44 protein-coding genes, 2 tRNA genes and 1 rRNA gene (1 of these 47 running past the window's edge) are annotated in these 57671 nt (G+C 44.4%); 24 read left to right on the forward strand and 23 right to left on the reverse strand.

Annotated elements, in window-relative coordinates:
* Positions 1-14 precede the first annotated feature (14 nt).
* From rrf to ACFPIK_RS15205, 6 genes are all read left to right on the forward strand, one after another.
* Positions 15-126 (forward strand): 5S ribosomal RNA (gene rrf, locus ACFPIK_RS15180).
* Between the two features lie 186 nt (positions 127-312).
* Positions 313-1557 (forward strand): dihydroorotase, encoded by a 1245-nt coding sequence (locus ACFPIK_RS15185; protein ID WP_377916765.1) that lies wholly within the window; start codon positions 313-315, stop codon positions 1555-1557.
* On the forward strand, positions 1550-2062 hold the full coding sequence (locus tag ACFPIK_RS15190) for a DUF4199 domain-containing protein (protein WP_377916767.1): 513 nt from the start codon (positions 1550-1552) through the stop codon (positions 2060-2062). Before ACFPIK_RS15185 ends, ACFPIK_RS15190 begins: the two co-directional genes overlap by 8 nt.
* Positions 2063-2068: 6 nt before the next feature.
* Positions 2069-2602, forward strand: coding sequence for a DUF4199 domain-containing protein (locus tag ACFPIK_RS15195; protein ID WP_377916769.1), 534 nt, complete (start codon positions 2069-2071; stop codon positions 2600-2602).
* On the forward strand, positions 2602-3564 hold the full coding sequence (locus ACFPIK_RS15200) for a glycosyltransferase family 2 protein (protein WP_377916771.1): 963 nt from the start codon (positions 2602-2604) through the stop codon (positions 3562-3564). Before ACFPIK_RS15195 ends, ACFPIK_RS15200 begins: the two co-directional genes overlap by 1 nt.
* Entirely contained in the window at positions 3564-4526 is a 963-nt protein-coding gene (locus ACFPIK_RS15205; protein WP_377916773.1) for a glycosyltransferase family 2 protein, read from the forward strand. The genes ACFPIK_RS15200 and ACFPIK_RS15205 overlap by 1 nt, the downstream gene beginning before the upstream one ends.
* Here the strand turns inward: ACFPIK_RS15205 and ACFPIK_RS15210 are convergent.
* The 10 genes from ACFPIK_RS15210 to ACFPIK_RS15255 all read right to left on the reverse strand — a co-directional run bounded on the left by ACFPIK_RS15210 (position 4523) and on the right by ACFPIK_RS15255 (position 9433).
* Complete coding sequence (locus tag ACFPIK_RS15210; protein WP_377916775.1) at positions 4523-5287, reverse strand: class I SAM-dependent methyltransferase; 765 nt, start codon at positions 5285-5287, stop codon at positions 4523-4525. The genes ACFPIK_RS15205 and ACFPIK_RS15210 overlap by 4 nt on opposite strands.
* A 75-nt stretch (positions 5288-5362) precedes the next feature.
* Positions 5363-5536: a type II toxin-antitoxin system antitoxin gene (locus ACFPIK_RS15215; protein WP_377916777.1), complete on the reverse strand. Its 174-nt coding sequence runs from the start codon at positions 5534-5536 to the stop codon at positions 5363-5365.
* Positions 5526-6014 carry a hypothetical protein gene (locus ACFPIK_RS15220; protein ID WP_377916779.1) on the reverse strand — a complete coding sequence of 163 codons (489 nt, stop codon included), beginning with the start codon at positions 6012-6014 and terminating at the stop codon, positions 5526-5528. Before ACFPIK_RS15220 ends, ACFPIK_RS15215 begins: the two co-directional genes overlap by 11 nt.
* A gap of 4 nt (positions 6015-6018) precedes the next feature.
* Positions 6019-6459: a hypothetical protein gene (locus ACFPIK_RS15225; protein WP_377916781.1), complete on the reverse strand. Its 441-nt coding sequence runs from the start codon at positions 6457-6459 to the stop codon at positions 6019-6021.
* A gap of 46 nt (positions 6460-6505) precedes the next feature.
* On the reverse strand, positions 6506-7360 hold the full coding sequence (locus tag ACFPIK_RS15230; RefSeq protein ID WP_377916783.1) for an SPFH domain-containing protein: 855 nt from the start codon (positions 7358-7360) through the stop codon (positions 6506-6508).
* A 119-nt stretch (positions 7361-7479) separates the two neighbouring features.
* Entirely contained in the window at positions 7480-8436 is a 957-nt protein-coding gene (gene ftsY, locus ACFPIK_RS15235; RefSeq protein WP_377916785.1) for a signal recognition particle-docking protein FtsY, read from the reverse strand.
* Between the two features lie 94 nt (positions 8437-8530).
* Entirely contained in the window at positions 8531-8683 is a 153-nt protein-coding gene (locus tag ACFPIK_RS15240) for a DUF4295 domain-containing protein (protein ID WP_377916787.1), read from the reverse strand.
* Between the two features lie 38 nt (positions 8684-8721).
* Positions 8722-8904, reverse strand: coding sequence for a 50S ribosomal protein L33 (gene rpmG / locus ACFPIK_RS15245; RefSeq protein ID WP_187177300.1), 183 nt, complete (start codon positions 8902-8904; stop codon positions 8722-8724).
* 31 nt (positions 8905-8935) lie between these two features.
* Entirely contained in the window at positions 8936-9178 is a 243-nt protein-coding gene (gene rpmB, locus ACFPIK_RS15250) for a 50S ribosomal protein L28 (protein WP_111392356.1), read from the reverse strand.
* Between the two features lie 102 nt (positions 9179-9280).
* Positions 9281-9433, reverse strand: coding sequence for a DUF5522 domain-containing protein (locus ACFPIK_RS15255; protein ID WP_377916790.1), 153 nt, complete (start codon positions 9431-9433; stop codon positions 9281-9283).
* A 73-nt stretch (positions 9434-9506) separates the two neighbouring features.
* On the opposite strand from ACFPIK_RS15255, the gene rocD reads away from it, so the two are divergent.
* The 7 genes from rocD (at position 9507) to ACFPIK_RS15290 (ending at position 17792) form a co-directional block, all read left to right on the forward strand.
* Complete coding sequence (rocD, locus tag ACFPIK_RS15260) at positions 9507-10778, forward strand: ornithine--oxo-acid transaminase (protein WP_377916792.1); 1272 nt, start codon at positions 9507-9509, stop codon at positions 10776-10778.
* A gap of 73 nt (positions 10779-10851) precedes the next feature.
* Positions 10852-11505 carry an HAD family hydrolase gene (locus ACFPIK_RS15265; RefSeq protein ID WP_377916794.1) on the forward strand — a complete coding sequence of 218 codons (654 nt, stop codon included), beginning with the start codon at positions 10852-10854 and terminating at the stop codon, positions 11503-11505.
* Between the two features lie 238 nt (positions 11506-11743).
* Positions 11744-12955: a porin gene (locus ACFPIK_RS15270; protein ID WP_377916796.1), complete on the forward strand. Its 1212-nt coding sequence runs from the start codon at positions 11744-11746 to the stop codon at positions 12953-12955.
* 117 nt (positions 12956-13072) lie between these two features.
* Complete coding sequence (hemB, locus tag ACFPIK_RS15275; protein ID WP_377916798.1) at positions 13073-14041, forward strand: porphobilinogen synthase; 969 nt, start codon at positions 13073-13075, stop codon at positions 14039-14041.
* A 510-nt stretch (positions 14042-14551) separates the two neighbouring features.
* Positions 14552-15850 (forward strand): ammonium transporter, encoded by a 1299-nt coding sequence (locus tag ACFPIK_RS15280; RefSeq protein ID WP_377916800.1) that lies wholly within the window; start codon positions 14552-14554, stop codon positions 15848-15850.
* Positions 15851-15969: 119 nt separating this feature from the next.
* Positions 15970-17142, forward strand: coding sequence for a porin (locus ACFPIK_RS15285; RefSeq protein WP_377916802.1), 1173 nt, complete (start codon positions 15970-15972; stop codon positions 17140-17142).
* 287 nt (positions 17143-17429) lie between these two features.
* Entirely contained in the window at positions 17430-17792 is a 363-nt protein-coding gene (locus ACFPIK_RS15290) for a hypothetical protein (protein WP_377916804.1), read from the forward strand.
* A gap of 59 nt (positions 17793-17851) precedes the next feature.
* On the opposite strand, the gene ACFPIK_RS15295 is transcribed toward ACFPIK_RS15290, so the two are convergent.
* Entirely contained in the window at positions 17852-18226 is a 375-nt protein-coding gene (locus ACFPIK_RS15295) for a co-chaperone GroES (RefSeq protein ID WP_377916806.1), read from the reverse strand.
* Between the two features lie 112 nt (positions 18227-18338).
* Positions 18339-20249: a molecular chaperone DnaK gene (dnaK, locus tag ACFPIK_RS15300; RefSeq protein ID WP_377916808.1), complete on the reverse strand. Its 1911-nt coding sequence runs from the start codon at positions 20247-20249 to the stop codon at positions 18339-18341.
* A gap of 430 nt (positions 20250-20679) precedes the next feature.
* Here dnaK and ACFPIK_RS15305 point away from each other — a divergent pair, with 430 nt between their 5' ends.
* Positions 20680-21489 carry an MOSC domain-containing protein gene (locus ACFPIK_RS15305; RefSeq protein ID WP_377916810.1) on the forward strand — a complete coding sequence of 270 codons (810 nt, stop codon included), beginning with the start codon at positions 20680-20682 and terminating at the stop codon, positions 21487-21489.
* A gap of 73 nt (positions 21490-21562) precedes the next feature.
* On the opposite strand, the gene ACFPIK_RS15310 is transcribed toward ACFPIK_RS15305, so the two are convergent.
* From ACFPIK_RS15310 to truA, 7 genes are all read right to left on the reverse strand, one after another.
* A complete protein-coding gene (locus ACFPIK_RS15310; RefSeq protein WP_377916812.1) occupies positions 21563-22306 on the reverse strand; it encodes a DUF6733 family protein in 744 nt (247 codons plus the stop codon).
* A 248-nt stretch (positions 22307-22554) separates the two neighbouring features.
* Positions 22555-23577 (reverse strand): uroporphyrinogen decarboxylase, encoded by a 1023-nt coding sequence (gene hemE / locus ACFPIK_RS15315; protein WP_377916814.1) that lies wholly within the window; start codon positions 23575-23577, stop codon positions 22555-22557.
* A 107-nt stretch (positions 23578-23684) separates the two neighbouring features.
* Positions 23685-24227 carry a hypothetical protein gene (locus ACFPIK_RS15320; protein ID WP_377916816.1) on the reverse strand — a complete coding sequence of 181 codons (543 nt, stop codon included), beginning with the start codon at positions 24225-24227 and terminating at the stop codon, positions 23685-23687.
* 65 nt (positions 24228-24292) lie between these two features.
* Positions 24293-24805, reverse strand: coding sequence for a hypothetical protein (locus ACFPIK_RS15325; RefSeq protein WP_377916818.1), 513 nt, complete (start codon positions 24803-24805; stop codon positions 24293-24295).
* A gap of 3 nt (positions 24806-24808) precedes the next feature.
* The gene (locus ACFPIK_RS15330) at positions 24809-25396 is read right to left on the reverse strand and encodes a hypothetical protein (RefSeq protein WP_377916820.1); all 588 of its coding nucleotides are present in this window, start codon (positions 25394-25396) and stop codon (positions 24809-24811) included.
* A 23-nt stretch (positions 25397-25419) separates the two neighbouring features.
* Positions 25420-27192 (reverse strand): ABC transporter ATP-binding protein, encoded by a 1773-nt coding sequence (locus tag ACFPIK_RS15335; RefSeq protein WP_377916822.1) that lies wholly within the window; start codon positions 27190-27192, stop codon positions 25420-25422.
* Between the two features lie 7 nt (positions 27193-27199).
* The gene (gene truA, locus ACFPIK_RS15340; protein ID WP_377916824.1) at positions 27200-27961 is read right to left on the reverse strand and encodes a tRNA pseudouridine(38-40) synthase TruA; all 762 of its coding nucleotides are present in this window, start codon (positions 27959-27961) and stop codon (positions 27200-27202) included.
* Between the two features lie 101 nt (positions 27962-28062).
* Between truA and ACFPIK_RS15345 the strand changes: the two genes are divergently transcribed.
* On the forward strand, positions 28063-28539 hold the full coding sequence (locus ACFPIK_RS15345; protein WP_377916826.1) for a DUF4293 domain-containing protein: 477 nt from the start codon (positions 28063-28065) through the stop codon (positions 28537-28539).
* A 110-nt stretch (positions 28540-28649) separates the two neighbouring features.
* On the forward strand, positions 28650-29753 hold the full coding sequence (locus tag ACFPIK_RS15350; protein ID WP_377916828.1) for a trans-sulfuration enzyme family protein: 1104 nt from the start codon (positions 28650-28652) through the stop codon (positions 29751-29753).
* A gap of 331 nt (positions 29754-30084) precedes the next feature.
* Here ACFPIK_RS15350 and ACFPIK_RS15355 read toward each other — a convergent pair whose 3' ends face one another.
* On the reverse strand, positions 30085-32040 hold the full coding sequence (locus ACFPIK_RS15355; RefSeq protein WP_377916830.1) for a M1 family metallopeptidase: 1956 nt from the start codon (positions 32038-32040) through the stop codon (positions 30085-30087).
* Positions 32041-32197: 157 nt separating this feature from the next.
* Here ACFPIK_RS15355 and ACFPIK_RS15360 point away from each other — a divergent pair, with 157 nt between their 5' ends.
* From ACFPIK_RS15360 to ACFPIK_RS15385, 6 genes are all read left to right on the forward strand, one after another.
* A complete protein-coding gene (locus ACFPIK_RS15360; RefSeq protein ID WP_377916832.1) occupies positions 32198-34024 on the forward strand; it encodes a TonB-dependent receptor in 1827 nt (608 codons plus the stop codon).
* 124 nt (positions 34025-34148) lie between these two features.
* Positions 34149-34223, forward strand: a tRNA-Val gene (locus ACFPIK_RS15365).
* A 111-nt stretch (positions 34224-34334) separates the two neighbouring features.
* Positions 34335-34409: transfer RNA gene (locus tag ACFPIK_RS15370), tRNA-Val, on the forward strand.
* 62 nt (positions 34410-34471) lie between these two features.
* Positions 34472-34702: a GIY-YIG nuclease family protein gene (locus ACFPIK_RS15375; RefSeq protein WP_377916868.1), complete on the forward strand. Its 231-nt coding sequence runs from the start codon at positions 34472-34474 to the stop codon at positions 34700-34702.
* Between the two features lie 159 nt (positions 34703-34861).
* Positions 34862-35092 carry a GIY-YIG nuclease family protein gene (locus tag ACFPIK_RS15380; RefSeq protein ID WP_377916870.1) on the forward strand — a complete coding sequence of 77 codons (231 nt, stop codon included), beginning with the start codon at positions 34862-34864 and terminating at the stop codon, positions 35090-35092.
* A gap of 141 nt (positions 35093-35233) precedes the next feature.
* Positions 35234-35443: a GIY-YIG nuclease family protein gene (locus tag ACFPIK_RS15385; protein WP_377916834.1), complete on the forward strand. Its 210-nt coding sequence runs from the start codon at positions 35234-35236 to the stop codon at positions 35441-35443.
* Positions 35444-35991: 548 nt separating this feature from the next.
* Here the strand turns inward: ACFPIK_RS15385 and ACFPIK_RS15390 are convergent.
* The 3 genes from ACFPIK_RS15390 to ACFPIK_RS15400 form a co-directional block, all read right to left on the reverse strand.
* Positions 35992-40464 (reverse strand): Ig-like domain-containing protein, encoded by a 4473-nt coding sequence (locus tag ACFPIK_RS15390; RefSeq protein WP_377916836.1) that lies wholly within the window; start codon positions 40462-40464, stop codon positions 35992-35994.
* 209 nt (positions 40465-40673) lie between these two features.
* On the reverse strand, positions 40674-41420 hold the full coding sequence (locus tag ACFPIK_RS15395; RefSeq protein ID WP_377916838.1) for a response regulator: 747 nt from the start codon (positions 41418-41420) through the stop codon (positions 40674-40676).
* A gap of 539 nt (positions 41421-41959) precedes the next feature.
* Positions 41960-44038: a PKD domain-containing protein gene (locus tag ACFPIK_RS15400; RefSeq protein ID WP_377916840.1), complete on the reverse strand. Its 2079-nt coding sequence runs from the start codon at positions 44036-44038 to the stop codon at positions 41960-41962.
* Between the two features lie 596 nt (positions 44039-44634).
* Here ACFPIK_RS15400 and ACFPIK_RS15405 point away from each other — a divergent pair.
* Positions 44635-46155 (forward strand): S8 family peptidase, encoded by a 1521-nt coding sequence (locus tag ACFPIK_RS15405; RefSeq protein ID WP_377916842.1) that lies wholly within the window; start codon positions 44635-44637, stop codon positions 46153-46155.
* Between the two features lie 445 nt (positions 46156-46600).
* Positions 46601-57671, forward strand: the 5' portion of a protein-coding gene (locus ACFPIK_RS15410; RefSeq protein ID WP_377916844.1) for a YDG domain-containing protein. It continues 7280 nt past the right edge of the window; the window shows 11071 of its 18351 coding nt (coding positions 1-11071); its start codon is at positions 46601-46603; the stop codon falls past the right edge of the window.

The following is a 57671-nucleotide window of genomic DNA, read 5'->3' on the forward strand; positions in this document are numbered from 1 at the left end:
TTGAGTCTTCCAATTTAGGCGGCCTAGCGCAGGGGTCCCACCTCTTCCCATCCCGAACAGAGAAGTTAAGCCCTGCAGCGCCGATGGTACTGGGGTTACTCCCGGGAGAGTAGGTCGCCGCCACATTCTAACCAAAAGCCTTCAGTTCATACCTGAAGGCTTTTTTCGTTTTTATTAAACCTTTTTTCATTTTATTCTATTCCTTGGCGTTGGGCCTTCATTTTGACGCAAATTTTAAAGTGTGTATTGGTTTTCCATTCTTCATTTCATTTTAAGGAATATTATTGCAGTTTTGCACCAAAGTAAAATCTAATGGCTATTCTTCTTCAGAACCTTCAATTGATCCATGATGGCAAAATTCAACCATTGGCTAATTATTTTTTTGACGGGTCTTCCTTACGTGCAATAGATCTTACCCAAAAGGAGCCTTCATTTGAAGAGATCATCGATTGTACGGGTCTTATAGGTTCTCCTGGTTGGATTGATTTGCGGACTGGTTTTGGAGAGCCTGGCCAAGAATATCGGGAAACCATAGCTTCTTTATGTGAATCTCTTTTGGTTAGTGGTTTTTCAACTGCGGTTGTCATGCCAAATACCGATCCTGTCATTCAGTCTAAAAATGAAGCTGAATTTATTTTAAATAGGTCAAGGAAATTTCTACCCAATCTCATTGTAATGGGTGCGGTTACAAAAAAAACTGAAGGAGAAGATCTTACCGAAATGCTTGATATGCATTTTCAGGCTGGATTGACAGTCTTCGGTGACGGGGCAAAGCCTCTTTCAAACTCCGATAGGTACATGAAAATCCTTCAATACCTTCAGAAATTTAATGGTGTCCTCTTTGATCATGCTTATGATCCTTTGCTTAGCATTTTTGGCCAAATGCATGAAGGATTGGTTTCTACTAAACTAGGGATGAAAGGAATTCCCAACCTTGCTGAAGATGTAGCTATTCAAAGAAATTTGGAGATTATCAGATATACTGGTGGGAAAGTCCATTTTCAAACACTAAGTACTGCCAAAGGTGTTGATTTAATCAGGCAAGCAAAAAAAGAAGGGCTTCAGGTAACTTCAGATGTCTCTATTTATCAATTGATCTTTAATGATGAAGATCTTATAACTTTTGATACAAATCTCAAGGTTAAGCCTCCCTTTAGAAGCGAGTATGATCGAGTAGCCTTAATTGAAGGACTGAAGGACGGCACAATTGATGCTTTGGTATCAAATCATCAACCTCAAGACTTTGATTCTAAATTTGCTGAGTTCGACCTAGCTTCTTTTGGAATGGCTGGTCTGCAATCGTTTTTGCCTGCTATGGTTAAATTATCAGAAGAGCTTGGTTGGGAATTGTTGATAGAAAAAGTTACTTCTGGTCCCCGAAAGATTATAGGTTCTATTTCTGATTCTTGGACAATATTTAACCCAAATGAAGAATGGGAGTACAATGAGATAACTAATAAATCGCTTTCAGCTAATCATCCATGGTTTGGAAATAGACTAAAAGGAAAGGTGAAGTATGTTATTCAAAAGGGCCAATTCCAAAAAATAGATGTATAAATACCTCAAGACAGCCTATCAATTCGGCACTCTGGGAGGAGTCCTTAGCATTCTTTCATTCTTTATTCTTTCTTTGATTTATCCTGATCCGACTAATCTGAATTTGGTTTTCGGTTACTTGGTAACTCCAGTTGCTCTTTTTTTAGGCATCAAATTTTTTAAAGATTATACCAATCATGGATTTTTATCCTTTGCCGAAGGAATGACCATTGGCTTTGTGACCTATATTTTGATTGGATTGCTTTCCGCTTTTGGTATTTGGAGTATTCTTTTAGGTGTTCCTGATTTATTTGCCAGTATTCAAGAGACAAAATGGGCGGTTTTAGATCAAAATAAAGATGTGATTGTCTCTCAAGTGGGTTTGCCATCTTTTGAAGCTACAAAACTCAGCCTTCAGGAAATGTCTGCTTGGGATGTCGCACTTAACGATGGGATTTGGAAAATTATTCCTGGAATGTTTTTCAGTATCATTATTTCAATAATTTTAAGAAGAAACCCTAATTAATCTTTTATGGAAAAGACAAACTTGTTTTCAGAAGTATTTAAAAAGTGGGGATTGATTTATGGCCTCATAGGTGTGATTTATGTTTTTCTTACTTCTATGCTTGGCATTCAGGGAGGAGGTAATTTAGTTGTTGGTATATTGAGTTGGTTATTTACAGCTGGTTTGGCTTTTGGAATTTATTCCTTTGCTATTAAGGAATATAAAGAGAATAACGAAGATCAAATCACTCTTGGAAAAGGCTTTGGTTTGAATATGATGATAGGACTTATTGGTGGTTTAATTAGAGCAGTTGGGTTTTATGTATATATAAAATTTATTGATCTTAACTATGTCCAAAGAATAATTGAAGCGCAAATGGAAGCGCAAGAGCGTTTGGGAGGGCCAACAACTTCCCCAGACCAACTTCCAGAATTCATGAAATTCTTTCAAACACCTGAGTTTTTTGCAGGATCTGTATTCTTTAGTGTAATTTTAGGGGCATTAATCATAGGATTGATTGTAGCGGCAATTAATCAAAAGAAAGAAGAATTTAACTACTAATGTCAACTCAAATTTCCGTTGTTGTCCCTGTTTTCAACGAGGAAGAATCCTTACCTGAATTAACTCATTGGATTAGCCGTGTGATGAATGCACACGGCTTTTCTTATGAGGTAATTCTTATTAATGACGGAAGTACGGATAAATCATGGGAAATTATCCAAAATCTTTCCGAATCGAATTCCCATCTTAAAGGGCTGAACTTCACCCGTAATTATGGTAAATCCGCAGCTTTGGACGCTGGTTTTAAGAAGGCTGTGGGAGAGGTAGTCATTACCATGGACGCTGATTTACAAGATAGTCCTGATGAAATTCCCGGATTGTATGCGATGATTACTGGTGGACTCGACGTAGTCTCAGGATGGAAAAAGGAACGACATGATCCTATTTCTAAGACAATACCTTCCAAATTTTTTAATGGGGTTACACGTTGGATCTCTGGAATACAACTTCACGATTTCAACTGTGGTCTAAAGGCGTATCGAAATAAAGTAGTCAAAAACATTCATGTCTATGGTGAAATGCATCGATACATTCCTCTATTAGCCAAATGGAATGGATTTCCAAAAATTGGAGAGAAAGTGGTGCTGCATCAAGCCAGAAAGTATGGATATTCCAAATTTGGTCTGGAGCGATTCCTTAATGGATTTCTAGATCTTATTTCCGTTTCTTTTGTACATCGATATAAAAAGAAACCCATGCACTTTTTTGGGCTATTGGGTACCCTTTCGTTTTTGACTGGCTTTATCATTACATTCTGGTTGATTTTGGAAAAAATTTATGGTTTAAGTCAAGGTTTTAAAGTTCGTGAAGTAGTAGACCAACCCTTGTTTTTCCTAGCCCTGGTTGCGATTATTATTGGGGTTCAACTTTTTGTAACAGGTTTCATTGCGGAGCTGATGACCTCCAATCAAGCCAAAGAAGCTGAATATAAAATTGATGAAGAGATCAATTTTGATTTCTGATGTTTTTTTCTGTTATCATTCCAGTTTTCAATAGGCCTAGTGAGCTTTTTGAATTACTTCAAAGTTTAACTCAACAGACATTCTGCGGCTTTGAAGTTGTGGTCATAGAGGACGGATCGGATATTAAATCCGATCAGGTTGTAGATTCTTTTAGAGATCGATTAAATCTTCAATATTTAGTACAGGAAAATACAGGTCAGGGTTTTGCTAGAAATAATGGCATGAAACTCGCCAAAGGGCATTTTTTTATTATTCTTGACTCAGATGTTATTTTGCCATCATGTTACCTGGAGGTACTTCAAAAAGCCATAGTTTCCAGAAATTTGGATGCTTTTGGAGGACCTGATGCAGCGGCTTCTGATTTTTCAATTCTCCAAAAAGCAATGGACTTTGCCATGACTTCCTTTTGGACTACAGGAGGGATTCGAGGCAAACTTAAAGATCCCTCCAAATATCAGGCTAGGGGATTTAATATGGGGGTTTCCAGGAGAGTCTTTGAGAAGATTGGAGGTTTTGTGGATCCCAATAGAGGTGAGGATATCGAGTGGAGTATTCGAATCAAAAAGTCGGGATTTAAGCTGGAATTGGTAGAAGAAGCGTTTGTCTACCATAAAAGAAAAAACACACTTTGGTCATTTGCCAAGCAGGCATTTTCCTTTGGAAGGAATCGGGTAAATGTTTCGCGGTTTCATCCGGAAGCCATCAAGCTAGTACACCTACTTCCCACTTTCTTTCTCATTTTTCTGATTTCGATTGTGGTCAATGCTGCGTTTTTCAAGTTTCTTCTGATTCCCCATTTGCTTATTCTTTTTGTTTGGGCTGCTCTTATTGTGGTTTCAGCAAGTTTAAAGAATCAGTCAATTTTAGTCGGCGAATTAGCTTTACTTACCTCATTAATCCAATTGTGTGGATATGGGGCTGGTCTGGTAGTGGAGCTTGTAAGGAAGGGATTTGAAAATTAAGCGCCTTTTCTACAAACAAAGATTATTTCATCTTTTGGCAGGGCATATTTTGTAATCAGATCAGAGTTAATCTGCTTCACAAATTGATTTTCTTCTATTTTCAAACCTGATTTCCGCAATCTTTCAGCATAGTCTTTACCAAACTTGCGCACATGATCTCTTTGGCCAAATAATCGCTCTCTTTCTGCAGGATCAGTGATGGATTTGTCTTCCAAGGTTTTTTCCAAAGGGTACACAGGAGATTGTAAAATACCCCATCCGCTTGGTTTCAAAACCCGGTTGAATTCAGAGCCAGCAAGTAAATCATCCTCTACATGCTCAAGTACATGATTGCAAAAAATTACATCAAAGCTATTGTCAGGAAAAGGGATAGAGTGAACATCCATTTTTACTTTGGCCAATGGAGATTCGATATCTGCTGTGATGTATTCAAGATTGGACAAACCTTCAAATCTATCGATAAAGCAATGTTCAGGTGCTATATGGAGGACTTTAAGAGGGGCTGAGAAAAAATCGGTTTGCTTTTTCAAATAAAGCCACATCAGTCGATGTCTTTCCAAAGCCAAGCAATTAGGACAAAGGGCGTTTTCCCGTGCAATTCTTCCATAAGGCAAGAATTTCTTGTATTGACTGGCGCATACCGGACATTCTACCTCATTTCCTTTGTTCAACTGGGAAAGGACCTTCATCACAAGTGGGCTCACAGTTTGGAGAATAGGCCTGGGGATATATCGGATGACAAAGCTGATAATCGGTTTCATGCAGAAGAAATTGACTTGCAATTTACCAAATAGAGCTGGGAAGGAAGGGATTTTTATTGAGGACGTGTGAGGATTTTATTCGGGCTCGCCTTCATTTGATTTTGGGAGCCTGCCTGCCTTTTTCAAAGCTTCTCGGATGATCCATTCCAGTTGCCCATTGGTACTTCGGAACTCGTCTTCTGCCCATTTTTCAACAGCTTTCATCATTTTCTCATCCAGCCGTAATGCAAAGGGTTTTTTAGCTGCCATGAGATTGAAGTTTAAATTCATTGAATTGAGCAACTGCGGCTTTAGCTTCCTGGGGTTTTTGAGTGCCCAATAAAAATTTTTTATTGGGTGTTTTTACCAGTATTCCATATTTACCACCGGTCGTATAGGACCATGAGTTTCCATTCCACTTGATCCCCCAGCCCCCATATTCCAAAAGTCCATTGTATTCTATCAATTCCATCGAGGCAATCTCTTTAATGCGATATTTTCTTTCTTTGATAAAAGGAAAATAACTAAAGCACAAACTATCCTGATCTATCCGAGTCTTGAGTTCTAACTTAAAAAGAAGAACAGATATTAGGCCTATGATCCCCAATGGTATAGCAAGCTCCCAATCTAATTTTTCTGCAGAGGAAAGTATAGCACTTCCAACTACAATCCCGCTGGCCAATATCAAAATTGTCCAAATCCAAAATTGCCGAAAGCGCTGAGTTTCTTGAAATATGAAATTTGCCATTGGATTAATTTTTTGTGGAATTCCAAGTCTCAATCATTTCTTCAAATTCCTTAGGTTTTGTTGTGCTGAAGACTAATGTCTTGTCCTTAGTTTCTATTTCAATGACATGGTCAGCTAAGAAAATGTAAGCTTTTGTTTTTCCGGAAATTCTCATTCCAACACCCCCATAATCGAAGAATCCATCCTTTTTATTGACTGAAATGGTGTTGATGTCTTCTTTGTTTAGGGTTCTCCAAGAACGATGAAAAGGGCCGCTTTTGTACTTGAAGCAAGCATCATCCATTCGGGTTTGAAGGGTGATATTCATCAGCAGGAAAAAAGTAAAAGGAATGAGTGTACCCACAGTAAGCAGGGCGATCCATCCATCGTCGCCCAGCTTTCCTGTGAAATAAAGGGTGCTGATCAATACAAGCGTCGGGAGTTCCAGTAGAATGATACTATACATTAGGATCGTTCCCCGGAAACTTTGCGTTTCATTGACCACCATTTTCTTATTGGTTTAGGGTACCTACATTTAGTACTGGACTTGCACTTCTGTCTGAACAAAGTACCACCATTAAATTTGAAACCATTGCAGCCTTCTTTTCCTCGTCAAACTCGATGATGTCTTTCATTTTTAAGTCTGCAAGTGCCATTTCAACCATGCCTACCGCTCCTTCTACTATTTTTTGCCTTGCAGCTACGATTGCGGTAGCCTGCTGACGCTGGAGCATTGCCGAGGCAATTTCAGAAGCATAGGCTAAATTGGATATTCTTGCTTCAATCACTTTGATTCCTGCTTGTAGCAATCTTTCTGCGATTTCTTTTTCAAGGGAATGATTGACCTCTTCCACGCCTGACCTTAAGGTTACTTCAGTATGATCATCGTCAAAATTGTCATAGCAATAGAGGCCGGCCATTTTTCTCACGGCAGCATCTGTCTGAAGATGTACGAAGTTCTCATAGTCTTCTACATCAAAGGTAGTTTTGAAAGTGTCCTCGACTTGCCAGACCACAATGGTTCCGATCATGACAGGATTACCGATCTTGTCATTGACTTTGAGGGGCTTGTTCTCAAAGTTTCGGACACGCAGGGAAATCTTCTTTTTGGTCATAAAAGGATTGACCCAAAAGAAACCATTTGCCTTTACAGTGCCTTTATATTCCCCAAATAACAAGAGAACCATTGCTTTATTGGGATCAACGATGAAGAATCCTGCTAAGCAAATCAATGCAATCAGAAATACTATACCTCCTATGATACCATAGGGGAGCCCCAGAGTAAAACTGTAAACAGAACCAGCTATCGCGGCCAAGGCCATGAAAAGCATAAAATAACCAGATGAAGGTTTGATGACTTTTTCCATAATTAAAATGATGTTAAAATGATATCATTGTGAATTACGTGAATATAAATTCAAGGTTCAAATTTTGGCAAAAAAAAATCCTCCGATTTTGCGGAGGATAAGTAGGTGGCGGGTTGGATTTACTTCTTTTTGAAAAGGGAATCCACAAATTCTTTACGGTTGAAGATCTGCAAGTCAGTCATTTTTTCCCCTACCCCAATGTATTTGACAGGGATTTTAAATTGATCAGATATTCCGATCACTACTCCTCCTTTAGCAGTTCCGTCTAGTTTGGTGATAGCGAGAGAGGTGACTTCTGTGGCTTTGGTAAATTCCTGAGCTTGAATAAATGCGTTTTGGCCAGTAGAACCATCCAGGACAAGCATAATTTCGTGGGGAGCATCAGGTATGAATTTTTGCATTACCCGTTTGATTTTACTCAGCTCATTCATCAGGTTGACTTTGGTATGTAGTCGCCCTGCTGTATCGACAATGACCACATCGGCCCCGGTATCCACGCCTTGCTTGACGGCATCAAATGCGACAGAAGCTGGGTCGGTATTCATGCCATGGGAGACAACAGGTACGCCTACTCGGTTGCCCCAAAGAATCAACTGATCTACTGCCGCCGCGCGAAAGGTATCAGCTGCACCCAAAATGACATTTTTACCAGCACTTTTAAAAAGGTTAGCCAGCTTGCCGATGGTGGTGGTTTTGCCTACACCATTTACGCCTACGACCATGATGACATAGGGTTTTTTCTCGGCGGGAATATCAAAATCCAGAAGATCCTGTGAATTATTTTCTTCTAAAAGGGATGCGATTTCCTCTCGAAGAATCGTGTCCAATTCAGCTGCATTTAGATACTTATCCTTTGCTACTCGCTCTTCAATTCTCCTGATGACTTTAATGGTGGTATCTACTCCTACATCTGAGGTGATGAGGATTTCTTCCAGTTCGTCCAGTACATCCTCGTCAACTTTTGATTTGCCTACTACAGCTTTGCTCAGTTTGGAGAAAATTGACTCATTGGTCTTTTGCAGGCCTTGATCAAGACTTTCTTTTTTCTCTTTTGAAAAGAAACCAAAGATTCCCATTGGATTAAATTGAATTAAAAGTGGAATATAATGAAAAAGTCCCTGCTGATTTGATTCAGAGGGACCTTATATGCATTACGATGCACGAGGCAAATTATTTTTTCAATGCGTCCTGTACTGAGGTAGAAGGAACCATTTCTTCTTTGAAGGTATATGCACCTGTCTTATCAGACTTTACGGCACGAATTACTTTGGCGTAAGACACGCCACCTTCTTTTTTTAGGGTTGCTACAACTTTCTTAGCCATTGCTTTTTAAGTTTAAGGGATAAATTCCCGAGCTAAAATTATTTAATTTCTTTATGAACAGTTACTCTCTTAAGAATCGGATTGAATTTCTTCAATTCCAATCTTTCAGTAGTATTTTTTCTGTTTTTGGTGGTGATGTATCTTGAAGTACCTGGCATGCCGGAGTTTTTATGCTCGGTGCATTCCATAATCACTTGTACTCTGTTTCCTTTCTTAGCCATCTCTGTGTTGATTTAGGGACTGTGACTTTGATTATCTGATTACAATCATGCCTTTATCCTGCGCTTCTTTCAAAACGGCAGAGATACCTTTCTTATTGATTGTCTTCAATGCCTTAGAGCACACTTTCAAAGTGATCCATGCGTCTTCCTCAGGAACGTAGAAATTCTTCTTGTGAAGATTTGGGTAAAATCTACGCTTAGTCTTGTTGTTTGCATGGGACACGTTGTTACCTACTCGAGGTCTTTTTCCGGTAATGTCACAAACTTTTGCCATGATTATGTATCGTAATTGGTATGCGTTTCTGTAATGAGTCTGCAAATATCGGAACTTTTTGGGAATTAACAACAAAGCATTTTAAAAATATTCCCATGTGATTTACGTCTTTGGATAAGGACAATGCTTGCATCCGCTTCCACAACAATACCCACGTTTAAGATGATATTTTGCCGTGAACACCATTAGCCCCTGCTCATTGATGTAGTAGTCTTCTGGAGTCAGTGTTGGCAGAGTCTTCTTTTCTTGTTTCATGGCTTGGCCAAGAGGCATTTCCTATATTTGGGCTTGATTCGACTTTGAATCATCCCACAAAAGTAATCAAATCATGGAACGAATTACCTCAAGCCAACAGGCCATCGCGCTGGAAGATCACTATGGAGCACACAACTACCATCCGCTGCCTGTAGTGCTTTCCCGAGGGGAAGGTGTTTTTCTTTGGGATGTAGAGGGAAAAAGATACTTTGATTTCCTGTCTGCTTATTCGGCAGTCAATCAAGGTCATTGCCATCCTCGAATCAAAGAGGCAATGATTGAGCAGGTAGGAACACTTACCCTGACTTCGCGGGCTTTTTATAATGACAAGCTTGGGCCATTTGAAAAGTATATTACCGAGTACTTCGGGTTCGATATGGTGCTGCCTATGAATACAGGTGCGGAAGGAGTGGAGACTGCGTTGAAACTGGCTCGAAAGTGGGGTTATGAGAAAAAGGGAGTTGCTGAAAACTCAGCCAAGATTATAGTAGCCGAAAATAATTTTCACGGTCGCACCACTACTATTATATCCTTCTCCAATGATGCCAATGCAAGAAAAAGCTTTGGGCCATTTACAGAGGGGTTTATTCGAATTCCTTATAATGACATTCCTGCCTTAGAAAAAGCTCTGGAAATCGAAGGCGTTGTAGGATTCTTAGTTGAGCCAATTCAGGGTGAAGCTGGAGTTTATACTCCTTCTGAAGATTATATTCAGAGAGCAAAAGAAGCTTGTTCCACTAAAAGTGTTCTATTCATTGCTGACGAAATTCAAACAGGCATTGCGCGGACAGGATCCCTTCTTGCAGTCTGTGGTAACTGCTCCTGCGAAGGTCACTGCGAAAAACAGGAAACTTACACCAAGCCTGATATTTTGATTCTGGGAAAAGCCTTATCTGGAGGCTTTTATCCGGTATCAGCTGTTTTGGCTGACAGATCGGTCATGGAAGTTATCAAGCCTGGTCAGCATGGGTCTACTTTTGGAGGTAATCCACTAGGCGCAGCAGTTGCCATGACGGCTTTGGAGGTAGTCCGGGATGAGAAATTGGCTCAAAATGCCCGTCGATTGGGAGAGATTTTTAGAGATCGGATGCAAAAAGTAGTTGATACCTATCCTATTGCCAAATTGGTGCGAGGAAAGGGCTTACTCAATGCCGTGGTCATTAACGATACCCCAGAAAGTTCTACGGCTTGGGATATTTGTGTCAAACTTGCTGAAAATGGACTTTTGGCAAAACCGACTCATGGAAATATCATTCGATTTGCGCCACCATTAGTAATGACTGAAGAGCAGCTTCACGAATGCTGTGACATTATAGAAAAGGTCATATCCTCTTTCAACAAGTAATCAGATTGCCACAAGTTGAATTTTCTTTGAAGTTTTCCTTCCAGTGAATAATTCATTATTCCCACTTTAAACTATGTCCAAAGCGGTCATTTTCGATATGGATGGAGTGATCTGTCACACCAATCCATTTCACTCTCAAGCATTCAAGATTTTCTTCGAAAAAAGGGGCGTATTTCCCACGGAAGAGCAATTTCAACTTCATATGTATGGGAAAAACAATGGGTATATTCTCAGCCATTTTCTTGGAAGAAAGATAATGGGGCAAGAATTACTTGATCTCGAGTTTGAGAAGGAAAGTCTGTTTAGGGAAATCTATCAACCATACGTAGATCCAATTCCTGGTTTTTTGGATTTTTTTCATTGCCTTAGAAAAGAAGGTTTTAAAACCGGAGTCGCCACTTCTGCCCCTTTTGCCAATTTAGAATTGATTGGAGGTAAATTAGATTTATTTCCACACCTGGAATCTGCCTTAGCAAGTGAGCATGTGACCAAACACAAGCCTGATCCTGAGGTCTATCTTAAAACTGCTGCAAATCTTTCCCTTTCTCCAGCCCAATGCCTCGTATTTGAGGACTCATTTTCAGGTGTTTCTGCCGCCAAAAATGCAGGCATGAAAGTCGTAGGAGTGCTATCCTCTCATTCAGTTGATCAATTGCCTGAATGTGACTTGTATATAAAGGACTATTTAGGTCTTGATGTTAACAAAATTGACTCTTTGTTTGAATAGGCGGGGAGCTTAACATTAGGTTCAAGATTTTTTAACATGAGTTAGATCAATTAACATTGGCTTAATATCAGAAAGTATTCAAAAACATTCTTTGGGCATTATTTCAATTGATCGAATATAGAAATCAATCTAATGATTTCGTTTTTGTAACAAATTCATAACGCTGGATTCATTTTCTAGCAACTTGGCGGATTCAACTTTGCACCGCTGTACAATTACTAATTAAAATTCTTCTCGTATGCGAATCCGTTTCGCGGCGGCCTTGGTGACTTTCGCCTTGGTTATTTTGAGCTCTTTTGCAAGGGGGGCTCAAAATGACTCGCTGCTCCATGAAAAACCTGAGCCTAAGGTTCAGAATGCCTGGTATGAAAAAATCCAGTTGAGGGGTTATGCCCAATTGCGGTACAATGGACTGATTGAAACCAATCCCGACCTAAAGTGCGATCAATGCGACCGCAGCTGGGGAGGAGATGGGGGAGGATTCTTTTTCCGTCGGATTCGGATGATATTCTCTGGTCAGATCCATCCTAGAGTATTCATGTATATCCAGCCCGATTTTGCATCAGGAGGTTCCAATTTGGTTCAGATCAGGGATGCATATTTTGATTTGGGATTGGATGCTGACAATGAATTTAGGGTAAGGATAGGTCAGTCCAAAGTGCCTTTTGGCTTTGAGAATATGCAATCCAGTCAAAACAGATTACCGCTAGATCGCCATGATGGGATGAATTCCGCGCTGCCAAATGAGCGTGAGACGGGAGTCTTTTTCTATTATGCCCCCAAGGAGATCAGAAAGCGCTTTAGTTACTTAGTGTCCTCTGGGCTTAAAGGATCTGGAGATTATGGGGTTTTTGGATTAGGAGTTTATAATGGACAGGGGCCGAATGCACTGGACAGAAACAAAAACGTAAATGTGGTGGCGAGGCTTACTTATCCCTTTGAGTTACCCTCTGGTCAGATTATTGAAGGATCGTTTCAGGGATACACAGGGAAATACATGGTGAATAAAAGTTCCAAATTGAGTCCAAGCCAAAGTGAATTTCAAGAGTTACGCTATGGGCCTACGTTTGTCATTTATCCACAGCCTTTTGGGATACAGGCAGAATACAATTGGGGAAGAGGGCCGGAGTATGATCCCCAAACCAATACCATCTTAGACGCACCGCTTGACGGAGGTTATGTCTTGGCAAACTATATGGTAAAAACCAATTCCAAAGTGTTCATTCCTTTTGTCAGGTATCATTATTATAAAGGAGGAAAGAAATTTGAAATCGATGCAACCCGTCACAGAGTGAAAGAATTTGAATTAGGTGTAGAGTGGCAATTCAACAGAAATTTCGAATTGGTGACCATGTACACCATTTCCGATAGAACCTTTGAAAATTCAGCTGATCCAACAAACAGGCAAAAAGGTAGCCTCCTCAGACTTCAGGCTCAGGTGAATTTCTAATTCTTATTGGCGTGTAATTCCATCAAGGCGTTCCCAAATCGGAACGCCTTTTTTTATGAGACTCTTTTCAAGCTATGTAAAAGTGATAAGTTACCTTTGTGCACATTTATTCAAGTTATGCAAAGGAGACCTAGAAGAAATCGTAAATCTGAAGCAGTCCGCAATCTGGTCGAAGAGACCCAAGTCACTGTCAAAGACTTGATTTTTCCATTGTTTCTCGTGGATGGGCAAAAAAAACAAATTGAGGTAGCATCCATGCCGGGTATTTACCGATTTTCGATTGATTTGATGCTTAAAGAAATTGAGGAATGCTTAAAACTTGGAATTTATTCCTTTGATGTATTTCCGGCATATCCTGAGTCTTTAAAAAATGCAATAGCAACGGAAAGCTATAATCCTGAAACTTTTTACCTGAGAGCACTCAGAGAGATCAAAAAAAACTTCCCGGAGATATGTCTCATGTCTGATGTGGCGATGGATCCTTACAGCAGTGATGGGCATGATGGATTGGTGAAAGATGGAAAAATCCTCAACGATGAGACGCTGCAGATTCTTGGAAGAATGTCGCTGGCGCAAGCGGATGCGGGAGTAGATATCTTGGGGCCGTCTGATATGATGGACGGTCGTGTGGGCTACATCCGAAATCTGTTGGATGATAATGGATTTACGGATACTTCCATTATGTCTTACACTGCCAAATATGCCAGTGCTTTTTATGGTCCATTCCGAGATGCGTTGGATTCTGCTCCAAAATTTGGAGATAAGAAGACTTACCAAATGAATCCAGCTAATTCCAAAGAAGCCTTGATCGAAGCGGATTTGGATATGGAAGAAGGTGCAGATTTTTTAATGGTGAAGCCGGCCTTGAGTTATTTGGATATAATTAAGCAACTGAGTGACAATTATCCACTTCCTATTGCAGCATATAATGTATCAGGAGAGTATAGTATGATTAAAGCAGCAGCCGAAAAAGGTTGGTTGGATTATGATCGGTCCATGAATGAGGTTTTGCTTTCTATTAAAAGGGCAGGAGCAAAGATAATGCTTACCTACTTTGCCAAGGATTTTGCAAGAAAACAAGTCTAAGTGGTTTTTATTCATTAAAAAGCCCTGAGAAATCAGGGCTTTTTGATTTTTAGGGCTTTTTTCAGTCCCTGTTTTCTAAAAAATCCGTGTAATCTTTTTGATTCGGTTTAAAAAATAATTGAAAGCTCGAAAAATTATTGTTTTTGTAATTGGGTAAATAATTAATAAAATTTTGTTTTCGAGTAAAAAGGGAAATAAAAATTTTTGTAATTATAAAATTCTTATTGAATTTATGGAAAAGGCCTTTTCGTAATCGATTTCAAAGAATTTTCTGAATAGTTCCATTTTTGATTATTTGATTCATCACGGTTTAAAAAAACACTTATTAATGATGAAAAATTGAAAAAAATGAAAAAAATGGTTTAAAAAATATATTTAAAATCAATAAAGTTTGAAATATTTTTAAAAGTAGGTTTGTTTTTTAATCAATTATCTAATTACATTCGATTAATTCTTCTTATGAATTTTATAAGAAGCGTTAAAAGAAAGAAACCATCAATTTTCAAACCTATGAACTATTTCACAACCCTGTTAGCCAATGATCTGGCTGTGCCTGTGGAGGTCTCGACCGCCTTGGCAGAAAATCTGTTCACGACCAACAACGTCTGGATGATGCTTTGTACGGCGCTCGTGTTCATTATGCACCTTGGATTTGCCACCGTAGAGACTGGTTTTGGTCAGGCAAAAAACACCGTCAACATCCTGTTTAAAAACACGATTACGCCGGTTATCGGAATTCTAACCTATGCAATGGTTGGTTTTTACTTGATGTATCCCGGATTTGAATCTCCGGGATGGTTTAGCTTTAATGTGGAAGGTTGGAATTTATTCTGGTTCTCCCCTGCTAGCGCTGACGTTTCAGCTGGCTATGCAGCAGGTGGTTATACTTACTGGACTGACTTTCTTTTCCAAGCGATGTTTGCCGCCACAGCCGCTACAATTGTGTCCGGGGCTATTGCAGAAAGAGTTAAGCTTTGGGCTTACTTAATCTTTACTTTGATTTTTGTGGGTATTGTATATCCTCTGATTGGAAGTTGGCAGTGGGGTGGAGGTGCATTAAAAGCCATGGGCTTCTATGATTTTGCCGGAAGTACACTTGTGCATTCGGTAGGAGGTTGGGGGGCTCTCGCAGGAGTAATTTTGGTTGGTCCTCGAATCGGAAAGTATGTAAATGGTCAGACCGTCAACAAGCCAGCGGTAAGTGTACCATTGGCTGTTATTGGAGCATTTTTACTTTGGTTAGGTTGGTTTGGATTTAATGGCGGATCAGTTTTGTCTGCTAATCCAGCATTGGTTTCTCTTGTTCTAGTAACCACTTCTTTGGGAGCGTGCGCAGGTGCAATAGGTGCTTTGTTTACCTCCTATGTAGCTTTCAAGCGGCTTGATTTAGGAATGGTGCTTAATGGAATCCTGGCAGGATTGGTTGGTATAACTGCAGGTGCGGATGTGATTACACCTGGGGCAGCCATTCTGATTGGATTTATTGCGGGCTTTCTGGTGGTTGTGTCCTCTATACTTCTTGATAAGTTGAAGCTTGATGATGTAGTGGGTGCAGTTTCTGTTCACTTGACCTGTGGAGTCTGGGGTACGCTTGCGGTAGGTATATTTTCCACTAATCCTGATCATTCATTCCTTACGCAATTAATTGGTGTGGCTATCTGCGGAGCGACAGCATTCACATCTGCTTTCGTAATCTTCTATATTCTTAAAAAGACCATCGGAATCCGAGTTTCCGAAGATCATGAGCGAGACGGACTGGACTCCCATGAGCATGGTATCCGAGGATATACCATTGTATTCGACGAATAAATAAATAAACCTTACAAGAAATAAAAGAACCCCGTCCGGAGAAAAAAACGCGACTCTCTTTCGACCGGTTCGGGGTTCTTATTGGTCAACTCTATCATTCACCAACACTCAAAATTAAAATGAAAAATATATTCCTACTAATACTATGCTTTATTGTCATTAGTTCAACTGAAGTTTTTGCTCAAGAAGAAGCTGAAAAAGAAGAGGGAACTCTCACTCTATCAGGGTCAGTTGACGCCTATTTCAGATCCAACTTGAATGCTCCCAATAAGGGGGATGGTTTTCAGGCCCCTGCATCTTCCTTTGCAAATCTGCCTGGGTTTTCATTGGGCATGGCCAATATCATTGCCACTTACGAAGGGAAGAAAGTCGGTGCTGTTGTGGATTTGGTATTTGGACCCAGAGGTGAAGATGCTGTATTCGGATCGCCACTCTATAGCGGGGGTATGGCTGGCAGCTCACAAATGGTTAATCAGCTTTTTGTTTATTGGAATGTATCTGATAAGGTAACCTTGACTCTTGGTAATTTTAATACCTTTTTAGGATACGAGGTTATCTCTCCCACAGCCAATTTCAATTATTCTACTTCCTACATGTTCTCGTATGGACCCTTTTCACATACCGGTCTAAAGGCAAATGTCCAGTTATCTGACAAGTGGTCACTTCTCGCTGCTGTAATGAACCCTACCGATATGACGGAATTCAACTTGAATGGCACCTATACTTTAGGAGGTCAATTGGGTTATTCCACCGAAGCGGGCAATACCTATCTTAATGTGGTCTATGGAGATCAAGATGGTAGACTAAATAATAATGGGTCTTTGATTCCTGATCAAACGTCTTTGGGAAAAACGTTTCAGATTGATTTAACTACCGGGTTTTCCTTGACTGATGTGATTTATGCTGGAGTAAATACTACCTATAATGCATCTTCTTCAGGTGAGGTCTTCACTGGTACTGATATACAGGATTTGGATGGTGAGAGTTCAGGTTTTTATGGATTTGCTGGTTACCTACAGGCTAAGCCTACTGAGAAATTTGGAATAGGATTTAGAGGGGAATATTTCTCTGTCTACAATTCCGGCTTAGAAGGCGTTGTTGGATTAAACGATGCAGGTAAAGGAAGTGTATTTGCAGGAACACTTTCTGGAAATATCAAAGTGGGAGGAAACTTGACTTTAATCCCTGAGCTTAGAATAGATAGTATGAAAGAGGAGTTTTTTGTGAATAAAGATCTTAATGGAAGTAAAGGTTTGGCTTCATTTCTATTCGCCGCGGTCTTTGCTTTCTAAAAATTAAACAGGGTCTATTGTTAATTAAGCCGGGGTGATTTTCACCTCGGTTTTTTCATTTTTTATATAAATGCTCGAGTTTGAGCTTTAAAATTGAGAGATTTCCATTAAATAGTATTGCTACTCAGTAAGTATTGGTTTATTTATAAACCCACTTTTTATTTTGTTTTATTTTTATGATACAAATAAAATTTTTTTAAAAGTCGAAAAAAATAAAAAAACATCTGATTTCTGAAACAAAGACGTTTTCGTTTCTGTATATATTTGCACAACCCAAATGTAAGGAAATGAAAAAGTTAGCGTTTCTACTCGCCGCCTTAATGGTTGCGACGGTCTCTTATTCGCAGCAACTCATCACCGGTCCCAAAGCAAAAAATGCTCAAATCGGAAAAGTGAGAACCCCGAAAATTACCATACTTCATGATTCTAATCCTGCTACTCTCCAAGGACCGGTAGCCAAGAATTCAGAAGTTTGGATGGAGGAGCCCGTTAGAAAATTTAAAGTAGGATTCAGAGAAGAAATAGATAACCCTCAAGGGCTAAAGGCTAAAAATTCCAATCCTTGGGATAAGACTCAGCCAAAAGTAGATTCAAAGGCTGTATATCAAGAACCAAAGTCTATGACTTCCAAAAAAACTTGGATTCATTAATATCGATTTAAAACTCAAAAGCCCGATCAGTCTGACATTTGATCGGGCTTTTTGTTTTATTATAAATCTTGTTCTCGCTCCAGCATCAGAATGGCCGCTTGTGAGACAATGTAGTATTTTTCCCCCTCATACATCACTTCATGGGCTCCGGAAAGCAGGAAAATTGCCAAGTCACCTTCCTTTGCCTGAAGGGGGACATACTTCACTTTTTCATCTGAGTCCATCCAAGGTTCATGATCCTCTACGGGCATGGGTATGGGGTAGCCCGGTCCGGCTTTGATGATATATCCTTGCTGTACCTTTTCTTTTTCTTGTACCCCAGGAGGCAAATAAAGTCCGGAATCCGTTTTTTCATGTGGTTTTTTCAATCGGATCAATACTCTGTCACCTACCACGATGAGCTTTTTCAATTTGTTATCAGCAGTTAGTTGCATATTACTTTTTTGAAGTTTATCGATTTCAGCAATTCATCCTAATTGCCGTAGCTAAAAACATAAACAGCATCTGTCTTTCAACAGATGCTGTCCTAGTTGGTTTAGCTTAAGATTATTTTTTATCCTCGCTTACTTCTTCGTAGTCTACATCCGAAACACCATCCCCAGCACTTGAGCTAGCACCGGCATCTGGTCCTGGCTGTGCTCCTGCACCTTGAGACGCGTTATACATTTCAGTGGAGGCAGCTTCCCAAGCCTTGTTTAGATTTGCCATAGCAGCATCAATACCCTCAATGTTTTTAGATCCGTGGGCGGATTTCAAAGCTTCAAGAGCAGAGTTAATAGTGGCCTTATTGCCGTCTGAAAGCTTGTCGCCATATTCTTTAAGCTGCTTATCGGTCTGGAAAATCAAGCTATCAGCTTGGTTTAGCTTTTCGATTTTTTCCTTTTCAGCCTTATCGCTAGCGGCATTTGCTTCCGCTTCGCGCTTCATTCTTTCGATGTCATCTTGAGAAAGTCCTGAAGAAGCTTCGATTTTGATTTTTTGCTCTTTACCAGTTCCCTTGTCTTTTGCAGACACATTCAGGATACCGTTGGCATCGATATCAAAAGTCACTTCGATCTGAGGCACGCCTCTTGGAGCTGGTGGAATGTCAGAAAGCTGGAATCTACCAATGGATCTGTTGTCCTTTGCCAATGGTCTTTCTCCCTGCAGAATGTGCAAGTCAACAGCAGGCTGATTGTCAGATGCTGTAGAGAAAATCTCAGACTTTTTGGTTGGGATAGTTGTGTTGGCTTCGATCAACTTGGTGAATACGCCACCCATAGTTTCGATACCCAAGGAAAGCGGAGTCACGTCCAACAGCAATACGTCTTTCACCTCACCTGTTAATACACCACCTTGGATGGCAGCGCCTATGGCTACTACTTCGTCGGGGTTAACGCCTTTGGAAGGTTTCTTTCCGAAGAACTTTTCTACTTCTTCCTGAATTTTTGGAATTCGGGTAGAACCACCTACCAAGATCACTTCATCGATATCTGCCGCTGTCATGCCTGCATCTTTCAATGCCTTAATGCATGGATCCATAGATCTTCTTACCAAGGTCTCAGAAAGCTGCTCAAACTTGGCACGGCTCAGATTTCTGACCAAGTGCTTTGGTCCGGTCTGAGTTGCCGTGATATAGGGAAGGTTGATCTCTGTGGATGCGGAGCTGGAAAGTTCGATTTTTGCCTTTTCAGCAGCTTCTTTCAATCGCTGAAGGGCCATTGGGTCTTTTCTCAAGTCGATCTGCTCTTCTGCCTGGAACTCGGAAGCCAGCCAGTCGATGATTACTTGGTCAAAGTCATCACCACCCAAGTGTACGTCACCGTTGGTGGATTTTACTTCAAATACTCCGTCGCCAAGCTCAAGGATAGAGATATCGAATGTACCACCACCAAGGTCGTACACAGCGATCTTCATGTCCTGATTTTTCTTGTCCATCCCGTAGGCCAAAGCTGCTGCTGTTGGCTCGTTGATGATACGCTTCACTTCGAGACCTGCGATTTGTCCGGCTTCTTTCGTAGCCTGACGCTCTGCATCATTGAAGTATGCCGGTACGGTAATCACCGCTTCAGTCACTGTTTGTCCCAAGAAATCCTCAGCAGTGCTCTTCATTTTTTGAAGAATCATCGCAGAAAGTTCTTGAGGTGTGTAGGATCTGTCCCCGATTTTTACAGCTACTGTATCGTTTGGACCTTGTTCTACTTTGTAAGAAGCATGTTTTTTCTCTTCAGAGACCTCTGAAAATTTCTTACCCATGAATCTCTTTACTGAGGAAATGGTATTAGCTGGGTTGGTGATAGCCTGACGTTTAGCAGGATCGCCTACCTTGCGCTCTCCGTTTCCATTGTCCAGAAAAGCCACGATTGATGGAGTGGTTCTTCTTCCTTCGCTGTTTTGGATGACTACAGGCTCGTTACCCTCCATTACGGCTACGCAGGAGTTGGTGGTACCCAAGTCAATGCCTATAATTTTTCCCATGATTATATAAGTTTTATGTGTTTTCAGAATGAATACTATCCCCCCTTGTTCAATGCGTGTGCCATTGAAGTTTTTCACCTTTTTGGTGTCAGTTTGTCAGGGATAGAGACCGTTGATCCTTGACAGTCTCCTCCAATTGTCACATCGAAGAAAAAAATATGTCGTAACTGTCAGGAATGAAGGCTTGTCATGCAACCTATAGGTGAGTTAGGGCATCTGAAAATTGATGGAAGTGTTTTTCAAATCGATGGATAATGAAAAATCCAAATGGCTTGGTGTGATCGCCTTAGGGTTATCTTGGACTTGGCTTGGTTCTTTGGTGTTACGAATAGCTGAGAATTGGATACTTTTTTCGGATTTCTTTCCTTTCCTCGTGCTCCAATCTAGGCAGGGAATCTTTTTCCTGATTGGATTCCTTTATTTTTAATGCATGAAGAATCATCTAATGCTACAGGATATTTTTATTTACCCGATCAAATCATTGGGTGGGATTAGGTTAGAGAAAGCCAAAGTGGAGGAGAAGGGTTTTCAGTATGACCGAAGATGGATGCTGGTGGATAGGTCCGGGAGGTTTGTTTCTCAACGGGAGATCTCTGTTTTGGCTTTGCTGCAGGTAGAGTTGCAGGAGGATGGGCTTTTGGTTTATGTGAAAAACGTTCCACACCGACAGCTTTTTATTCCATTTGAACTGTCAGAGGGCCCCGAGATTCCTGTGGTAATTTGGGACGATCAGGTAATTGGGAAGGTGGTTTCCGAATCGGTTGGAGTTTGGTTCAGTGATTTTCTCGGTTTCAAAGTAGAATTGGTGAAAATGCCGGAATCGACCCATCGCAAAGTCGATCCGCGTTACGCGATCAATGCCGAGTCGGTGAGTTTTGCCGATGGCATGCCTTATTTGATCATCGGCCAATCTTCCTTGGATGAACTTAATTCAAGATTAGCAACACCTGTTCCTATGAATCGCTTTCGTCCCAATTTGGTTTTTTCCGGAGGTGAGCCGTTTTTGGAAGACCGTCTGAGCAAAATTCGGATTGGATCGGTGGAGTTTCAGATTATCAAGCCCTGTGCCCGATGTGTGCTGACGACGGTAGATCAAGAAACTGGGGAAAAAGGTAAAGAGCCCCTGAAAACATTGTCCACTTACCGTACAGTCAATAATAAGGTCATGTTTGGCCAAAATGTGGTAGCCTTAGGTGGAGGAATGGTGAGCATTGGAGATGAATTGATTCCTTTGAATTAATCTTGACCAATTGGAAATTCAAAAGCCGGACTGATCCATCAGTCCGGCTTTTTCATGTAAGGTGGTAGTTTGATTAGAAGCTAAATCCAGTGGTGAGCTTGAAGAAGGAATCGTTGCCTTCGACCAAGTCAGTTCCGAAAGAGAATCTGGCAAATGGTCCGCCGGTAGGCTTGCTGAACTGAACGTATGGGCCAAGCCACTGGTACACATCTGTTGAAGATGTCACGTCCGATCCTCCAGAATTGATCAAATGCTCGTAATGCGCGCCGACTGAGAAAAATTGGCTAGCACGAACACCCAGGTTTAACCAGTAATGAACATAAGCCAAAGTGGTACCGTTGACAGGTGCTTCATTACGAAGCGGTGAGTAATATCCAAAGTAAAACTGTCCTTCCACTTTTTCCTTCAATAGGTTAACTGTCAAATTTGGAACGATACCGTCTCCAAAAATGGCAGGTCCTCTGGTGCCGGAGCTAAGCAAATTACCTCCCAAGAAGCCAATCTGTGGATTAATGGAAAGCCCTTCAGCGGCTTGGAAATTAGCTCCTAGACCAAACTCGGTCCAATTGCCCCAAGCGGCACCCGTGCCACCTCCCCAGTGAATTCCGTAAAATGTGAATTGAGCTTTGTCAGAGAATCCATACGAACCCTGAAAGGTAGGGTAAAATCCAAAGAACTGATCGGAGTTTAGCGCCACGGAGAAGTTAAACTGTTTTTCTTCTTGTGCTGAGGCATGATTTGCGATCAGGATCAATCCTAATGCTAGAATGAGGGTGGATAATAATCCGATTGGTTTGAGATTAAACAGGTTTTTCATGAAATGATGTTTTTTGGTTTGAAATAGGTTTATAAAGAATCAGATTTTAATTCAAATGATGTATTTCAATCAAAATCCAGTTCAAAGTAAAACCAAGTTTCTAAAGAAAAAACATTTTTATTGAAAAATTTGTAAAAAAACGCATCAATAATTATTGTTTTTGTAAATCATAAGCTTGATTTATGATTTTATCTGCTGTAAATGAAAAAAGGGGCTTTTGGCCCCTTTTGTCTCTATTCAAGTATTTATCAGTACTCTTTGACAGTTTGGATGAACACCTTGACCATTTCTGGGTCAATATCCGGGTAGACTCCATGGCCCAAATTGGCGATGTGTCTTGACCCTTTAAATTGATCCATCATCTCCATGGTGGCAGCTCTAACCTGATCGGGATTGCCATACAGGGCGGCAGGATCGAGATTTCCCTGTAAGGTTTTATTCGGCCCAATCAGCCTTCTGGATTCTTCGATCCCCATATTCCAGTCAAGTCCAATCGTCTCACAGTTGAGCTTTGACATTTCTTCTCTGGCAAAAAAGGCTCCTTTTGCAAATACCGTTACCGGCACTTCAGTAATCGCATCACAGATTTGAGAGATGTAATTCAGGGAAAATTCTTGATATTGATTTGGGCCCAAAATCCCCGCCCAGCTGTCAAATATCTGTACCAAGTCAGCACCGGCACGAATCTGAGCTTTCAGGTAATTGATTGTGGAGTCGGTGATCAGCTGAAGGAGTTTGTGGGAAAAAACAGGTTCCCGATACAGCATTTCTCTAGACTTGGAGAAAGTTTTGCTACCGCTGCCTTCGACCATGTAGGCAAAAATCGTCCATGGCGCACCTGCAAAGCCGATCAGAGGTACCCGACCGTTGAGGTTTTTCTTAGTGATATGAATTGCATCAATGACGTACTTGAGGTCATTGTCTCCATCTGCCACACGGAGTTTTTTCAGATCAGCCTCTGAACGTACAGTTTGTGGGAACCAAGGCCCACGCTTTTCGACCATCTCGTAAGGCAAACCCATCGCTTCTGGAATCACCAGGATATCCGAAAAAATAATGGCTGCATCTACTCCCAAAATGTCTACAGGCTGAATGGTGACCTCAGCGGCGAGCTCAGGAGTTTGAGCCAATTCTATAAATCCACTGACTGATTCACGGACTGCACGGTATTCAGGAAGGATTCGGCCTGCTTGGCGCATCAGCCATACGGGCGTTCGTTCGGTCTTTTCACCTCTTGCTGCTCGCAGCAGCAGATCGTTTTGGAGTTGCATGGCGCAAAGATAGGTTCGGAATTTTATTTGGGAAGGATAAAATCACACATAAAAAAAAACAGAGCCTTCATTCTGGGGCTCTGTTTGTGTAGGATTTTAGAAATTACTTAATCTCTAGGCTTGATCTGAGCATTTAGAAAGTCCTTTTCTTCAATGCTAAGCATTTTGGTGACCGCCTCGTAGTCAGTCCAATCGATTCGGGAGCCTGCAAAATCTCCAGGTACTACTACAATTCTAAATCGCTGACCTCTAGTCCAGTCTGCACTCAGGGTTTTGTAATCAATTGGGCCATCCAGAAAGAGACGAAAATCGTTCCTAGTGAAGTCATAATTGTACATCAAGACTCCTTCATTGAAAAATACAGTTTGGGGAAGTGCTCTCCAAATTGGCGTTGATCCGTTTGTTTCCCATCTGATAAATGCCAATACCACATCGCTTTCTACAATTCGGGGATTGAAGTCAAAGACACGCTCAAATTTATTGGCTTCTGTAAAGTCTACGTTTACTTCAAATACTTCGCTGACGACGTTGACTCCTGGCTGACCCTGTGGGCCTTGTGGACCTTCAGGGCCGATTGGACCCATCGGGCCTTCGCAGGATTGAAATGCCACCAAGGCAAGCAGCCCCAAAATTGCGGTTATCTTTTTCATAGTTGAGTTGGTTTATGTAAGCTTTCCACGGCATGGATCGTGCCAAGGTTGGGAGAAAAATTAAGCTATTTTATGGGTGCAATAACATGCACCTCAGATTCACTGATAATCTTATCGATAAAAATTCCACTCAACACAAACTTGTTCTCTTGTGCAAATTCTTCCAGTTTAGTTTTGACTTTATTGGGGCCGGGCATGACCCACTTATTAGCGTTCACTTTTGCTAGCAGGTACTTTTTTTCAGAAAAGGATTTAGACTCCAAATCTCCGGTAGCAAAAGGTAGATTGAGCCCTACAAAGACCTTCATCGTATCCAATTTTCCCGCAGGCTCGATGTAGTAAATGGTGTGAATCTTTGATCCCGGATTTAGTGACTGCTGGGTTTCGATGGCTCTGAAATTCTCCTCCAGTCGTCTGTCCTGAGGGATTCCGACAAACGTTTTCCCCGCTAAAGTTTCCGGGCTTTGGTTGATCAAGGTGACTTCAATGGGATTATTTCCCCCCAATTGAATGAAGAAGTAATAGCCAATAGCAATGATCACAAGTAGGATAATTGCTGCAATACCTAGCTTTTTCATCGATTAGAATAAATATCGGATTCCAATTCCTCCCTGCCCCTTGAAATTAATTCGGTCGATCAATTCTAAAAACACACCAACCTCAGCAAAAATGCTTATGGGTGCTTCATCGAAGTAATATTCTGCACCGCCAAAAGCCTCGGGTCCGATGTCCAAATTGGTTCTTCTTTCGGATAAGGCAGTTTGAAGAGAACTCTGGCTAGACTGCCTGAAGTAGGAGTAGTTTACATTGGAAGTTCGCAGCTGAGCACCTACACCTGCATAGCCCAAGAGATACCCTTCGGTGATTTCAAACATATCGGTAATGTCTTCATGGAGCGCCATTCGAAAATTAAGTGCAACGCCCCGGCTGGCTGAATGACCAAGATAAAAAGCATTGGATGAAGGAGGATTGTTTTCGAAAGATCGCTGGTAATAGTCCTTTCCATTTACGCTTCCTCCTCCAACCATCACTTCAAAGGATAGGTAATCATCCAAAAAGTCTTTGTAAGTGAGTGAAAAAGGTTCTCCCAGTCGAACTCCGGCTCCTCTTTCCTGAGCAAATCCGATCATCGGGATCAATAAGAAGCCTAGCAGAAATTTGAGTTTCATAAGCGTTGGTTTAGTGATAGAAATTAAATGGCCATCATCTTCAGCTGCATCTGATGGAGCTGGGTGTAGTATCCGCCTTTTTCCAAAAGCGATTCATGGGTGCCAGTTTCTACGATTTCTCCTTTATGAAGGACTAAAATTTGATCTGCTTTTTGAATGGTGGATAGCCTGTGGGCGATCACGATGGAGGTTCTTCCTTGCATCATCTTCTCGATCGACTCTTGGATCAGCTCCTCTGTTTCCGTATCTACCGAAGAAGTCGCCTCATCCAAAATCAGAATTTCCGGGTTATACACCATCGCTCTTACGAAGGAAATCAACTGTCGCTGTCCTACGGATAGTGTCGCTCCACGCTCCATGACATTGTAGTCCAGACCTCCGGGGAGTTTTTCGATAAATTTTCTGGCGCCTACCAGTTCGGCAGCTTCCATCACCTGTTCTTTGGAGATCGATGGATTACCAAGGGTGATGTTGTGATAGATGCTGTTGGAGAAAAGAAAAACGTCCTGAAGTACCACGCCGATATGTTTTCTCAAAGCTCCAAGTTCAAACTCGCGGATATCTGTCCCATCCACATAGATGTGGCCTTTGTTGATTTCGTAGAATCTTGAAATTAGGTTGATGATGGAGGATTTGCCAGCCCCGGTAGCTCCTACCAAGGCAATGGTCTGTCCTTTTTTGACTTCAAAGCTGATGTCTTTGAGTACATATTCCTCGTCATTGTAGGCAAACCAGACATTTTCGAGCTTGATGTTTCCCTGGATTTTTTCCGGTTTGAAGCTGCCTTCATTGGCAATGTGCTCGGTGGAGGCAAGTAGTTTGAAAATTCGGGAAGAGCTTACCACCCCCATTTGGAGGGTGTTGAATCGGTCTGCAATCATTCGGATTGGACGGAAAAAGAGCTGCAGGTACATGATGAAGGAAATCAAAATCCCGATCTGTAGATCCATTCCCAATACACCTACCGCGCCATACCACACGACTAATCCTATTCCGATGGCTTGGATAATTTCAGCTACCGGAAAGTAAACTGAATAGTAAAGGACCGAGCGAATGTGTGCCGCACTGTGTTCTTTGTTGATTTCTTTGAATTTTTCGTATTCGCGCTGCTCTCGGTTGAAAATCTGCACGATGTTCATCCCGGTGATGTGCTCCTGCAAAAAGGAATTCAGATTGGAGACGGCGTTTCGTACATCATTGAAGGTGACTTTGATTTTTTCTTTGAAGACATACGTCGAAATGATCATCAGCGGAAGCGTGCTCAGACTGACCAAGGTCAACTTCCAGTCGATGTAAAACATTACTCCCAAGATCGTGACGATCTGCAGCAAATCTCCAATGATCGCAGCAAGCCCTTCGCTGAATACATCTGCCAAAGTTTCGATGTCGGAGACGTTTCTGGTGACCAATCGACCAATAGGAGTATTGTCAAAAAACTTCAGTCGAAGCTTGAGGAGGTGCCTGTAAAGTCGCGTTCGGATGTCTTTGATGATTACCTGACCGATCCATCCCGAATAGTAAGTATGTGCCCATTGGGCAACGGATTGCACGATCATGAGACCTACCAACAGGTAAATGATCCGCAATAGCCCATCCACATCCCCAACTGCTACATATTCATCGATAGCAATTTGGATGTAATAGGGCCGGGTGGGAGCCAAAATCGCCAAGGCAATGGTGAGAAAGACCAAAAAGTAGAATTGGGCTTGATAGGGCTTCACAAAGGTGTAAAGCTGTCTCAAGACTTTCATGTCTATAATTTCCCCGGAGGACTCTTTTTCTTTTTCTAAGCTCAAAGCCTGATTAGTCTAGGTAAATGTCTGTTGGATATTCGATTTGGCTTAAAAATAAGCCTTTTGCAGAAGCTGCTTTTCCAGCCTGAGTTCGGTCTTTGGAAAGGATAATTCGATCTAAATCTTCCACCTGCTTATGACCAAAGCCAATCTCCAGCAAAGTACCTACAATTGCCCGTACCATCCCACGCAAAAATCGATTTGCGGTAATATGAAATAACAATTGGTCGTCTTTTTGTTCCCACCGCGCTTCATAAATCTTGCAGCGGAAATGGTTGACTTCCGTGTGGACCTTGCTGAAGCATTCAAAATCTTCGTGTTGGAGTAGGATTTGAGCCGCTTCGTTCATTTTTTCCACATCAGGATGGTGAAAAAGCTGCCAAGCCAAACCTTCCAAGAATGGGTTTTTGGTAAATGTGATCCGGTAGAAGTAGGATCTTTTGATGGCATCAAATCGGGCGTGCGCATCTGGTTTAACCCTCCTGACGGAATGGATAGCAATCTCTTTGGGAAGGATGGCATTGATGGCTTTCAGGAAATTGTCTCCAAGGACTTGATTCTTCATATCAAAATGGCAGACCTGCATACTGGCATGCACACCAGTGTCTGTCCTCCCGCTTCCCATGATGAAAATGGGTTCGCGGAAATAGGTGCTGAGCGCTTTTTCAAGGCATTCCTGAACGGTAAAGGCATTTTGCTGGATTTGCCATCCGTGAAATGGACCTCCATGGTAGCTGAGTTCCAGAAAATAGCGGTTTGTCGTCTCGTTCATGCCGCCGCAAAGATACTATTCCCAATCAATTCGACCGTGGAGATTTGTTTTCTTGATATTCCGAGGGGAAGGCTTTTTCTTTGCCCAAAATTTAATCCAACATGATTCAGCGCGTACAAACCATATTTCTTTTCCTTGTTGCCGTGGCCATGGGCGTGACCATAGGTACAGAGCTTTGGAACCAAACCGGCGGAACCCAAAGTGATACCTGGAACCTGACTGCTTTTACACTCAGCAACCTCGATGCAAACGGTGAAGTAATTCAATCCTCCTCCAAGTGGTACCTGGGAGCTTTGGCAGCTTTTGCTGGGCTTTTGGCTATGATTTCTATCTTTCAATACCGAACTCGTTCCCGACAAATGCTACTCAACATGATCAACTCTTTGGTGATGGTATCTTTGGTAGCAGCGACTTTCTTGACTACAAATGGAATTAATTCTGCGATTCAAGCAAAAGAAGGGGGAAGCTACGAGATCGGATTTTGGTCAATTTTGGTGGCCATGGTCATGAATATGCTGGCTAACCGATTTATCAAAAAAGACGAAGCTCTAGTCCGATCGGTAGATCGGATCAGATAAGAATCCAGCCTGGCCTTACCGCCGGGCTTTTTTGTTTTCCTTTTGTGAGCAAATACCTTCTTTACTGAATCAGTCTTTTCTACCTTGTGATCAGAGAAAATTCCTCTTTTATGAAATTCGAAACACTAACCATCCATAAAGGCAATCAAATCACCGACAAAAATTGTCCGGTGGTGCAGCCAATCACCCTGAGTACGACCTTTGAACATGGAAACGAAGGGGGAGTGCTGTATACCCGAGCAAGCAATCCTAACCGAAATTCACTGGAGGAAGTACTTGCTGCGATGGAAAAGGGAGCGGATGCAGCGGCGTTTTCCTCAGGAAATGCGGCAGGAACAGCGGTTTACCAAGCGCTTGAGCCAGGTTCGCACATTGTGGCACCGGATGACATGTACCACGGCTTACACAATTCCATGATACAGCTTTTTGCAGGAGTATTGGAAGTGACCTTCGTGGATATGAGTGATCTGGAGGCAGTCAAAAATGCCATCCGTCCCAATACCAAGCTTTTTTGGGTTGAATCACCATCCAATCCTCTTCTGAAGATCACCGATATCCGAGCCATTGCCCAGCTGGCAAAAGCACAAGGTGCAATTATGGCTTGTGACAACACGTTTGCCACTCCTGTATTTCAGAATCCTTTGGACTTGGGTGCAGATATCGTGATGCACAGCAGTACCAAGTATTTTGGAGGTCATTCTGACATTTTGGGAGGCGCCTTGATTACCAAGGAGAAGAATACTTTTTGGGATAAAATCCGCACAGTTCAGCGGGTAGGTGGAGCTGTTCCTTCTCCTGCCGATTGCTATTGGTTGACACGAAGTATCCGTACACTGGCCTATCGGATGAAAGGCCATGCTGAGCATGCAATGATCTTGGCGGAGTTTCTACTCAACCATCCCGGAGTGGAAAAAGTCTATTATCCCGGCTTAAAATCTCATCCCGGACATGCCATTGCTGCCAGCCAAATGAGCGGTTTTGGGGGAATGGTTTCATTTACCGTAAAAGGCAGTGCCGAAGATGCCGATCGTGTGGTGTCAAAACTCAAGTATTTTATAAATGCGACTAGTCTTGGCGGAGTAGAGAGCTTGATCGAGCGAAGAGCAGCTGTCGAAGGTCCTAATACTTTGACTCCTCAAAACTTGCTTCGGGTGTCTGTCGGCTTGGAGCATACAGATGATTTACTGGAGGATATGGATCAAGCCTTGAGATAAGAAAAAGTATTTTTGATTTACGAGTGACGATTGACGACACCCAAAGTGGGGTTGAGTTTTTCTACAAAATGAACACTAACATGAACATGTTGTATTTACGATTTACGAGTGACGATTTACGACATTTAAAGTGGGCTTGAGTTTTTCTAAAAAATGAGCCCCTAACATGTCATATTTACGATTTCAGAATGAAGATTTACGGCATTTAAAGTAGGCTTGACTTTTTATTCAAAGACATAGATTTTTTTGAGTCGAGGCGAAGAACACCGAACACCGAACTTCGAATTTTGAACAAAAAAAAGGTCCTGATAGAAACTCAGGACCTTTTTGCTTATTTGTACACTTCGACAGGCCAGCTGTCATTGCCGAGGTTGATGTCGGTCATGACTTTGTCTGGGTCGATCACGACTGACTTCAGCTTCTTGGAGGTTTTGTGCAGATAGCCCCAAGTGTCTCCTCTTTGCCAGATTTCCACGGGAAGTTTCACTCGCTCTTTGGAGTCATCTTCATAAGTCATCTCCAAAATCACCGGCATAGGGAAGTCACCTTTATTGACCAGATTCACCAGGTAGTTGCCGCCGTATGGCTGTACAGAGTTGATTCCTAGGTCAATGTTTCCATTTCCATAAAACCAGCCTTTCCAAAACCATGAAAGGTTTTCCCCAGCTACATTTTCCATGTGATTGAAGAAATCAGCCGGTTGCGGATGCTTATAAGCCCATGTTTTGATGTAAGATCGGAACGCGTTATCAAATCGCTCGGTGCCTAGAATGTATTCTCTCAGCATCACTAGGCCTATAGCAGGCTTCATGTAGGCTACCATTCCCAGATTTCTTAGGTCTGTTACATCCGGATAGTTGTCGATTCCTTCGCGGCTTTCGCTTGTGAAATAGGTGTTAAATCTTCTTGTTTGGTTCAATGTGGATGGATACTCTCCGTTATTGAAGGCATTGGAGCTGTAGTGGTTAATAAAGGTGTTGAAGCCTTCATCCATCCATGCGTACCGTCGCTCGTTGGTTCCCACGATCATCGGAAACCAGTTGTGACCAAATTCATGATCTGTCACTCCCCAAAGGGAAGCTCCTTTAGAATTGTAGTGGCAGAAGTTTAACCCCGGATATTCCATGCCTCCAATTTCAGCAGCCACGTTGCTGGCTGTTTCGTAAGGGAATTCAAACCACTCCTTGCTGTAGTATTCGATGGATGCTTTGCTGTATTCGGTAGATCGGTACCAAGCCTCTTTGCCGTTGCTTTCCATTGGGTAAACGGACTGTGCAAGGGCTTTCTTTCCGCTTGGAAGATTGATTCTAGCAGCATCCCAGATGAAGGAGTCGGAGGTGGCAAAGGCCACATCACGGGCATTTTGGATACGGAAATGCCAAGTCACGGTTCCGCTCTGTTTAGGACGGGTGATTTGGGTGTTTTTGATTTCTTCTGGAGAAACCAAATAAACGGTTTCTTCACTTTGAGCAGCTTTAGCATAGCGGGTTTGGAGTTCTTTGGAAAGAACTTCAATCGGGTTCATCAGTTTGCCAGAGCCCACCACAATGTGGTTGTAAGGTACGGTCACTTTGTAGTCGAAATTGCCGTATTCGAGATAGAATTCCCCAGCGCCCAAGTAAGGCTCCACATTCCAACCTTCGGTCTCATCAAAAACCGCCACTTTGGGGTACCACTGTGCAAAGGCATAAATCCATCCGTCTTTCACTTTCAGTCGTCCCATTCGGTCCATGCCTTTATGAGGCACTTTGAAAGAAAAATCCATGGAAACGCTCGCCTTTCCACCTTTTGCAGGGATCGGTTCGGCAAACCATACTTGCATCCGGGTGTCTTCGATCAAGTGCTTAGATGATGCTATTCCTTTCACCCCGACTTTGGATGATACATTACTGATGTTGTAGCCTCCGTCGATGTCTCCATTGTATCTGTTGCCTTGAACAGGAGTGGTCAAAGTGCCACGGGAAGTAGGAGTGAAGCGATTTTGCTCGAGCTGAAGCCAGATGAAATCGAGTGATTCCGGGCTGTTGTTGGTGTAGGTGATGGTGACCTTACCGGAAAGTGTGTGACTGGCTTCATCGAGTGAAACCTCGATTTGATAGTCGGCGGCATTTTGCCAGTAAGCTTCTCCGGGTTTGCCGGAGGCGGTGCGATAGCTGTTTCCTTTTCGGTCCATAAACTCCGAAAAGTCCTTCTGATTATTGTCTTTCCCTTGCTGCGAAAAAGCAGGAAAAGATGCTGTCAGAATAAAAATGGACAAAAGTCCACCAAGCAGGGTTAGTTTCTTCATGGTTCGTTTCTATTTCGGCTCAAAATAGGGACAAATGTGCTTTTGGCGAATTTTTTTTATGCAGACTCACAGACTTTAACCTTTTTCGAATCGGTTAGATTTTTGTTTCCTGCGAAAAAACACCTTTACCTTTGGGTCAAATAAACCAACTATCTCAATGAAAAAAGCACTTTTACTTTTAGGTCTATTTGCGTTTTCGCTGCGGTTGCATGCCCAAACAGATACTACTAGCCAAAAATTGGATGAGGTGCTCATCCAAGAAAACCGGATTCAGATTCCTTTTTCCAAGCAAAGCAGGAATATCTCTGTCGTTGATCGGAAGCAGATCGAAGTCACTCCGGCTAGGAGCCTTCAGGAAGTGTTGAGTTTTGTGCCTGGAGTAGATGTCCGTCAGCGTGGCGTCACGGGAGTGCAGGCGGATATTGGCATCCGAGGTGGTTCCTTTGAGCAGACGCTCATGCTACTCAACGGGATCAAGCTTACCGATCCTCAGACTGGCCACCATATGATGAATATTCCTGTGCCTTTGGTCAATATTGATCGCGTGGAGGTGCTGAAAGGACCTGCTTCGCGAATTTTTGGCCAAAATGCTTACACGGGAGCGGTCAATGTCATCACCCGACTCAGTGATCAGCGAAGCCTGAGAGTCCAAGGGTATGCTGGTGATTTTGGGATGAAAGGGGTCAATTTTGCAGGTTCACTCCCCGCCGGAAAGTACCGTCAAAATGTGGCCGTCTCCTACGATGATTCGAATGGCCACTGGTACAACTCAGATTATAAAGTCAGCAATATCTTCTACGAAGGTGGTGTCCAGCTCAATCAAGCCCATGAACTCCGAGGAATGGTGGCTTACACTGATCGGACTTTTGGCGCCAATGGGTTTTATACCTCCGCATTTCCGGATCAGTGGGAAAGCATTCAGACCTCTCTTGGCTCGCTTTCGCACACTTATTCCAAAAACCGGCTTTACCTCAATACACGGGCGTATTGGAGGAGAAATGAGGATGAGTTTCGATTGAGAAGAAATGAGCCTTCGTTTTTTCAGAATATCCATACCTCGGATGTCCTAGCCATCGAGTCCAATGGTAGCTACAAAAGCAAACTGGGAACCACCGGATTTGGGATCGAGGGCCGAAAGGAATCCATCGAATCTTCCAACCTTGGAAATCATGAGCGGGAGCTAGTTGGGCTTTTCTTGGAGCAGTTGGTCAATCTTGGAGAAAAAACTGACATCCGGGCGGGACTTTACTCCAATTACTATTCGGAATATGGATGGAAGCATTTCCCAGGAGCAGAAATTGGGTTTCAGGCGACTCCCTCCATTAGATTATATTCAGGAATAGGTTCCAGCTATCGTATTCCGACTTACACCGACTTATACTATCGTGGCCCGACCAATATCGGAAATGCCAATTTGACACCGGAACAGGCACTTTCATTCGAGTTTGGTGGAAAATGGACCAAAGAAAACTGGCGGGGAGAGTTGGTTTATTTCAACCGAACCAGTCAAAATCTGATCGAGTGGACCAGAACTTCTTCTACGCAGCCTTGGCAACCACAAAACTTCAACGAGGTGATCTTTAACGGGGTGGAGGCTTCGGCTTATTACCAAGTGAATCCCACGGGGAAGGCGGTTCAGGTCAAGGAATTGATGCTTTCTTACAATTTCATTGATGCGGAATTTGTAGCAACACCGGGATTGGAATCCCGCTATGCGCTTACTGCCCTGCGGAATCAGCTGATAGGAGGTGTATTGGTAGGATTTGGAAAAAAGGTGGAATGGAACACCAAAATGCGCTATGTGGAGCGAATCAGCATGGATCCATACTTCTTGCTTGACATGCGGGTGGATTACAACAGGCTTGGCAAACTCGGATTCTTTGCAGAGGCTTCCAATGTCACCAATGCTGATTACATCGAGGCTGGAACGGTGCAGATGCCCGGAAGATGGTTTAGAGCAGGGTTTATGGTGAATTTGGAGTAGGATTTACTTTTTTTAATTCATTTTCAGAGTATTGAAAAATTGGACAGAAAAAAAGTGAGTGTCACTATTGCATCAAATGTGATTCAGATTACCTTTGCATTCCCTTTCGCAAGGAAAGGAAATCGGAAGTTTAGCTCAGCTGGTTCAGAGCATCTGCCTTACAAGCAGAGGGTCGGGGGTTCGAATCCCTCAACTTCCACTTCTTAAAATAATTCGAAAACATTTCGGAAGTTTAGCTCAGCTGGTTCAGAGCATCCCGATTACATCGGGAGAGTCGGGGTAAAGAATCCGATTAGAACCAAAAAATATTGGAAGTTTAGCTCAGTTGGTTCAGAGCATCTGCCTTACAAGCAGAGGGTCGGGGGTTCGAATCCCTCAACTTCCACATCAAGCCTTAGATCAACTCTGGGGCTTTTTTTATTTTTAATCATTCCGTGTTATTTCTACATAATTTTTTCTAAGTCAAAAGACAGATTCTACATTGGTCATACATGTGAAGATTTAACAGAGCGACTTCGAAAACACAATTCCAACCATAAAGGCTTTACAGGGGGGGTATCAGATTGGGAAGTTCTTTATTTCGAAGCGTATTCGAAAAAAACAGACGCTTATCAACGAGAAAGAGAAGTGAAATCATGGAAATCACGGAAAAAGATAGAGGATTTGATTTCAAAATAAAGTTTAGCTCAGCTGGGTCAGTGCATCCCGTCCCGATAATTATCGGGAAATCGGGAGGGTCGGGGGTTCTCCCGAAAGCTTTCGGGATCAACTTCCACATCAAGCCTTAGATCAACTCTGGGGCTTTTTTTATTTTTAATCATTCCGTGTTATTTCTACATAATTTTTTCTAAGTCAAAAGACAGATTCTACATTGGTCATACATGTGAAGATTTAACAGAGCGACTTCGAAAACACAATTCCAACCATAAAGGCTTTACAGGGGGGGTATCAGATTGGGAAGTTCTTTATTTCGAAGCGTATTCGAAAAAAACAGACGCTTATCAACGAGAAAGAGAAGTGAAATCATGGAAATCACGGAAAAAGATAGAGTATTTGATTTTAAAATAAAGTTTAGCTTAGCTGGTTCAGTGCATCCCGTCCCGATAATTATCGGGAAATCGGGAGGGTCGGGGGTTCTCCCGAAAGCTTTCGGGATCAACTTCCACATCAAGCCCAAGATCAAATCTTGGGCTTTTTTTATTTTTAATCATGCCGTGTTATTTCTACATACTTTTTTCTGAGGCAAAAAACAGATTCTACATTGGTCATACATGTGAAGGATTGGCCGAACGATTTAGAAAACATAATTCGAATCATAAAGGCTTTACAGGCGGATTGGTGGGGTTCTCCCGAAAGCAGGTTGTGTTCAACTTCCGCAGCAAGCCTCAGATTTTTCTGGGGCTTTTTTATTTTCACTAATAGTGGCGTGTTTTTTCTAAAAACTCCTTTCAGAGTCAAAAGACCGGTTTCAAATCTGGTATACCTACCTGTGAAGAATAAACTGAATGGCTGTCCCATTCATAAAAGGAGGTTATGTAACAGTTAAATCTTTTTTCTTGTACAGGGTAAAAATATGGCTAGCTAATTCTGAAAATTATAGCAGGATTAATTTTAAGTCCACTTTTTAGGAATACAAATCAGGTTTTGAGAGGAGTAGATTTGTCGATTCTTTAGACTTTGCGACAAACTTAAAGGCAAGAACAATGCTCATTTGGAGGCCGGGGAATTTTAAGATTTTGATTATTGGAGGTCCGGTTGATGTGATTCAGGTAGTAGGGAGGAGAATTGGAAAGGTAATTTCCCTACCTATTGTTATTCAATCGTTCACCTTTGAAGAATTAAAGGATTGTACAGTGCCATTCCTTCAGTTGATTTGATTTTGATTCCCTACTGTCCGACTATTCTATTTTTGTCGGACCGTAATGATTTAGAATAAGGTATAATTCAGTTAGGGAAGAAGAATAGTACTATCTTTTTATGATAAACTTAATTGTCCTGCTTATTCTGTCTGAAGTAATTCGTACAAAATAAATCCCATCACTGAATCCACTCGTGTCGATTAACAAGGATTTTCCGGACTGTCGAACAATACTCATGGGATTCATTTTTTTTCCAGTAGCGTCTACAATTTCTATATCATTTAGTTGCTGGAAAATGGTACGCTCAGCTTCCAATACAATGGAATTTTTTGCCGGATTAGGGTATAACTTAATGGATGGTGCAAGCTCGTCGCCAAAATTGGCAGCAGTTATCATTTCTTTGACAGAAACTTTGATACTTGTTTCTGAACTATTTTCACCAGAATCTTTAATTCTGTACTTTATAAGATGTTCGCCTATGTCTCGCTTTGTAAATTCAGTTTTGGAAAGGACTCTTTCTATAATGTTGCCGTTATCCGTACTTCCTAGGTCTAAATCTTCCCATTTCAGTGTAGCTTTCCCTTCCGAATTCAATTGAAGATTAATGTCTTTGACAGCGGAGAGGGTAGGTGCAAAATTATCCAAAACAGTCACACGTATTTCTTCAGAAGACTCATTTCCAGAAACGTCTTTTGCCCTTATTGTAATCCTATTTTCTCCCAAATCAGCTCCTGTAAATTCTGCTTTTGAAAGTGTTATTTCTTTCAATAGATCATTATCAAAGGTTCCTTGATCAATATGATCAATTGGCAAATTCGCCTTTCCTTCTCTTGTCAATTCCAAGGTGACCGATTTATTAATTTTCATGGTGGGTGAAATTTCATCTATAATTCCCACGTGATCTGACCATTCTCCTTTTATTTCTGTACTGATACCCAGCACTTTAGCCTGTAAGTCAGAAGGTAATTCTCTGTAATTTTTGAGAGTGAATTCATTTGAATTCAATACCGTATCTAAAATGATCTGTTCATCCTTGAAAATCCTCAATTCATAGTGACTGGAATTGACATCTTTCTTCCAAGAAAGATTGGCATTCCCCTCACTGATCTTGGAGTCAATGGCTAATCTGGAATTCGAAAGTGTTGCTGCTGAGAATCGGTAAATGCGGGAATCCGATGCCGGTATGGTCACGCTCAAACTCCCTGTCACGGTGGATGTGGTACCCATATAAAGCTCTTTCACCGAATAGGAACTACTGGTACTGAGACCGACCCTGCCTAGGTTTACATTGAATGTTTTGGAAGAAGTGCCATAATTGACGATGGCTACATACACATAGCTTCCAATTTGCTTGACAAACAATTCACTCGCATTGGTTCCGGTATTGGCCTCAATGGGTTGGAAAGCTGTTTTGCTGCGGCTGATATCGAGCAATTCTTGGTTTTGGGTGTAGTTCTGAATGCGGCTATCCCATACGCCGGTGGTAGAGAAGTCATCACCCAAAATCGGCGTGCCTGTTACTAGTCCTGAGGTAAAGCGAGCCCGATTTGTTCCCTCCGTTTCATTTCCGAACACCATGTGATCGGCATCGATAAAATTGTACATGTGGGATTGCCACCAACCGTAGCTGGTGGAATTCAAGGTGTTTTCTGTATTACCTATCGAACTCATGGCATCGCAGGCCACACGTCGCATGTGAGCATATTGGCTGGTGACCACATTTGGAGATATAGCAACATAAACCAACATTTGGCCCGCAAGCTGATCTATTAAATACTTCATCCCCTGATTGAATGCCTGCATGCCGGTTTTCACCGTCGGGTCGTAGTAGCTGTCTGCTTCAATCGCAGCATGTCCAATAAAATCTATCTTAATCATGGTAAAGCCACTGGCTTTAAACCTTCCGATCAGATGAGCAATCCGTTGTTTGGTTCCGGGATGCGTGGGATCCAAGGCCCTGCACCCGTCAAAATCATGGTAAGCTCCATTTACTTTGGCCCATGCCTCCGTGTAATTATGGGAGCTGCCTTCAATTTGCCGTGAGGTTTTTCCCCAATCGACGAAAGGAGCCCAATAAATACCCGGTTGCAATCCTTTGCTTTTACAATAGTTGACAAACTCAGTCAACTGGCTGAAATCACCGGTTAATCCCCCTGGAGTCAAGTTGTCCCAATAGGAATCGAGATTGATGTAGGCGGTATTATCATTTCGGAAGGCCGGGATTTTATTGGCGAAATAGTCCACCACTGCTTTACTCTTGGAAAGCGTAAGCTGAGATTGAATAACCCCCCAACTGTTCCATCCAAAGGGCGTCCCTCCCGTCCAGTTGAAAAGATAACGTGGTTCCGCGATAGCTTTTGACTTGGCGTAATCCTCCATGCCCATTCTGAAGTCCGAATAATAGCCGACAAAAATCTTTGGGGATTTCAAGGTAGCTCCGCTAATCGTGCCGTGCGCCCTTGCATCACGGGTTACAGCCTGCTCCGTATAACCGCCCCACACCACAAGTTCCGACAAGGATGCCCCTGTTCCGGTAGTTTTTATTCCTGTTTTCCAAACATTTTGTTCCACCGAACCTACTACCAGGCCTTTGCGGCTGGTATTGTCATAGACAGCGCCGATTTCAGAGCTGGTGTTGGTGGTGTTGGTACTCATCGATTTCGCATTGTAGGTAATCCAAGCGTCGTTGTCGAAGGGAACGAATAGGGTTCTGTTGTCTCCGGTTGACTGAATAGTGGCTTTCGTCGAGGACAAGGGAGACATGTAATTGCTCGTCAATGCACTTCCAGTGATGAGCACTTCGGTGAAAAAGTAATCCTTAGCGGGATAGGTGTAAAAAATCTGTTGCATTTGGGGCATCCCTGTACCTGTCAGGGTCAAGGTATGCTTGGTTCCCGCACCGAATCCATCGTTGATGGCAGTAGAAGCGGTTGAGACGCTGGTGTAGGCGGTACTGTTCAGGGTGGTAGATCCATTTTTCACAGAGGCAATGGCATCGCTGATGATTTCGACCCCATTGAATACCACATCATAGGTTCGGGTGATTTTGTCATACACTACGGAATTATTGGCACCAAAAGCCATCGAAACCGAATTGGTAGGGTCGAAAATCCCTGTAAAGTTTTGATAGGATTGATCAGATGCTAATGGAGAATACGAAAAACTTCCGGGAGTAAACGTGTAGGAGGCTTTGGAAGGGGTGACGGTATAGTTTCCTCCATTCAACTGGGTAAATTGATAGAATCCATTGGCATCGGTGGTGGCTTGGGCCGCCGATGCTCCGGATAGGCTGACGGTGCAGGAGACGGCAGCATTATTCGCGTCCTTTACATAGCCCGAAATGGCATAAGTCTGAATGGGCGAAGCAGGAATAAACAGTCTATCGATATCCGGAGCATAGCCATTGTTTGCTTGATATAACCTTATTGTGTTTTGCCCCGCAGTTAATGCAACCTGATAGCTGATTGTGGCAGGGGTGTTCCAACCTCCTGAGTTGGGTACATTCTTGGTGTCAGGTGTGCCTCCATTTGTGCTGACCGACAAACTTCGGGTATTGTCTCCGGAGGCATAATAAACGATCATGTTGTACAATCCCGATGAGCATGCATTGACCCTCAAAGTTAGGGAGGCCGTGTTGTAGAGGTTGCCTACCTTGCTGCCTCCTGAACAGGTACTGCAGGAACTGACGGCAGCACCATTTGCCATAGTGCCTGATTCTGCCTCATAGAATGTATCTGCACAGCTTACGGTGATCGTACTTGTAGCCGTTTTATTGCCATCCTGGGTCGTTACGGTGATGGTAGAAGTACCCGAACCAACACCCGTGACAAGGCCTGTAGCGTTTACAGTGGCGACGGAGGTGTTGCTTGAGCTCCAGGTAACAGTTTTGTTGGTGGCATTGGTAGGAGCCAGGGTCGCTGTGAGCTGTTGGGTACCGCCGGTCCGAATGGAAGCGGTGGTAGGGCTGAGGCTTACACCGGTGACCGCAACTGGAGAGCTTGAATTCACTACTATTCCCACCCGGTCAATGTTGAGGGGTTGTGCCGAGACACTTTCGTAAATGCCCCATATCAGTTTCCCACCGGACACGTAGTTGCTGATGCTGGAGGTGATACTTCTGGTCATTACTCCATCTGCGCCAGAGCCTATTCTCTGGGTAGTTCCGATTCGTACCCATACTCCCCGGACTACATCACGTGCCCAAATGCTGAAGTCTGCCGCCGATCCGTTGAGGAAACCTTCAAAGCTGAGATCCATACTTGAAATATTGCTTGCAGAAATGGAGCTCTCCAGCCATAAAAATACCTCGTCTCCACTGCCCGGATTAGGAGTGGTCCAACGGCTATTGTCTGAAGTGGCTATCGCGGCGGACTGCGCGCTGCTAGCCAAGATTCTGGAGTTTAGGTCTCCGGTGACTGTCATGGGAAGGGTAGCAGACATGGCATCCACGTCGCAGTAGAAGGCAGTGGTGGTTTGTGCCGAAGCTTCAACGCTTTGAAACGAAATAAATATGGCTAAGAGGAATTTAAAAAAATCAAGACAAGTTTGACTATGGGTCTTTGGGGTTGAGCTTACGCGCATAAATAGGGTTTGTTGAATTAACCCACAAGCTTACAAAAATTCAATTAACTTCTTTGTGGTTCAATATTTTATCTAGATCCATCAGCTAGACCAGAAATATCTCTATCCGTATAACAGCATGCTGGATTTTTATTTGGTTTGGTCAGCGTAGTCAGTGGTTCTTGTGTTTTTTTCCAAAGGAGATGAGCAAGTAAAAATGAAAGATCCCACTATTTGAATCTTCGCCGATGCTCTTGGATAAACTTTGCCAGTTGTTTGGTGAAGCCCCTTTTTATGGGAAGAGTTAGTCCGTCCAACAGGACTTCTTTATGATTGAATGCTGTGATGTAATCCAGATTTACCAAATAGGATTTATGAATCCTTACGAATTTGTTTGGGCTCATCATGGGTTCAACTTCCTTGAGAATATTTCTCATTCTGTACTCATCTTTTTTTCCCACAATTAGCGTGTACATGCCATCCGCTTTCAAATATTTGATATCTGAGTCCATCAATACCACTGAAAATCCATCCTTTCTTAATGTCAAGTGGCCTTCTTTTGGAGGTAATGAATTCTTTTCATGCTTTTTCTTCAAAGCAAGTTGGATGTTGGAGATTAACGTCTCTTTATGGTAAGGCTTTACTACAAAACCATCATACTTTGTCTTGGACACTCGATCTAGGTAGCTGGCGTCACAACAAGCCGTCAGATAAACAACCGGGAGTGCTAGTTTGGCATTGATTTTCTTTACCAATTTCACCCCATCATCATTTCCCTTTAATCTGATATCCATAATTATCAGATCAGGAATATCGAATTTCAAAAAATTAAGGGTATCCTTACTTGTCCTCAATGCAGCGAGAGTTTCGAATCCCTCCATTTCTAAAAGCTCAGATAAATTTTCCGCTATCAAATGATTGTCCTCCACGATCAGTACTCTCGGCTTAGTGGGTTTTGAAATTTTGTAAAATTCCATTTCTGTAGTTTTCATAGTGGGTTGGTAGAGGGCAGAGGACTTAGGATCAGGTTTTCCATGGATTGATTAAAACCCTGTTTTACTTTTTAAGGGATTCGGGCCTTTTTCTTTTTTGAAAAAGGGTTGAATGATTTACAGCCGGTATTTATCCATTTTTTGATGTGTTGGCGGTGATTATTTTTCTCAGCCAACTCGGCTTTTTTAGCGACGGAGGATTATTCCAGATGGGAATGATAAGCTCTTCTAAATTCTTGGCTTTGAATTCAAGGTTGGTGGAACTTCCACTACTCGATCCAAATCTGCCTATCAAGGAAGTGATTCGATTCGACTCAACTTCATTCCAGCTTGATTAAGGCCCCATCCTCAGAATTTTGCATGAGCTTGCATGGTGAGAATTCAAAATGGCAGAAAATCAAGCCCTTCACCGGTGTGGCATCACATCGCCCGGGTAATCCCGATGGTTCGGTGTTTTTGCAGCACAGCAAGTGATGTTGGATCATTTTGGATTCGGAATTGGAAGGCTAATGTATCCAGCAGGTTTATGGAAATCGGATAAGTTTTATCGTTTCGGTTTGACCCTCCCATTCGATGTTCAGCAAAGTCACTCCTCTTGGCAATTCTCCCAAAATCTCTCCTAGGTAAATCATGTGATCTTTTCCTAAGGTGATTTCTACTTTTTTGTAAAAACTCCCTCCTCTGTAGGCACGTAAGTTGATTTTTGCTCCTTCAGCGAGGTTTCCTTTCAAATATTTTATACTCACTACTTCCCCATGCGATGGATTAGGGTAGGCTACCCATTGTTGACTGTAATCGGGGGTAGTGCTTCTTTTTACCAGCTGAATAGGGCTGTAGGTAATTTCTTGTCCTAAGGAATAGGTAATTCGATAGTAGATCAAATCCTCAAAAATGGGATAGCTCTCATCAGTGTATGAATAACTCACCGGAGCCAGGGAGTTCTGTTGGCTTTTGATTTCTCCGATAGAAGAGAAACGACTTACATCACCCAAGCTCCGTTCAATGCAATACACTCCTCCTTCAAATTCAGTATTCATTTCCCAATGGATTGCCACTTTCTGACCTACTTCTCGGGTGTCAAAGTTCTTCCACTTGAGGTTGAGAATGGAGGCTACGTCCAAGAAATAGTCTACGGTCTGCCTACAGCCATTTGCATCGGTGACTACAAGCCTGTATAGCCCGGAGGGTAAATCAAAAATGTCTCGGTCTGAGCTTGCAAAATTTTGGCCGGTCCAAGAAAAGGAATAGGGACTAGTGCCGCCTGTGATGGAAGTGACAAAGATACTTCCGGTAGTTTCTCCAGATCTGGTTGGCACGATGGTTACTTGGATGTCAAAATTTGGAGCAACAGAGACATTTTTAGTCACACTGATCGAGGTGGTCCCGTCGCTGACGGTCAGCCTGACTGGAAAAGTACCAACTCCGGGAAAATCATACCTCGGATCCCTGAGGTTGGAATCTGAAACTCCATCGCCTGTGAAATCCCAGGCATAGGTATAAGCAAAAGGTGGTGTTCCGCCGGCAGTTAGATTGGTAAAGTCAATTCGGGTATTGCACTGAAAACTGGCAAACGAAAAGTCGGGAGTGAGTAACTCATTCACAGTAAAGGTGGCTGTTTGAGTACATCCCCGTGCGTCGGTCACCAGGAGGGAATAGCTACCCTTGGTCAGGGAAGAGATGTCCTCGCTGCTGGAGGTACTCCCATTCGGATAGGTCCAGAGATAGGTGTAGGGAGACGTGCCTCCGGATGCCGTGACATTGATACTCCCCGTAGCTCCATTGACCTGAGTCGGGGTGATGGATGGAATGATGCTGATCGGTGGAGGGACGACGATGGTCTGACTCACCGTGGTGGTTAGTTTATCCGGGGTAGTATTGTCGGTAGCAGTGAGGCTGACCAAATAAGAGCCGGGTTGAGGAAAAGTAAAACTCGGATGGGTTGCATTTGTGGTGCCCAGCCCGGCAAAATTCCAACTGTACGTATAAGGGGCAGCACCTCCCGAAGTCCCGTTAAGGAAGCTCACTGTAGTACCGCTACACGGAACTGTAGCCGTAAATCTGGGGAATAAGGGGATAATTGCCGTGAAACCGGGCCCACTGTAATAGCATTGGGAATTAATTCCATTGATTATCGAGGGAGTCAGGGTCTGACAGGTGGTACCTGCTTTCCCTTGCCCGTTTTCCCAAGTGAAAAAGATATTTCTGATGGATACCACATCTCCCCAAGTCCAGCTGAAAGTGGTCACGGGGATCGACTGATTGAGAATGATGGAAGTTTGACCGGTCAAATTGTCAAACAAACAGCTTTGCTGCTGATTAACGACCCTCACTCCATTGACAAAGATGTCATATACCATGGCGATGTTGTACGCACTTGTCGTACTTCCACCCAATTCCACGAAGATTCTACCGGTCACGACCGTCTGACCGACTACAAAGGGATCGGTCGCCGTAAAATTACTGCCATCCAATTTCTTCAGCTCATATTTAGTGATACTGATGTTCGCCTGAGGACACTTTTGGGCATATCCATCTTGGGCTCCCCAAAGCAGGTAGGATCCGGTGAATAGGATCAGTATTCTTAGTTTAGTAAGAAGCCCCATTAAATTGGACGTTTTCTAGAGTCGAAGTTTATTCAAATATATATTAATCATTTGATTGAGCTATTGAAATGTTATATAATGTAAATAAAAGTACGTATAATGTCAGGTTTAAGAGTAATTAGATTTAATTTAATATAACTTGTAACAGATATATACTGAATACGGGTAAGTGTTTTAAAATGATATAATTAGATTATAATATATAATTAATAGTAATATTTAATCAAGTTATTATCAAAAATAAACAATTCATTTAGCGACTTCCACTGTGGAGGCAAGTCAGGGAAGAGCTCAAAAGATCCCGATTGAATGCAATGGCAACCTATTGAAATTTTAACCTGAGGATCTGATTTGAATGGCCCTGAAGTCATTAGCCCTAACGGAATGCGCGGAGGGCAATCCCACACGAGGGATTAGACTTCCTATTCCGAGGTCTCAATGCATCTTATCCCTTCTTTCCTCCGCTCATCCGACAAAAATAGGGGCTCAGTGCATTCTGTTTACAGATTAGTACAGTAGGTTTACAGAATCGGTTTTTATAGTTGGTGCTATTCGGGATTTTACCACCTTTAGGACATCATCAACTGAAACGCATCATGAACCGACCCTTCTTTAGAATTTACAGCCTTGCTTTTTTGGCGGTAGTTTCCTCGTTTTGGGCGATTTCCTGTACCGCTCCGGAGGAAATCAATCCCACCCTCGAAGAGTTCAATTCCCTGGCGGGCAAGCCTCAGCATCAGCCCGGTAACTACATCGTCCTGCTCCAGGATAATTCCATCAACTTTAGAAAAACCGCTTCCTACGAGGAAGTACAGGCCGGAATGAGAAAAATCTCCGAAGACCTTACCGCCAAATACGGTGTAGCACCCCAGCAGATAGGCCAAGTGTATGGTCATGTGGTTACGGGATTTGCGGCGACCTTGACTCCGGCCCAGGTAGAGGCCCTGCGAAAAGACGATAAAGTAGATCACATCGAAGAAGACGGATTGGTATATGCCAATGCAGAGGTCACCCAAAGTCCCGCTACCTGGGGCCTAGACCGGGTAGATCAGGCGACCCGGCCCCTGAGCAACAGCTATTCCTATACCCACACCGGACAGGGAGTAAAGGTGTTTATCCTGGATACAGGGATCAAGTACGACCATGTCGATTTTGAAGGCCGTGCGATTCAGGGCTATTCAGGATACAATGACGACGGATCCGATAAACAAGGACACGGCACACACGTGGCAGGTACTGTAGGCAGCAAGACCTATGGGATCGCCAAAAAAGCCACCTTGGTATCGGTGAAGGTCTTGGGAGACACAGGCTCAGGCTCCTGGTCCACGGTGATCGCGGGGATGAACTGGGTCGTGGCCAATAAGGGGACTTCCCCGGCTGTGGTCAATATGTCGCTTGGAGGCGGAGGAAGTAGTTTATCCATCAATACTGCCGTAAAAAACCTCTACGATGCCCGAGTACCTGTGATCGTGGCGGCAGGCAATGACAATGCCGATGCCAGCGGATTTACTCCGGCCAATGCGCCTGAGGCCTATGCCGTAGGAGCGAGTACCAGTTCGGATGCCCGTTCCAGTTTTTCTAATTTCGGGACTACGGTCAGGCTTTTCGCTCCGGGTTCGGGGATTACTTCTACTGCGGTCAATGGGGGCACTGCCACCTACAGCGGCACGAGTATGGCCAGTCCGCATGTAGCCGGAGCTGCAGCCCTCCTCCTCCAGGCCAATCCTACAGCGACTGCATTGCAGATCTACGAGTTGATCAGTGCCAATGCCACCAAGAATGTGATCAACCCCAACGCGAGCTCGACTACAACCAACTTGTTATTTACCAAATCTACGGCCACGGTGACTCCGGCACCGGAGCCTGCTCCGATCACGCTTTCGGCCACCTGGTCCAAGGTGTCCGGCAGATTGAGGGTCAACTTGACCTACTCTGGATTCACTTCCGGGCAGAAAGTGGACATCTACCGAGACAATGTACGGATCACGACTACCACCAAGCTGACCAACTTTACAGACCAAACCAGTCTCAGAGGCAGTGGCTCGGTGACCTACAAGGTCTGTGTATCCGGAAGCTCTTCTGCCTGCTCACCCGAAGTAAAAGTGGATTACCTCTAAGTGCTGGGTTTAATGATTCAAAAGGGGCTTTTGGCCCCTTTTGTTTTTGGGTACAAGCAGGGAGGGAAGCGACGGGGCAGCTGCTCCCCGATCGGCAAGATCTGATCCGGGATTTGGGTACGCAGGAGCTGTCACCTATCGCTGCTACCTATCTCCCCAGGTCCTGGCCAAGCCCTGGCCCGACGAGAGCGGGCAGCAGGACCCCTGATCCGAGGCTTCACCAGCCTGAGCTACTCAAAATGACTTACATATATATATATATGCATTTTAAATCATTTTGAAAGGGTGCTTTCGGCGAGAGGGGGATTAATAAATACCTTTGAGATGGATTCATTCAGCCCTGTGCCTACTAGGTGGTCGAGTGCTGAGTACCTTTAAGACACCCTATTCCCAAATAGAAGTATCGCCCATGTTCCGGAGCTTGCCTCGCATAGACCGTTTTCGATTGTTTACCCGTACCGCTATTGCTTTCCGCAGCGCAGTCCTGCTGCTTTTGTTCCTTACGATCGGAGTAGGGGAAGGGTGGGGGCAGAGTGCGCCGGTAATTCTTGGAGTCAGTACTACTTCTGGTACAGGTACTACGGGCACTATATCAAGAGCAACATTAAATGCACAAACTAATGATTTTTTAGTACTTACCATAGCGGGTAATGCTGCTATCCCAAATCAAACAGGATGGACTTCAATAACACCATCTCAGTCCTCTGGATCAGCAAGAATTAGGTCCTTTTATAAACTAGCAGGACAAAATGAAACAGGAACTTCAGGTACTATTTCTATAACTACAGCTAGCGGGAGTTGGGTTGCCTCAGTGATTAGAGTGGGAGGAAATAAAATAAAGGTTTTAAATCCTGCATTTTCAGCCAGTAATGTAAATACAGGTACTTCAAGTAATACTCCTACCGCTCCAACATTGACGGGACTGACTGGAACAGGAAGGTTGACTTTACGAACTTTTGGAATTACGAATCAATTTACTCTGAGTTCAATAGGTGGTACATCTACTGACACACAAAGGCAGCTTTATAATATTAGTCCAAGTAGTTTTACATCCACTCTATTAGCTTCTTACACTTCAGGTGCTTCAACTGGGACTGTAACGGCTAGTTATTCAGGAACTGCCGACTGGGCAGCATCAACTGTTGTTCTTTATTTAGCAGATGCGGAACCAATTTTTAGATCTACTGGAAATAATAATTGGAGTGGACAAAACTGGGAAAGACGGAATAGTGACTTAACATGGGAAAGTTCCACTGCCATACCTACTTCGCCTGGATCCATAACTGTTGAAGGTACAAGTTCTTACAATAATAATGCTAATGCTAGCACCCATACAGTAACCTTGCCAAGCAACATCCAGGAAGGTGATCTATTACTAATTTTTGCAAGGGCAGCTGGAACAAATACTATTACAACTCCTAGTGGCTGGTCTTTATTGTCTTCATGGGGAGCCTCAGGTACTACATATGTCTTTCAAAAAACTGCAAGTGCAAATGAAGGTGCAAATGTCAGTTTGACTTCTTCCGCTTCTACATTAGTATCTGCCGTGGTTTATCGGATAAGTAATTGGGACAATACTGTTTTGCCAAGTTTAATAACTACTAGAAATGTGAACGCCAATGACCCTCCTCCAGCTTTTGGATGGGGCACTAATCAGTCCTCTCTTTATATTGCAATCTCTTCTTCTATCAGTGCTTCTAACGCTACTGCAGCACCAACTAATTACTCAAATCTTACAAATGCCGGAACAGGTTCAACAATTACAAATCCTCGTGTAGCTACAGCAAGGAGAGTTTTAAGTGGTTTAAGTGATGATCCAGGACCATTCACTTTGGGTACAGTAACCAATGTACATTCTGCAACTTTAGCAATCAAAGCCCGTCCAGGTTCTCGTGCTTACATTAGAAATAATCACGCAGTTACTGTAAATTCTAGTCAGTCCGCAGATACAGTTACAGTAGAAAGTGGAGGTGTTTTAATGGTGAATCCAAGTACTACTTTGACCCTTGCTAATTCAAATTCAGGGATTCAAATACAAAGTGGTGGTGCCCTCAAACTCCCTGAAACAGCTACCATTGCAGGGCCGGGAAACTTTACCCTTTCCTCCGGCGCTATTCTTGAAGTAGGATCCACGGCAGGTATCACCTCCAGCGGGGCTACCGGAAATGTGCAGAATACGGGTACGCGTTCATTCAATTCTGGGGCAAATTATATCTACAACGGCACCGCCGCCCAAGTGACCGGTAACGGTTTTCCGGGTGCCAACAACCTGACTATCAATAACAGCAGCGGGGTGACGCTTTCGGGCTCTGCCACCGTTTCGGGAACCCTTTCGCTTACCACTGGTATAGTCACTACGGGTGCCAATACCCTAACCGTTGGATCATCGGGAAGTATTTCGGGTGGATCGGCCAGCAGCTACGTGAGTGGTAAACTTGCCCGGGTTGTTGCCAATACGGCGAGCACCTTTTTCCCCGTTGGCAAAGGCGGTAGTTATAAACCGCTGACCTTTACCTCAGCAGCTGCAGCATCCCGCACAGTTACGGTTGAGCATTTTGATAGCGGTACTCTATTAAGTGTAGCCAACACCAGTCGTTCCCGTTTCGGGCAAGGGTATTGGAATATCAACCAATCGGCTATCGGTACTGGCTACACCGTAGGGCTCTCCCCCGGTAGTGCATCGCCCACCGGTACGGTTGTCATGCTGCGCAGGGAAGGAACGGAATCAGCCACTTCCAATGCTACCTCTTTCAGCTCGCCTTACTATTCTAACTCCACCGTCTTCTCTACCGGAAATGCCTCGAATGATATCATGTTGGCTGAAACGTCCATACCGCTTACGGTAAGTGGAGCAACTGCAGCAAACAAAGAATACGATGGCAATATCACAGCTACCGTTAGTGGAGGAAGTCTGGTCGGTGTAGTGACCCCGGATGAAGTGACACTTACTCAGGCAGGCACCTTCAATACTAAAGATGTAGGAACGAATAAACCCATAACAGGAAACTTTAGTCTCGGCGGTGCAGATGCAGGGGCTTATACACTTACGCAGCCAACTGAATTAACTGCTAATATTACTGCCAAGTCCTTAACCATATCTGATCCTGTCATATCCCCTAAAACCTACGATAAGTCAGCTGCTACAGGGCTGATCACTCCAGGTTCATTAAGTGGGTTGGTAGGCACGGAAACGTTAAATGTTTCAGCAATTGGAACTTTTGCCAATGCAAATGTTGGAAAGGATAAACCTGCTACAGTCACTTATACGCTTTCAGACGGTAATAACGGAGGAATAGCAACCAATTATTCCTTAGCACCAGGTGGCGGGCAAGGTGAAATCACCCCTATTGCCCTGACCATCACCGGCCTCGCCGGTGTCAACAAAGTCTATGACGGTGGCACCACCGCAAGCGCAACAGGCACGCCGGCTTTGTCGGGTGTCATCAGCGAAGATGACGTAACTCTGAGCGGTACTCCCGTTTACACCTTTGCCAGTGCAGGGGTAGGTACAGGGATCAGCATCTCTACTACGGGCTTTACCCTAAGTGGCGCGGATGCTGCCAACTATACCCTGACACAGCCCACGCTGAGTGCCAATATCACGGCTAAAACCCTTACCATCAGCGGACTCACCGGAACCAGCAAGCCTTACGACGGAAATGCCTCAGCTTCGGCCAGTGGTACAGCGACCTTGTCGGGTATAGTAGGATCGGACAACGTGACCTTGAGCGGAACACCTACGTTCACTTTTGCCAGTGCGGGGGTAGCCAATGGTGTTTCTATCAGTACTACCGGTTATTCTCTGAGCGGAACCGCCGCAGACAACTACACCCTGACCCAGCCGACGCTCAGCGCCAATATTACAGCCAGGACGCTTACGATTACAGGCCTTGCAGGGATTAATAAAGTGTATGATGGCAACACTTCCGCTTCTGCTACGGGATCTCCCTCATTGGTGGGGGTGGTCAGTGGGGAAACCGTCACTTTGGGAGGTACTCCCGTCTTTACCTTTGCCTCTGCCAATGTGGGAACGGGCATTGTCATCACCACCACCGGATATACCCTTGGCGGTGCCAATGCCTCCAACTATACCCTTACCCAGCCCTCCTTGACTGGTAATATTACTCCCCTTGGGCTTACGGTTACCGGTCTCACAGGAAACGATAAGGAGTATGACGGCAATACTTTGGCTACCTCCTCGGGTTCTGCTGCGCTAAGCGGTGTGATTAGCGGAGACGCAGTCACCCTCAGCGGTACGCCCTCCTTCACCTTCGCTTCCTCCGGCGTGGACAATGATATTCCCATCAGCACTTCGGGCTATACCCTCAGTGGTGATCAGGCAGGGAATTATACCCTCACGCAGCCTACCCTCCTTGCTAATATAACCCCCAAAACGCTGACTATCACCGGTCTTACCGGTAATAACAAAATCTATAACGGCAATAGGACAGCTACCGTAACCGGGACTGCTGCCCTCAGTGGAGTGGTGGGCTCGGATGATGTAAGTCTTACCGGAACACCCACCTTTACCTTTGCATCCCCCAATGTGGGTACCGGCATTGGCATCACCACCACAGGCTATGCACTTTCCGGCACAGCCGCAGGCAACTATACCCTCACGCAGCCAAGTCTGAGTGCCAATATCACAGAAAGAGAACTGACTATTTCCGGACTTAGCGGCAACACTAAAGTGTATGACCGAACCACCACTGCTTCCGCAACCGGTACGGCAACCTTGCTGGGCGTACTTGGTGGAGATATCGTCACCCTGAGCGGCTCGCCGGAATTTACCTTTGCCAGTGCGGATGTAGCCAATGGAATCAGCATCACCACCTCCGGCTATACCCTCAGCGGAGCCCAAGCCGGCAACTACTCGCTTACGCAGCCAACCCTGTCGGGAAATATTACCCCGCTTGGGCTTACGGTTACCGGACTTACGGGAGACCATAAGGTCTATGACGGCACAACTGCAGCGACTGCCTCGGGTACTGCTGCGCTAAGTGGGGTGATTTCCCCGGACGAGGTTATCCTTAGCGGTACACCTACTTTCACCTTCGCTACCCCCGATGTGGCCAATGGCATCTCCATCAGCACCTCGGGCTACACCCTCACTGGGGCTCAGGCAGGAAATTACAGCCTGACGCAGCCTACCCTCAGTGCCAACATCATCCGCAAAACACTGACCGTCACAGGAATCACAGGCCAAAATAAGCCCTTTGACGGAAACACTACGGCTACAGTAAGCGGAACACCTGCCCTCAGCGGGGTGGTAAGTCCCGACGTGGTCAGCCTTGGTGGCACACCGGTCTATACCTTTGCCCAAGACAGTCCGGGAACCGGCATCGCCATCACTGCATCCGGCTTTAGCATCTCCGGCGCCGATGCAGGCAATTACACCCTCAGCCAACCTTCGGGACTGAGTGCCGACATTCTAAAGGCAGCTTCTTCCGTTACGGTCAAGCCGGGGACTATCTCTTCCTTTACATTTATCACCGATACACCCCAAGGCCCCGGGTTGAGTGATTTTACCTTCACGGGTTCAACAGGAACAAAAAGCATCTTATACTCCGGCACGGACGGCACCAGCTATTCCGGAACTTCTCCACCCACTGCGATTGGAAACTACACCGTAACCGCCTCGGTGGCTGCCGATGCCAATTACGAGGCGGCGAGTTCCGCACCCTTTGCCTTTGTGATTGTATCCCAGGCCGTCACGACCATCAATCCTAAGCCAGGGACTACAGGCAACTTTACTTACAATGGCAATGCGCAGGGGCCTACGGTTGCTGATTTTGATGTCTCCGGCTCCACAGCCACCCCGACCCTGAGCTATACCGGTACGGGTGCCACCACCTATGGGCCAAGCGCTACTCCACCTACCGATGCAGGCACGTATGAATTGATCATTGAGGTGGCGGCGGATGATGACTTCGAAGCGGGCAGCTCCCAACCTTTTGCCTTTACGATTGGAAGAGCTCCTACGGTGACGGCCATTACGATTTCAGGAGCTCCGTTTACCTACACCGGTGCAGCCCTTACCCCTGCCTCTGTTACGGTGACAGGTCCTGCCGGACTAAGTTTTACTCCTGAACCGGTGTATGAAAACAATATTGAGGCCGGTACCGCCACGGTCAGCTTCAGCTATGCCGGCGATGCCAACTACCTGCCGAGCAGCGATACGGAAACTTTTGAAATCGGCAAGGTTTCTCTCACAGTAACCGCCGATGCCAAGAGCAAGGAATACGGTGCGTCGGATCCCGCCTTGACCTATGAGATTACCTCAGGCAGCTTGATCGGTTCGGATGTCCTGACAGGTACCCTCTCCAGAGAGTCCGGGGAAGATGTGGGAACCTATGCTATCACCTTGGGCAGCCTGGGTAATCCCAACTATGCGATCAGCCTGGTTTCGGCCAATCTTACCATTACCCCAAGAGCCATCAGCGTGGCGGCGACCGCCCAAACCAAGGTATATGGCGCCCTTGATCCTGCGCTCACCTATTCCATCACTTCCGGAAGCCTGGTGTCCCCGGATGCATTCAGTGGCAGCCTTACCCGAGTAGCAGGGGAAAATGTGGGCACCTATGCGATTTCTCAGGGTTCTCTATCGCTCAGCAGTAATTACTCCCTGAGCTTCACGGGTGCAGCACTGAGCATTACTCCGAGACCCATCACCCTGACGGCTGCTGCCAAGGGGAAAACCTATGGCAATACCGACCCTGCACTCACCTACGACATCACTACCGGTGCCCTGATTGCGGGGGACATGCTGATGGGAACCATAGCTCGAAAGGAAGGAGAAGATGTGGGTGTGTATTCCATCACCCAGGGCACTCTTGACAACAGCAATTATGCCATTACCTTTGAAGGGGCAGATTTTACCATTTCCAGCCGTGCGGTGACCGTTCGGGCCGATGACCTCAGTAAAACCTACGGTAATCCCGATCCGACATTGACCTACACCCTTACCTCAGGAAGCTTGGCCGAGTCCGAATCCTTTTCCGGAGCACTTACCCGGGCGACAGGGGAAAACGTAGGGGACTACGAGATTTCCCAGGGAACCCTGGCCTTGTCTTCCAATTATACGCTTTCTTTTGTGCCTGGGGAATTTACCATCACGCCGCGGGCCCTGAGTGTCAGCGCTGATGCCCAAACCAAAATCTATGGGGAAGCTGATCCGGCACTGACCTATCAAATCTCAGGGACCCTCGTTCCGGGAGACTCATTCAGCGGTAGTTTGTCCAGAGCTGCCGGGGAGACCATCGGAGTTTATGCCATTACCCAGGGAACCCTGACCCTTGGCGGCAATTATGCCCTGAGTTACTCTGGAGCTAATCTGACCATTTCCAAGCGTGCAATCACCCTGACGGCTGAGGCGAAAAGTAAAGTCTTTGGAGAATCGGATCCAGCTTTGACCTATCAGATTTCCTCAGGAAGTCTGGCTTCGGGTGATCAGATCACCGGATCTCTTGCCCGAGCAATGGGTGAAAACGTGGGAGATTACCAGATCACTCAGGGTACACTCAGCCTTCCGGTGGATTATCAGATTACGTATGTGTCAGCCAACCTGAGCATTACCCCAGCCAGTCTGACCGTTACCGCCCTCCCACAAAGCAAGACCTATGGGCAAACTGCTCCCACAAGTGGCACGCTAGGGACAAACTTTACCGTAATCGGTCTGCAAGGAAGCGATGCGGTAAGCGGGGTGACTTTGGACTACAGTGGCGATCCTGCAGGCAATCTGGCAACGGCGAATGTAGGCAGCTATACGATCACACCATCTGCGCTGACACTTTCCACCGGTTCCACCTCCAATTATACGATCACTTACACTACCTCCACGCTTACGGTATCCCCCGCTGTATTGACCGTGACGGCAGAGGACAAAAACAAAACCTACGATGGTTCCGGGTTTACAGCCTTTACAGCTACCCTTACCGGTTTCCAAAACGGGGAAACCTCCTCGATCCTCAGCGGTACCCTCAGCTACGAAGGTACAGCCACTACCGCGGTCAATGCGGGAACCTACACCATCATTCCGGTGATTGCGGGGCTCTCTGCACCCAATTACACCCTCAGCAAAGTGGACGGGGTATTGACGATTGATCGGGCGGTATTGACGATTACCGCAAGAAACCAAAGCAAAACCTATGGACAGACTGCACCGACTTCAGGAACTTTAACTACCAATTTTACCGTAACTGGTCTTCTGGGCTCTGACGCTGTAACGGGAGTTACCTTATCCTATGAAGGAAGCCCTGCCGGGAATCTAGCCACGGCCTCGGTGGGTACTTATGCCATTTCACCCTCCTCTGCGGTATTCAGTAGCGGTTCGGCCGATAATTACACCATCAGCTACGTGTCCGGCACCCTGGCCGTGAATCCTGCTTCCCTTACGGTAGCCGCTGTGGCCAAGACCAAAGCCTTTGGTAGCACGCTGAGTACGGCCGGCGTATTAGGTACAGACTTTACCGTTATTGGTCTTCAAAACAGTGATGCAGTCAGTGGGGCTACCTTGTCTTTCAGTGGCAGTCCTGCCGGCAACCTTTCCAATGCAGCCTTGGGAACGTACACCATCACCCCTTCGGCTCTTGTGCTTTCATCGGGTTCAAGTTCCAACTATACCATCAACTATACCACAGCGGTACTTACCGTGGTAGCAGGTGCACCGGTGAAGCTGGTGGTATCCACTATTGCCAATCAGACAGCAGGTGCAGCTTTCAGTGTGACCGTTCAGGCCCAGGATGCCGGCGATAATCCTTCGGCCGTGTCCGAAGATATTGGGGTCAGCCTGACTTTGGCTACCGGTACTGCTAGCTTGGGCGGCACGGTAAGTGGTACGATTTTGTCGAGGACTTCTTCCGTCACCATTACAGGAGTAAGTTATACTAAAGCAGAAACCATCAATATCCAGGCTGATCAGACTTCCGGCAGCCCTTCCCTGACATCTGCAGCGAGCAATACCTTTACGGTTAGTCCGGCGGGACTCTCTTCATTTAGAATAGAATCATTTTCAGGAGGAAATATTCCAAATCAAAGTCTCAATCAGGTATTTAATATTAAAATCACAGCGATTGATCAATATGGGAACACGGTGCCTTCATTTAGTGGTACTGGCAATACTGTAACTATAGCCTCTTCTCCGAGTAATGGATTTACAAGTTTTACATCTCAACCATTTATCGATGGGGTATTAAGTTCTAGTTCTGTCACCTTCTCAAATACGGGGACCTTCACAATCACTGCGACTCGGCCTTCCGGGGGTGCGCAAGCAGGAACGAGTAATTCGTTTGGAGTAGGGAGGAATTTGTATGCTAGAGTTACAAGTGGAAATTGGAATAACACTAGTTCTTGGTCTGCAGCTAGTGAGGGAGGTACTAGTTGCACTTGTGTTCCTACATCAGCAGATAATGTCTATATTCTTACTTTTAACGGACGGCGTACAATTACAATTCCTTCTGATTATGCAGCAGTAGCTAAAAATCTTTACTTAGGATTCGATAGTTCAACAGGACTTAAGGAACAATCACTTCTTCAGTTCTCAGGATCTAGTAGTCTTACAGTTGAAGAAGATTTGGAAGTTTATACAAGTAATGACGGGGGGAAACCACGTGAAATTTATCTTGATGCAGGTACTCTTACAGTGGGAAGGGATTTTAAACTCACAAAAGCATCTGGTAGTACCTTGGAAAATACACTGTTAAGGATTTCAACCGGTACAGCCAACCTAAATAATGTTGAGTTAAATGGTTCTGAAGCTAATCGGGCAAATATTACGTTTACAGGTGCAGGCACATTGAATATAAGTGGGAATTTCTCTGTTATCCTCGGCACCCTTACTCCGAGCACAGGAACGGTTAACTTCCGTGGTACCGCTGCACAGACCATTCCGATCGGGGTGAGCAGTGTAATTTATGGTAACCTGGACATCAACAACACTTCAAGCTCAGGTGCTACGCTCAGTGCTGCCGTGACTGCTGCTAACGTTACCGGGAATATCCGGGTCGGCAATGTGACCACGGGTAGCCGATTGAATACCAATGACCGTGCAGTTACCCTCGCAGCATCACGAACTCTGACTGTGGCGGCAGGTTCAATCCTGAACGCAGGCAGCAGCACCATCACATTTGGTGCCTCGGGCACAGCCACGATCAACGGAACCTTCATCACTGCCGACACCGAAGGGTTCAGTGGTACAGCGGGTTCAGCCATCAGCTCCACTAATACTCCAACCATCAATTTGGGATCCAATTCCACAGTTGAATTCTCAGCCGCCTCCACACAGACCCTCACGGTGCGCAGCGACTATGCCAACTTAACTCTTAGCGGAGGATCCAAGACTGTCGGTTCGGGCACCCTCGGCGTATCCGGGAACCTGAGCATCGGCAGCGGTGCGACTTATAACGGTTCCGGTAATCCTACCCTGAATGTAGGTGGCAATTTCACCAATAACGGCAATTTTACGCAGGGTACGGAGCTTGTTACGTTAAATGGTACCTCCGCACAAACCATTGGAGGTAGTTCGTCGACAGCTTTTGGTTCCCTTACCCTATCCAACAACTCAGCTCCTGTAAGTACCTCTGCCAATATCACGGCATCGGGTACCCTGACCGTTAATTCAGGTGCTATCCTGGTTCCCGGTCCATTGAATACGGTAGGAGGGATCGGTTCGCTTACCGGCAGTGGTACGGTGCGGGTGACCCGTTTGGCCGACAGTCCTGACTTTGTCTCACAGTATCCCATTTCCACCAGGAATCTCTCGTCTCTTACCGTGGATTACATAGGAGCAGGAAACCAGTTCATCAATCCGCTGAACTACCATAACCTCCTAATTACCGCCAATGGCGCACGAACAGTGACCCTTTCCGGCTCGGGAAGCATCGGGGTTTCCGGCAACTTTTCCCCGGCTTCGTTGTCCACATCCTATGTGAGTACAGGCAGCACGGTAGAATTTAACGGTACAGGTGCTCAGACGATTCCTGCTTTTAATTATCATCATTTGATCAGCAGCTCAACCGGTGCACGTACCCTTGCTTCCACGGGCACCATCGGAGTGAGTGGAAGCTTCACACCAGGCAGTAATGCATACACGGTCACCAACAGTACGGTGGACTTTAACGGTTCAAGTGCCCAGACCATTCCTGCCTTTACGTACCACAACCTAACGAGCAGCTCCACAGGTACCCGAACCTTGGCCTCCAGCGGTACGGTGTGGATTGCTGGTACCTTTACCACGGGCAATAACTCGTATTCTACCTCGGGAAGTACGGTCAATTTTAATGGAAGTGTAGCTCAGACGATTCCTGCATTGAATTACCACCATTTAACCAGCAGCTCGACCGGAGCACGAACCCTAGCGTCTACTGGCATCATTGGTGTAAGTGGAAGCTTCACCCCGGGTAGCAATGCTTACACGGTCACCAACAGTACAGTGGACTTTAACGGGTTAGAGAATCAGACTATTCCTGCATTCAATTACTTCAACCTGGGTAGCAGCTCTTCTGGTGCACGTACCCTTG

This window comes from Algoriphagus aquatilis, assembly GCF_042657405.1.
GTDB lineage: Bacteria > Bacteroidota > Bacteroidia > Cytophagales > Cyclobacteriaceae > Algoriphagus > Algoriphagus aquatilis.

Excerpts from the sequence above, each read along its gene's own strand:
- ACFPIK_RS15205 (WP_377916773.1), top strand. The coding sequence starts at position 3,564 with ATGTTTTTTTCTGTTATCATTCCAGTTTTCAATAGGCCTAGTGAGCTT.
- ACFPIK_RS15310 (WP_377916812.1), bottom strand. The coding sequence starts at position 22,306 with ATGAAAAACCTGTTTAATCTCAAACCAATCGGATTATTATCCACCCTC.
- ACFPIK_RS15360 (WP_377916832.1), top strand. The coding sequence starts at position 32,198 with ATGAAAAAAGCACTTTTACTTTTAGGTCTATTTGCGTTTTCGCTGCGG.
- ACFPIK_RS15390 (WP_377916836.1), bottom strand. The coding sequence starts at position 40,464 with ATGCGCGTAAGCTCAACCCCAAAGACCCATAGTCAAACTTGTCTTGAT.
- rpmB (WP_111392356.1), bottom strand. The coding sequence starts at position 9,178 with ATGGCAAAAGTTTGTGACATTACCGGAAAAAGACCTCGAGTAGGTAAC.
- rpmG (WP_187177300.1), bottom strand. The coding sequence starts at position 8,904 with ATGGCTAAGAAAGGAAACAGAGTACAAGTGATTATGGAATGCACCGAG.
- ACFPIK_RS15320 (WP_377916816.1), bottom strand. The coding sequence starts at position 24,227 with ATGAAAAAGATAACCGCAATTTTGGGGCTGCTTGCCTTGGTGGCATTT.
- ACFPIK_RS15230 (WP_377916783.1), bottom strand. The coding sequence starts at position 7,360 with ATGGAAAAAGTCATCAAACCTTCATCTGGTTATTTTATGCTTTTCATG.
- ACFPIK_RS15270 (WP_377916796.1), top strand. The coding sequence starts at position 11,744 with ATGCGAATCCGTTTCGCGGCGGCCTTGGTGACTTTCGCCTTGGTTATT.
- ACFPIK_RS15400 (WP_377916840.1), bottom strand. The coding sequence starts at position 44,038 with ATGGGGCTTCTTACTAAACTAAGAATACTGATCCTATTCACCGGATCC.
- ACFPIK_RS15295 (WP_377916806.1), bottom strand. The coding sequence starts at position 18,226 with ATGCAACTAACTGCTGATAACAAATTGAAAAAGCTCATCGTGGTAGGT.
- ACFPIK_RS15325 (WP_377916818.1), bottom strand. The coding sequence starts at position 24,805 with ATGAAAAAGCTAGGTATTGCAGCAATTATCCTACTTGTGATCATTGCT.
- ACFPIK_RS15350 (WP_377916828.1), top strand. The coding sequence starts at position 28,650 with ATGAAATTCGAAACACTAACCATCCATAAAGGCAATCAAATCACCGAC.
- ftsY (WP_377916785.1), bottom strand. The coding sequence starts at position 8,436 with ATGGGAATCTTTGGTTTCTTTTCAAAAGAGAAAAAAGAAAGTCTTGAT.
- ACFPIK_RS15240 (WP_377916787.1), bottom strand. The coding sequence starts at position 8,683 with ATGGCTAAGAAAGTTGTAGCAACCCTAAAAAAAGAAGGTGGCGTGTCT.
- ACFPIK_RS15305 (WP_377916810.1), top strand. The coding sequence starts at position 20,680 with ATGAAGAATCATCTAATGCTACAGGATATTTTTATTTACCCGATCAAA.
- ACFPIK_RS15385 (WP_377916834.1), top strand. The coding sequence starts at position 35,234 with ATGCCGTGTTATTTCTACATACTTTTTTCTGAGGCAAAAAACAGATTC.
- ACFPIK_RS15215 (WP_377916777.1), bottom strand. The coding sequence starts at position 5,536 with ATGGCAGCTAAAAAACCCTTTGCATTACGGCTGGATGAGAAAATGATG.
- ACFPIK_RS15280 (WP_377916800.1), top strand. The coding sequence starts at position 14,552 with ATGAACTATTTCACAACCCTGTTAGCCAATGATCTGGCTGTGCCTGTG.
- ACFPIK_RS15285 (WP_377916802.1), top strand. The coding sequence starts at position 15,970 with ATGAAAAATATATTCCTACTAATACTATGCTTTATTGTCATTAGTTCA.
- ACFPIK_RS15255 (WP_377916790.1), bottom strand. The coding sequence starts at position 9,433 with ATGAAACAAGAAAAGAAGACTCTGCCAACACTGACTCCAGAAGACTAC.
- truA (WP_377916824.1), bottom strand. The coding sequence starts at position 27,961 with ATGAACGAGACGACAAACCGCTATTTTCTGGAACTCAGCTACCATGGA.
- hemB (WP_377916798.1), top strand. The coding sequence starts at position 13,073 with ATGCAAAGGAGACCTAGAAGAAATCGTAAATCTGAAGCAGTCCGCAAT.
- ACFPIK_RS15190 (WP_377916767.1), top strand. The coding sequence starts at position 1,550 with ATGTATAAATACCTCAAGACAGCCTATCAATTCGGCACTCTGGGAGGA.
- ACFPIK_RS15210 (WP_377916775.1), bottom strand. The coding sequence starts at position 5,287 with ATGAAACCGATTATCAGCTTTGTCATCCGATATATCCCCAGGCCTATT.
- ACFPIK_RS15195 (WP_377916769.1), top strand. The coding sequence starts at position 2,069 with ATGGAAAAGACAAACTTGTTTTCAGAAGTATTTAAAAAGTGGGGATTG.
- ACFPIK_RS15395 (WP_377916838.1), bottom strand. The coding sequence starts at position 41,420 with ATGGAATTTTACAAAATTTCAAAACCCACTAAGCCGAGAGTACTGATC.
- ACFPIK_RS15185 (WP_377916765.1), top strand. The coding sequence starts at position 313 with ATGGCTATTCTTCTTCAGAACCTTCAATTGATCCATGATGGCAAAATT.
- ACFPIK_RS15345 (WP_377916826.1), top strand. The coding sequence starts at position 28,063 with ATGATTCAGCGCGTACAAACCATATTTCTTTTCCTTGTTGCCGTGGCC.
- ACFPIK_RS15225 (WP_377916781.1), bottom strand. The coding sequence starts at position 6,459 with ATGTATAGTATCATTCTACTGGAACTCCCGACGCTTGTATTGATCAGC.
- ACFPIK_RS15200 (WP_377916771.1), top strand. The coding sequence starts at position 2,602 with ATGTCAACTCAAATTTCCGTTGTTGTCCCTGTTTTCAACGAGGAAGAA.
- rocD (WP_377916792.1), top strand. The coding sequence starts at position 9,507 with ATGGAACGAATTACCTCAAGCCAACAGGCCATCGCGCTGGAAGATCAC.
- ACFPIK_RS15265 (WP_377916794.1), top strand. The coding sequence starts at position 10,852 with ATGTCCAAAGCGGTCATTTTCGATATGGATGGAGTGATCTGTCACACC.
- ACFPIK_RS15355 (WP_377916830.1), bottom strand. The coding sequence starts at position 32,040 with ATGAAGAAACTAACCCTGCTTGGTGGACTTTTGTCCATTTTTATTCTG.
- ACFPIK_RS15220 (WP_377916779.1), bottom strand. The coding sequence starts at position 6,014 with ATGGCAAATTTCATATTTCAAGAAACTCAGCGCTTTCGGCAATTTTGG.
- hemE (WP_377916814.1), bottom strand. The coding sequence starts at position 23,577 with ATGCAACTCCAAAACGATCTGCTGCTGCGAGCAGCAAGAGGTGAAAAG.
- ACFPIK_RS15405 (WP_377916842.1), top strand. The coding sequence starts at position 44,635 with ATGAACCGACCCTTCTTTAGAATTTACAGCCTTGCTTTTTTGGCGGTA.
- ACFPIK_RS15290 (WP_377916804.1), top strand. The coding sequence starts at position 17,430 with ATGAAAAAGTTAGCGTTTCTACTCGCCGCCTTAATGGTTGCGACGGTC.
- dnaK (WP_377916808.1), bottom strand. The coding sequence starts at position 20,249 with ATGGGAAAAATTATAGGCATTGACTTGGGTACCACCAACTCCTGCGTA.
- ACFPIK_RS15330 (WP_377916820.1), bottom strand. The coding sequence starts at position 25,396 with ATGAAACTCAAATTTCTGCTAGGCTTCTTATTGATCCCGATGATCGGA.